Origin of the sequence: Lacticaseibacillus rhamnosus, assembly GCF_900636965.1 — a bacterium.
GTDB lineage: Bacteria > Bacillota > Bacilli > Lactobacillales > Lactobacillaceae > Lacticaseibacillus > Lacticaseibacillus rhamnosus.
This window is the reverse complement of the sequence record NZ_LR134331.1, coordinates 173,015-230,685: the sequence shown is the minus strand read 5'-3', so window position 1 is coordinate 230,685 and position 57,671 is coordinate 173,015. Positions and strand designations below refer to the sequence as shown.

Here is a 57,671-nt window from a genome sequence, read left to right as displayed (position 1 = left end):
GTTTCGCCGAATAATGACATTCTTATTATCCCAAATCCGCACGCGCAGTTCCCGATCCCTTTGATTGGCTGCCAGATCCTGCAAATAGGCATAGTGTTCCATAAGCTCACCTTACCTTTCGATCAAGGCAATATTGCGCTATTCTAAGACTAGCGATTACCTTGTCCGGAAAACATCAAAACAATATCTGTATGAAAAAGAGATTGTTAAACGAAATCGTTTCACTAACAACTGGGAGATGATAACCATAGCCGATCAAGATCCGTTCTATGCATGGCATCGTTTTCGAAAGGCTATCGTTTTGCATACTCCAAATTCCTTACTCCGCGCGCTTACCGTGTTGATCATGGCACCTTATATGCTTTGGGGATTGTTTATCTTTGGCATCACACTCATATCTCTGTTTGCAACACCAACTGCTTTATTTAATCAGCTAATCACCGATGCCACCGCTTTGCTTTGGAATCCGCTTATGCTAACCCTGCAAGCCTCAACTTTTCACTCAACATCCAATGGGTGGTTATGGCTTTTGTTAATCAGCTTTTGGTTTATCATCCTCAAAGTCCTGTTGAAGGGTATCCAGCTCGTCAAGAAAAGAAAGCTTTATCAACAACTTGTAACCGGGCAAGCATACATTGTCGCCATCGGGTCAAGGCGTGTATTTTACGATCGCGATCATCACGCATATGAACTTACACACCATCCGCTTAAATGGTGGCACTCCTAATCAACTAACCAACATTGCAGCTAACAGATGCGGTTCTTAATTAACGAAGCGATCCCATTTCCTTGGTGCATCTTTATTATACAAACGCTTGTTCGGCTTTGCAATCATTAAGTTTCGTTCATGTATTTAGCCTACGAACACAGCATCTGGAGATTTTAGACTTTTCTTCAGTCATCGTTACGATATGCTTGAAAACCTTCAAATCAATGGTGTTAAAGTTACGATTGGATGTCATACGTGCGCATAATGACAAAAATCGTTATACTGTTAGTAAAGGTTCACGAGGAGGAATCGTTTTGGCTGAAAAAGATCAAATCAGTGCATTTTCACGGGAAATTATCGACTTCCAGCGTAAAAATCATCTAACGGACACAGAGATGGCGCTTAACAGCCATGTATCAGTTGAACATATTCACAATATTAAATCCATGCGTGAGATGCCGGATTCTTCCGTCGTTGCCACGCTGAAGGACTACATGGAACACAAGCCAAGTGGTAAGTAATGACGCCCCGCGAAGGATGAACAATTGCGTGCTAAACGCCACTCATCATCCAGACGAAGTATCAAAATAGCGCTTTTGCACCGGATCAATAACCCGGTGCAAAAGCGCTATTTTTTAATTAACGGTTGCCCAGATACCCAATCGTCATGGCGCCGAGCAGGATAATCAAAACGGCGGTGGTAATCCACACGTACAAGTGATCGTGTTCAACCGCAAACGCATAGATTGATACCACGACGCGCAAAACCGGCGTCAGAATCAGCAAAAAGATCCCCGTCATCAGGATAGCGTAAGGTTTCAGTGCCACCGTGCCGCTTATAATCGCACCAATTCGCGTCGGATGAACACCGGCCGGATAACCGGTCGATCCGCTGACCAACAAGAGTATCAAGCCAAAAATAATCACAACTGCCGCCAAAATGACCCCAATCTGCATCACTTTACCAATCATGATTTCAACATCATCGATTTCGGTTTTGAGTTTCTTATCCATCAGATATTCACCCCAAATCCCTTAAGTGCCATCTGAATGCCCATATACCCAATCACCGGAATGAAAATCAGCCGCAAGACTTTATTTGGCAGAACCTGCATCACCCGCGAGCCCACCGTTGCCCCGACGAGAATTCCGATGGCAAGCGGGGCGGCAATTTGTGGCTGAAGCTGACCGCCAAAATAATAAACTGTTGCACTGGCGGCCGCCGTAACTCCCATCATGAGGTTACTGGTTGCACTCGATGGCTTCAACGGCATATGCATAATCGTATCCATGGCAATCACTTTAAAAGCGCCACTTCCGATACCCAGTAGCCCTGATGCAATCCCGGCACCAAACATCATCGCAAAGCCGCCTGGCACATTCGTTACCGTATAATTAACTTCTTTTCCAGTTGCCTTGTCAAAATACGTCCCATTCAGGCGTAATTTTGTGGCCATCGCATCAGGGGTTGTTTGGCGCACACCATCGTCTTTCATCCGCAACTTGCGAATCATGTTGAAGGCAGAAAATATCAACAATGCGCCAAATAAGATATACAATACCTTGCCATTCACCAGGCCAGTGATAACCGCACCAATGACGGCCCCAACCGTTGTCGCAATTTCCAAAAACATGGCTACCCGTAAATTCAGCATTTCATCTTTTAGATAAGCAATAGTGGCACCCGAACTGGTCGCAATGACCGAGACAATGCTGGCACCAATCGCATATTGAATCGGTAATCCCATTAACATTGTCAAAATCGGGGTAATAATCATCCCGCCGCCGATTCCTAGCACGGCTCCCAGAATACCGCCTAGCAACCCGGTACCCATTAACAACAACATCTGCTCCATTTATCTAGCCTCATTTTTGAATTTAATGGCGGTAGCTACCTGCCACCCATCGTTTTAAATATATTTTTTATGTTAGCCTACGTGTTGCGTCACTTTCAAGGGTCGGGTCTGGCTTACCAACTACCGCCAAAACCACCGCCGCCACTAGAACCGCCACCGAAGCCACTTCCAAAGTCATCGGAGTCGCCACTATGACTGCTAGTCGCCGAGCCAAAATCACTGATAACCCACAATGGCACATCGGATTGACTCAAATCCTGATCTTGATCGGGATGGCGAATATGGAAAAGAATAGCGGAAAAAGTGGCGGCTAGCGTTGCATCTGAGAAGGTATCAGTCGGTTTAACTTTTGCCAGGAACTTAGACCAAGTCGTCACCGCTGCTTGCCCGGCAACACTTTTCTGTTCATTCAACCAGGCCGTGAAAGCTGCTTCATAAGGTTGTCCGGTTTTAAACCGATCTGCCAGCGCCGGGCTTAACAATTCAGCCACCGCGGCAATGGTCGGCGCATTTACCAGCGTCTGATCTGGCAACTTGCGAAGGGCTCCGCGAACGTTGTCATAGTACCAATAAGGGTGCGGCACCATCATTCGGACTTTTCGCGTCCACGATTCAAATCCCCGCCTCGTCAAATTCGCCATCCCGATCACGCGCAATTTGTCATGCGACCAGGCAAAGCGAAATAGCGGAACCGCCGCCGTGTCTAATTGCAGTTTAATCCCGGCAGCAGTCACAGCGGCATAGATCGGTAACGTCTGCATGGCAGCTACATGCCGCATCGTATCACGTAAGCGAGCGGTTATGGCAGCATGAATGATGAAGAAGAGCACCATCATGCCGACCACTACCAAGGCTACCGTTATCAAAAGCTGCTTAACGGCGGCATCATGGGCACGCTTGGCTTTTATCTGCGTCGGCGTGGCAATGGCGCTTTGATGAGCCGCAACCCGCTTACCGATATTTGTCAAAAACAACGCAATGGCATGATCGTAGTCTTCCGCTTTAAGCAGTTTTTTGACCGAGCCAGTGACAATCTCATCGGCACTGCCATCTGGCACCACATCTTCCAGTCCATAACCCACTTCCAGCCAATATTTACGATCTCGGCGTGAAAGCACCAGTAAAAGACCGTTATCCCAACCTTTCTTGCCGATTCCAAGCTTAGCAAACTGCTCATTGGCATAGTCTTCAATCTCGTCATCATGCAGGGACGTGACGGTGATCACGGCAATTTGGGGATGACCGGTTATTTTGGCAAAGGTTTGGTCGTTCAGCTTTTTGATAACCGTCTTACTTTCAGAACCCATCATGTTGCCATTATCTCGATACCATTTACCTGAAGCGGCTTAAACCGGTTGCAGCCCCGCAAGACCAAAGCCCAAAAGCAGCAACAACGGCAGCAATCACCAGCTACGATGCCTCATTAGCAAATCTCCTAGTAAAACTGAGCGCGAGCCGGCGCGGTTAGAACCAGACAAGCACCTTTTATATTACCCATTTCGAATGCTTTCATCATACCATGTACCGCGGACTAATCGATTCGGCTAAGCTAAAAAACACACGCAGAATCGCGGCTGCTTCGTTTTTTCTAAGCTTGTCAATCGAAAAAAAGATCGCTGATGCCGCATTTCACACCAACGATCTTTCAAATTGTTTAGTTAACACGCTTTAATCTTCAACCGGATCAATTTCAACAAATGTATCATTAGGCACCCGTAAAATCGAAAACCGATCGGCACTGTGACCGACATGCATGCCTAAGCCGTTAAGAAAACCAGGCTTATACTGCGCCGATACAGTTGCGACATATGCACGATCAGCGCTTTGATCCAGTTTTTTAAGTTCCTTTTTGGACCACGGATATGCGGCCGCTCGCGGTGTCAGTGGTTGGCTGCCGGAGCTCACTTCCGCGTTATGACTCGTGTTTTCATACTTGGCGCCTTCTGTCCAATAAGTATAGTACAAAATCGGATTCTTACCATTTCCCGTGCGAACCCGTACATAAAAGGAATGTTCATCACCGGTCTGCAAAATAAGTGGTTGTGCACTGTGGCTAATCGTCACCTCATGGCTATCCCGGTAGTCAATCGGACGCAACCAACTCACCCATACCATTCCGGCGACCGCTAGCAACAACACCGCTACTTCTACCAGATCAACCAACACGACGGAAGGGGAAACCTGCCGCCCGGATTTGACGATAGCTTTAATATGTCGCCGCCGAATATGCCAAATGATGAAGAATAGGTAGGCGATCAGGATCACCCACGCGAACAGTCCGATAAGATTCCACGAATTCATAATTTTCCCCCTACACCGCTGAGTTGTCTGCTTGTGCTACTGCCAATTGTCCTAACAAATTGAGATAATGCCACGGTTTATCATAATTCGGATTAAAGAGCATATCGACATAGGCCAGCTGATCAATGGTATTACGATTTTGAATCATCACCGAAATCAAATTGGCCGCATTGGCAACATCATACTTGCTGTAAAACTGTGCGCCTAGTATTTGACGATTACTGGTATCATAAACCAGCACCATGGTAATCTTCACCGTGTGCGGCATAAATGGCGGTCGAAAATCATCAACCATCGTCACACTGGCTGCCGGCAGTTGATTGCGCTTGGCGTGAGCAAGCGTCAGCCCCGTGACCGCCAGACTATGATCATACAATCTTAACGCACTGGTTGCCTGTGTGCCCATATACTTGATCGTTGGGCCAAAAATATTTGCACCTGCCATTTTTCCTTGACGCACCGCATTCGTTGCAAGTGGCGCATACGCATCTTTACCAGTCGGATTAAAATGCACCGCAACCGCATCCCCCGCCGCAAAAATATCGGGATCGCTAGTTTGCATATAATCATTCACATGAATTGAGCCATCATGATTCATTTTAACCTGACCAACCAACAACTCGGTCATCGGACGAAAACCAACGCAGACAACCGCCAAATCAGCTTGAATCTCACCGTGATCCGTCTGAATGAAAACATGCTCCGCGTCACTATCGAAATGGCGTGCCACCGTGTTGACTTTTAATTCAACGCCATGCTCCGTTAATACTGAAGAAATTTCTCGACTAAGCGGTAAATCCACATAATGGCTCAGCAATGGCGCAACCCCATTAATTAAAATCACGTGTTTTTGATTACGACTATAAGCCTCTGCCAGTTCAACGCCAATGTAGCCGCCACCGACAATTGCAATCGTTTCGGCATCTTTGGCACTCTCCTTGATTTTGCGCGCATCATCATAACTTTTACACATCAAGACCCGCGGAACGCTTACACCGGAAACCGGTGGGATAACCGGATAGCTGCCAGTTGTCATAATCAGCTTGTCGTACGGATAATGCTGTTGTGTGCCTGTCTTCAAATCTTCAGCCACAATCACATGACCGGCACCATCAATGGATAAGACGTCATGTTTTAAGTGAACATGCACGTTGGGACCTAATGCTTCGAGTGAGGCCGGCGTTGCGTAAAACATGTCCTCCAGCCGCCCGACTGTGCCTTCAAGGTACAAGGCAATACCACATGAAAGAAAAGAGATGTCTTCACGACGTTCAAAAACATCTACTTCCGTTTCCGGGTGCCTCATCAACAGTTCGCGCACTGCCGCAGTTCCTGCATGCGTACAGCCCACAACGACAACTTTCATCAGCATCTGCCTTCCCTTCTAGATGGTTAATAAGGACATTATGACACGAAAACGGTGAAACCTAAAGCAAGTCGCTAACTGCTTAGGGACACTTCCAAGTATAATAAATTTGTTACTTCTTAATTTATCATCTCATAAAGGAGCAGATGCGGCATGCACATTACGCTTATCGGTGCCGGGCCACGTGGCTTAATGCTTTTAGGTCGGCTTATCAGTTGGCAACGGACCCGTTATCCCCAGCGCCAACTTACCGTTTTCCTAGTTGATCCTTATCCAATTGGCGGTCGCGTTTGGAAGATCGATCAAGACCCTAATCTCATTATGAATACTGCTGCGGCACAAATCACCTTATTTACCGATCAAACAGTGACAGGCGTGGGACCGTTTATTGCCGGTCCGGACTTAAGCACCTGGGCGCTCACGCTTGCTGCCGATTACCTCGATGCTCACCCCGAAATTAACAACCGTTCGATTCTGATGCGCCAGGCTGCCAATCTGGGACCCAACAGCTATGCGTCCCGCGCGTTGTACGGCGTCTACCAACAGTGGTTCTTTGACTTGCAAAAACACCAAGCCGGCACCAACATCATCACCTATAAGCAGCAAACCGTGAACCGGCTAGATAAAAAAGCTGCCGGATTTACCATCACCACCACCCAAGAAAGCTGGCAAACCGATCAAGTGGTCATGGCCTTGGGAAATCTAAAAAACTCATTGACGCGCGACCAAAAGGCATTGCACGATTATGCGCAAACACACCAGCTCTTTTACCTGGAACCGGGTTTCCCCGAAGAAGGTGATCTCAGCGGCATTGAAGCACAATCACCGGTCATCATTCGCGGACTGGGCTTGAGTTTCTTTGATTTGATGAGTCGTCTCACTGAAGGCCGCGGCGGACAATTCCAAAAAGCGCCGGACGGTCTGCTTGTTTATCATCCCAGCGGCCGCGAACCACATATTTTTGCCGGCTCCCGACGCGGTTTCCCTTATCGTGCTAAAGGCCGTAACCAAAAGGGACCGGGTGAAGAATGGCAGCCGCATTTCTTGACACCACAACAAATTGACGCTTGGCAAACTCATGGCGAAGTGAGCGGTCAAACCTTCTGGGAAGCCTTACAGCACGAAGCCGAGTTGATTTACTATCGGCTTTTGTTGCCCCAACGCTACCCAGAAATTGACGAGGCAGCTTTTGAACGCGATTTTATTGCCGACCCTGTTGCCACCTTGGGAGCACTGCCAATCGCCGCTAAAGATCGTCTCGATTGGGATGCTTTGGCTGATCCCACCAAGGCGCATCCAAGCGGTCAGCCGTACCAAGACTTCATGCGGCATTATCTGCGCCAGGATGCCCAAGAAGCGATGCGCGGCACCAAAACCGGACCACTGACCAGCGCGCTTGAAGTTTTACGCGACATGCGCGATCCAATTCGCCAACTCGTTGAGCGTAATCTTCTCAGTCAGGATCAATACCTGGACTTCTTCTTGCGCTGGTTTAACTCACTGAATGATTTTCTTTCAATCGGACCGCCTGCTTTGCGGATTGACCAACTGCAAGCACTAATGGGTGCCGGTATCGTCACTATTTTACCGCCTGGCATGCAGATCAAAGGTATTGACGGCCAATTTCTTTTAAAAACCCCGAGCGATCCAAAGTTTTCGCTTCAAGCCAAAACCTTGCTAGAAGCACGCGTTCCGGCAGTCAATGCGCCCACTGCCCAAAATCCATTAGTACAGCAGCTGCTTCATGACGGGTACGCACACACTTATGAACTGCAGCTCAACGCCGACAAACGCTTCCAGTCAGGCGCTATTGCCATTGACCGTCAAACCCAACAGCTACTTGACCAAAAAGAACATCCACAAGCCGGCCTTTTCTTCTGGGGCGTCCCGACTGAAGGCGTTCACTGGCTCACCACTGCCAGCCCGCGGCCATTGGTCAATGATGTGAGCCTCAAAACCGCTGAACAAATTGTCAAAGTGATTTTTGGGTGATTCACTAGTATCGCGATATTTGAATATCAACCAAAAACGAGCCGCCAACTTGGCAGCTCGTTTTTGTTCACAATCATTGACTAAGCATAACGCATCGTAGCGCCGACTTTAGCTGATAAATGGGCTTCGGGCAAAAGTTCAACCTGACCGCCGTGGCCTAATACAATGTCCGCCAATGTATTTAACAGATTCGCATGCTGAGCAGCCTTGGAATCGCGCTCAATCTGATCACCTTCAAGCCGCGCGTGAATGCGTGCGCCGGCTTGAACAAAGAGGATGGCGATTTGCCCACGCAATGCCGCCGATACAATCGTTGCCAATTCATCGGTGTAACTGCCATTGCCGCGTGCGTTTTCAATGACATTAGCGAAGTGTTGTCGGCGCCGATCACGCAATGTGGCGCGCACTGGTTCAAGTAAGTCATCCAGCTCAACAAAATCAAGCGTTGCCGGACTTTTGACCACTGCAAGTTTCGGCAGTAAATGATGGTTCTTGGAAATCTCGCGGAATACCGCTACATTCTCTGCTAAGCCCATGAGAACCAGCGGCATTTTTTTAGGATTCGAATAATTTGTCAGTAAATATTGATCAACTGCCTGGTAGAATCGACGTTGATCGCTTGCCTTCTCGGCGGATTTTTCGTTGTGCCCATGGTAAGTGACGTGGCCACCGCCTTGAGACACACTATTTAACTCGCCGCCGCGAATTTCCGTTCCAAGTGTGCCTTTCAATGTTTGTGGCGCATCATCCGGTAAGGAAACCGGGCGCACTTGGTGACCATGGTTATGATATAGCTGAATACTATCAGCATTAAGCGCCAGAATATCAAAATCTGTTGCGGTTGCCTCATCCAGCATCAAAGGCAAAATCTGTGGCACTTCAGTTACCATTGCCACTTCATCAACTGCTTCATACATTGGGGTTACATACGTTTGCGCACCGTTCGTCAACATACCAATCCCGTTTGCTTCGCTGTCTTGCCAAAACATCGGATCTTGCTCATATGGTTCAAGTTCGGCAGCATATGGCGCAAAGTCGGTGCCCGAATAGGTTTCCGCCATCACCGTCTTGACATGTTTAAGCATATTCTTGAACCGGATCCGCAACTTCTCAACCGGTGTATGCTCCGGCCAAGACATGTACAGTGATACATACGGACCCTGTTTGGTATCCGCTAAAAATTGCTGCAACGTCGGTCTAGTCGTTATATCCATAAAAATGCAACTCCCTTCCGGCTGTAGCCTACCTTAAGCGTATCAAGGTTGACAAAGAAAGGCAAAATAAGCACCTCTAATTATATATTTTATAATTTGAGATGCCGTGTGCACGCTTTCAAACCGGAAAACCACTCAAGTTTCATTCCGAATGACGATCGACAAGGTGCAAAAGTGTTGCACTAGGTTCTAAAAATTGTGCCAAAGCGCGCGGTTGCAAGTGTTTAGCCACCTCTGACTTCGGCAACCACTGCCCCTGCAGCCCCTCCTGCCAAACCAGTTCGTCAATTTGCGCCTGGGACAGTACCAAGCGATGCACCATGATCAGTTGTTGATAGGTTCGATCAGGCTGTTGCCAAAATGATTCAAGTACGCCTACTAGTGGCGGCTCATCAACCTGAAGCCGCAATTCTTCATATAGCTCTCGCTTAGCCGCCACACCGGAAGTTTCACCAAACTTCACTGCACCTCCGGGGACAATGGCAACACCACTAGTAGGCTGCACCGTTACTAACACTTGATTGTCATGCACCAGTAAAACGGCAGCACGGAAATCAAATTTAGCATGTGGTGAAAGTTGAAATCTCAAGTCGTCTATTTCTTGAACCACAGCGCTCAACTCCTCTAAACCGCATTCAGTCATCAAGTTATGTTAACACGATCTCATTCCTTGAACGTTACAATCTGAACGAGATTTTGTGAACGTGCAACCCTTGGCAATGTCGTCATGACAACACGATTGTATTTCGCCTGACTATAATAGGTATCCGTCAAAGTCAATACCTTCTTATCCCGGCTCATTACCGCAAGTTGTTCATTTGCTACTTCGCTTCCTTCGCGGTGTTGGGCGATTTGAATGCGGATGTGCTTAAGGTTTTGTTTCGTAATTGCGCGTTTAAAAACCAGTCGCACCCGCCAACGCCCATTCGTTACCTTTGTTTCCAGCTTTTCGAGCACGACCGTTGTCTGATTCAGAACCACTTTTGCCGGCAACCGCAGCCGTCGCGTACAAACTGCCGGCTGTGCAACATTCACATTAAGGGTTTGATAGCGCCAAACAAACAGCCCTACAAGAATTATCATCACTGTTGAACAACCGCCGATTAAAAAGTAAATTCGCCGATGCGCCGGCTTCATCATTAAACCACATCCTCAACCTGCTGAAGTTTACCATTGGACAACTCAAATATCTGATCTGCTAGCGATTGCAACCACAAAAGGTCGTGAGTTGCGATCAGCACTAATTTCCCCTGGTCGCGAAGTTCCTTTAATAATTCAGTCAAAAACACGATACCTTCACGATCTAGTGCATTAGTAGGTTCATCCAACACAATAAATTCCTGATCTTCCATGATCGCTTGGGCAATTCCCAAACGTTGAATCATCCCTAGCGAATAGGTTGCGACTGGCTTTTTGTCATCTGGCAGTCCGACTCGAGTCATCACGGCATGAATCGCTTCATCATCAAGCTGACTACGAATCTGTCCCAAAGCCAATAAGTTATCATGCCCGCTCATGTCATTCATAAAACCCGGATGCTCAATAATAGCGCCGACACTTATCGGAAAAGCCCGCCGCGGATCAATTGGAACCTCATTCATCGTCACACTACCGCTGACAAGCCGTATAAATCCCAACATTGCTTTTAAAAAAACTGTCTTGCCTGACCCATTTGGCCCAACAATGCCGTAAATATTAGGAGAGACAAAAGAAAGTGAAAGATCATCAAGAATCTTTTTCCGTCTCATCATCACGGACATATGTGAAATATCAACACGAACACCTGATTTATTCCCGACCTGTGCCATATCGGCCCCACCTTCCTGGCATATAAAAGAGTTGAATCAGTAGCAAAAGAATGATCAAAATGATCTGATACCCAATCGCACCTAATAACTGTGGATCCGTTGCAAAGGTACTTGCAATGGCAAAACGCAAAGGCATCAACGGCATTTGCAGAAAACTTAAAAAGATAATCGTTAACGTTCCGACAACCCCAATCATGGGGCCAAAGTAACCTTCAAGAACCGCTTCTAAAACCACTAAAAACGTTTGACTCACAATAATAAGAATAATGAACAAGCCAGCCTCGCCAAATTGCTGCGTCCTCAAAAAGAAATGTGTCAGTGTGCCGACTGCAATGCCCATTACCAATAAAAGGCTTGCCTCCCTCAAAACCACTTGCTTTAAAGGCCAGATATAAGCACCAAGTCTTCGATGCATCCGCAAGCTAAGAAACGTATACAAGTTACGCTGATAAGCATCTGTCACCCCGGCACAAATGAAGATGGGTAAAGACATGAATCCAACCCACAGAAGCAACCACCATAACTGACTGCTCGCAAACCGATCCGGCATTGCGCCCATAAATACAGTCATCACCGGATCGTGAACTTGTTGCAATAACTTGCTATTCTGTTGATCAAAATACAACGCTAGCGAGCTTATCAAGAGTAAGACCTCAAGCAGTAAAACCACTATCATGCGCTTATCAATAAGCGGTTTTTGCCATTGTATCTTCATTAAGCTTCACCCCTCGACAGGCAAGCGAACATGGTTAAATAATATCGTGATTATCTGAGCGCCAATGAATATTGCCAACCACTGCCTAGCAATATTGATCGGCCATATTGCATCTTTAGTTAACTTCGGGGTTACCAGATTTGCGACTTCAGTTAAATTGACAAAAGGAACGATATAAAAGCAGATAATCAAACTCAGCCCTAAGGAAATGCCAATCACTCTAGACCTAAAAACGATACAAAGAGCAAGTATCATTAGCGTATACAAAAACAGCCCGGTAAAGATATTCATCAATAAATTAGCATTAGCCGCAACTGACGTCATCCCGCCTTGACCTCGCGATAAGAACAGCACCGCAGTTATCCAGACCATCCAGACCGCCACCGATATCACAAGATCCAAATAAAATAACCCCCGCAAAATATATTTTGCTATCAAGCTTCTGGAACCAATTCTTATGAGAAGACTCGTGTTTTGAGCTTGACTCACAAGTAAAAACGTCATCATCCCAACGATGGGCAAATAAAATATCACCTGTCCAAATGCACGTTGAACCGAAATGTTGGCATCCAATTGGCTGATCTCAAACCGTCCCGTCATAATTCCGGCAAGAACGAAAGTCAGGGCGAAAACAAGCACTGTCATCAAAAACAAAATGCTTTGCCAGCGTGAAATAAAATGTAGAAACAACTGATATTTTCTTATTTTCATAAACTAAGCCTCGATTTTTGGCACTCGAAAGCTAAAAATACTCATTGCAATTAAAATGGCGGGCCATAAAAGAACGTAGGCTAGCGAAGGCTGCCCAATAGTTGGAACAATCTGTAAATAAGTAATAGGCGCTAAACTCGTCTTAAAGATTATAGAAATGCTTAATAATATTAACTGAACCATCATGACCCCAATCAACGACAGCACCATCTTCCCTGTGACAAAATAGAGAAAATTCGAAAAAATAGCATAGCTTGCCCCGTAAAAGGCTAGTAAAGCAATCCATCCCAACATGTAGGCCCAAGTATGGGTATAAAAAAGATTCCCCCCAAGTCCCAAATAACTAATCGCAACATTATTATTGAGCCATTGATTCGGCAGCACATTAGGATGAATCGCAAGCAAACCCAGGAAGTCTAAACTCAGTACCATGATTGGCACAATTGCACCAAGAACGCCCGCAGCCAAGAAAACCGACCTGCGATAAGCCACAAAGCTGTGCCGAAATCGCATTAACTTGGCATACCCACTGCGCCCATGGGAAGCAGCGATCATACCACCGGCAAGAACTGATAAAAGCGGCGCAGCCAAATTCCATGCAACAGGTAAACTTGAAGAAATATCAATTGGCAACCAGTTCATATATGGCGAAAAAAAGTAGAAACCCGTCAAATGCTTTCCCCCATCTGCATCATAGCCGGCATTTGCAATCAGGTGGCTCGAAATAAATAAAACTGCGAGTAACAAAGCCGTGATGGTTGATCGGGACTGCCAGTATTGTTTATTTCTCAAAGAGATCAATCCCCCAAAAAGGCCGCTCCATTCTTATAAAGAGCGGCACATCATAGAACCTCCAAAATATTAAATATCCGGTTTCCGCCATCCGTTAGCATTGCCGTTGCTCCAGCTCTGCATGTAAACAGTTGTTGGAATCCCAGAACAACAGTCTCCAATCACACAATTGTACATATCCAGCCTTGTGTTCGTATAAAACTCGTAGCGATGCCCATGTGAAGGATTAACTGCCCTGTGTTGTCTTTTCTAGAACATCACATAGAAATTATACGGTGTAAAATCCAATCTAGTCAATCCGTTTTTAAATAAATATTTATTTCTACACGGATTTATTAAGCTCTAGTATATTTCTAAGCTATTTTTATTTTTATTTAAAGATTATTTTTATCGAAATATTATTCATTAACATATGTGTGTTGTACTTATCTTACATCATAATTAATCCGGCCTTGGGTAGAATTATCGGTTTTGAAATTATTAGATAATATATACCACAATACAAACTCTTTAATATCTGCTAGCTGAAGCTCACACAAAAAGCCCCTGCCTACGTTGGTGAAGTACGCCAACGCAAGCAGGGGCTTTCAAATGAAAATTTTAATCTTTACTACTTAGCCATATACGCACCAACAAAGTTATACATGTTGGCTGGGCTGAAGGTAACGCCCTTCAACTTCGGATTGCGTAAATGCCCTTGAACGGTTTGATACAGTGTCGCAACTGGGGCTTCTTTAGAAAGCAATTCCTGTGCCTTCAAAAGATCATTGTAACGTTTTGTTTCGTTGTTAGCATCAGTGGTCTCAGAAGCCTTGATCAGCTCATCATATTGCTTGTTAGACCAGTGGCTGAAGTTATACGTGTTTCCAGTTGTATAAAGATCCAGGAAGGAAATCGGATCCGGGAAATCGCCTTGCCAGCCGGAGAGAATGAACTGGGCGGTGCCATCCAAAGAACGCTGAATCCGAGTCTTGAATGGAACGGAGGAAATGGAAACCTTCATACCAGGTAACTGTTCCAAAGCTGATTGAATATATTCAGCCGACTTCTTCGCAACATCCGTGTCGTCTGTCGTCAGTGTAACTTGTTCGCCAGATTTGCCAACTTCTTTCAGCCCTTCAGCCCAAAGTTTCTTGGCTTCCTTCAAGTTGTATGACTGAACCGTTTCAGATTCTTTAGCTGCTTCCTTGGCGAAGTCCTCACCCGTCTTAGGATTTGAGCCAGAGTTTTCAGGCGTAAGTGTCGAAATCCCAAATGAGCCGTCACCGATCACCTTATTAGCGAACTCTTTACGGTTAATAGCCATTGCCACCGCTTGCCGTAACTTCAGGTTCTTGAAGTCCGGAACCTTTTCTTCGTTCATATCAAGATAAGAGGTCCGACCCTGTTTGTCGCCCACGTAATCTTTATCTTTAGCATGCTGTTTAGCGATTTCACCGGTTAAAACAGCATCGTCAAGTTTCTTGGTTGCAAACAAGTTAGCCGCAGTGTTAGCGTCTTTAACCACCTGAACATGAATCTTGTCTAGTTTAACTTGCTTGGCATTCCAATACGACTTATTCTTCACTTCGTCCCATGAATTCCCTGTGCCGTTCCAGTTAGTCAGCTTAAACGGTCCATTGAAAACCAGATACTTGCTTTGCGTTCCGAATTTCTTACCATATTTTTCAACCGTCTTTTGATTCAACGGGAAGAAGACTGGGTTAACCATCATAGTACTGAAATAAGGAATCGGACGTTCCATCGTTACGACCAGCTTGTAATTGCCTTCTGCTTTTACCCCCAACGTTGATGGCGCCTTCTTACCGGCAGTAATATCGTCAGCGTTCTTGATACCCGAGAACAGATAAGCATACTCTGACTTAGTCTTAGGATCGGTTGCCCGGCGCCAAGCAAAAACAAAATCTTTAGCCGTGACAGGATCACCGTTGCTCCATTTGGTCTTACGTAGATTAAACGTGTACGTAAGCCCCTTATTAGTCGGCTTCACCACTTTGGTTGCGACAGCCGGCTGCAACTTCTTACCCTTGTAACGATACAGACCATCGCCCGTATCGACCGCTGCCTGACCACTAATAACATCTGTAATATGCGCGTTATCCATGGTCGAAATGACATCTTTTTCCATTCGATTAAACGTTTCGGTGCTACTGCTGCTCTTGCTGCCACATGCAACCAAGAGAACTGCTGAGGCAACTACCATTGCCCCGGCGATCATTCGTTTAGCTTTCATCTACTCACCCTCAAAATGATAATACATTAAGAGTATATTAGAACTCGTGAGATGTAAAGGTGTTTTTTACACAATTTTTGCCATAGTATTCATATTTTGTTCACTTTTTGGCTGACAGTCGGTGACCTTTTTTCTTAAACCGGTTCATCGCCATGAGTGTATGCGGTTACATCGCCACTCGTATTTATATCGATTAAAATAGTTATCATCTAAATTTAATTTCACAAAATAAAAATCGGCATTAGCGGTCACCTGCTAATACCGATTTGTTAATTATCTGAGCGATTGTACCAAGACTCGATTGGTATTACTTAATTGATTTCCAAGTCCACTCCTGAACTTCAGGAATATCTTCGCCGTTTGCCCGAATGAAGTCGTGGTGATATTGCAACGTATCATCCATCTTCTGAACAAAGGCAGCCGCTTTTTCAGCATATGCCGGTACATGCTGAATGACATCCTTGGCCAAGTGGAACCGATCAAGTTCGTTTAGAACCCGCATATCAAATGGTGTCGTGATATCGCCTTCTTCACGATAACCGTGAATCAGGACGTTACGATTCTGACGGGTAAAGAAGATGTCACGGATCAAGCCTTCAAAACCATGATAAGCAAAGAGAATCGGCTTATCCGTCGTGAAGTAACTGTTGAATTCAGCATCACTCAACCCACGCGGATCGATTTCTGGACTGCGCAGTTTCAAAAGATCAAGCACGTTAATGAAGCGAATCTTCAAGTCTGGGAAAGCGTCATGCAGCAAGTTAATCGCAGCAAGACTTTCCATATTTGGCTCGGTCCCGGCAGCAGCAATGACAACATCCGGCTCAACACCATCATCATTGGAAGCCCAATCAATCCGTTTCAAGCCAGCATTGGCCAAAACAGTTGCTTCATCAATACTGTAAAACTGTGGCCGCGGCTGCTTGGAAGTGATCAGCACATTAACCGTGTTTTGTGAGCTGAACAGTTTTGGTGAAATGGCCAATAAACTATTCGCATCAGCTGGCAGATATTCGCGGATGTATTCGGCTTTCTTTTCCGCCATGTGAGTCAAAATGCCTGGATCCTGATGGGTGTAGCCGTTGTGATCCTGCTGGAAGGACGTCGAAGTTGAAACCACGTTCAGGCTCGGATAAGCCTTGTGCCATGGTTCCTCATGAGCCTTGCGAATCCACTTGAAGTGCTGGGTGAGCATCGAATCAACCACGCGCAGAAATGCTTCATAGCTGGTGAACAAGCCATGCCGGCCAGTCAGCGTATAGCCTTCATTAAAGCCTTCTGATTGATGTTCTGACAACTGGGAATCAATAATCCGGCCAGCCGGTGCCAAGTACTGGTCAGCCGGTTCCTTAATTGGTTCCAGCCACTGGCGATTGGTGACTTCAAACAGACTGTAAAGCCGGTTACTCATGGTTTCATCAGGGCCAAAGATCCGGAAGTTATGCGGGTTCAACTTGATCAAATCACGCAGATAATCTGACCACACAATCATATCCTGCTTAATTTGCTTACCATGTTCTTTGTTATCCAGTGCATACTTGCGATAATCAGGCAATACCAGTGGCTTCGGATCAAGCCCGCCATTGGTGATCGGGTTAGCGGCCATTCGTTTGTCACCCTTTGGCGGTAACGCGGCCAGCTCCGGAATCAGCTTGCCATTTTCATCAAACAATTCTTCTGGATGGTACGACTTCAGCCAGCCAGCCAGTGAATCGGCATGTTCCATATCTTCAGCATCAACCGGGATCGGAATCTGATGCGCGCGGAACGAGCCTTCGATTGGTTCGCCATTCCAGCTCTTAGGACCCGTCCATCCCTTTGGTGAGCGGAAAATAATCACTGGCCAATGTGGCATCGTGGTATCGCCGGTTTCACGGGCATGTTTTTGAATCGCTTTGATTTCTTCGATCGCAGCGTCCATAACTTTCGCCATTTCAGGATTAAGCTTGGTTGGGTCATCGCCTTCAACAAAGTATGGCTTCCAACCCATGCCTTCAAAGTACTTGGTCAGATCTTCATCTGATTTCCGTGACAGAATCGTTGGGTTAGAAATCTTGAAGCCGTTCATATGCACGATCGGTAAAATTGCCCCGTCACTGATTGGATTAATGAAGGTATTGCTAAACCAAGATGCGGCTAACGGACCTGTTTCCGTTTCGCCATCACCGGTGACAACCGCGGCAATCACATCAGGATTATCCAAAATCGCCCCGGTTGCATGGCTCAGCGCATAACCTAGCTCCCCACCTTCATGAATTGAGCCTGGTGTCTGGGCACTCGCATGCGATGCCACACCACCCGGCCAGGAAAATTGGGTGAACAGGTTCTTCATCCCTTCTTTATCCTGGGAAACCCGTGGATAAATCTCTGAATACGAACCATCGAGGTAGGAGTTGGAAACCATGACCTGGCCACCATGACCCGGACCTTCAATATAGAACATATTGAGATCGTACTTATTAATAACCCGATTCAAGTGCGTATAAATGAAGTTTTGCCCAGCAATCGTTCCCCAGTGGCCGATCGGATGTGGCTTCACATCTTCACTTTTCAGTGGTCGTTCCAGTAAAGGATTGTCCTTCAAATAAAGCTGCCCAACTGACACATAGTTAGCTGCCCGCCAATAAGCAGTCATCTTGTCAAAGTATTCCTTGGATGAGTAATCAACGGTCTTTACTTTTGTATCCATGCTCATACCTACTTTCGATTTTAATGCCTTCAGTATACCACAGTTTTGGCAAAAAGCACTTATTTTGACTTAAATTCGCTTAAATTGCCTTAAATGTTGTTACCATCAGTGCCTGCTAGCCGATCATAGCGCATCTCGAACCATGAGCTCAATTTTCCCACCTCGCTTCTGCTATCTTCACGCAGCGGGTGTAAACTTAAGGTGTGTTTAATACCTTCTATATAGTGTACAGGATAATGTACAGGCAAAGGAGCGAGAGCATGAAAAAGCCGCTGATTAAGACTGTCACAACGCTTGCTGCTATTGGCATCATTGCCTATTGTCTCAAGCGATTTAGCGATGAGCTTGTCGTCTATGTGTCGCCTAGCAAGGCAATGGGTTACGATGCCTCGGAGTCTGACTTTTAAGGAGATGATTGGGTTGTCATTCTCAGAGCTTGATTGGTTGTTGTTGATTTTTGCCTTCATCGGCGCTTTTAGTTTGATGGTCTTTGGGCAATTAATGGCAGCTGTCATCATTATTATTTTGATGTTAGGCGCAGTCGCCATTGATCAAACTCAAACGCCGCATCATCCAAGACGGCCGGCGATGTAACGTTCAATATTCAGCATACCCCCGCCAACCACTAAGCAGTATTGCTAGTGGTTGCGGGGGTTTCATTTATTTATCGCACTTTTTCCGAGTGATGACCATAATCTTTCTTTTGAATAAGTATTTGAAAACTTATTATATTATTATTGGTTGTCACTCGTTCATTGCCTATAAAAGAATATTAAAATTAACCTCCCTGAATAAATAACCTCTGTAACTAATAATTAAATGTTGAGTTATAGTTTCTATTAGGATAAGCTGAAAGCACTTCAAAAAATTTTTAGATCTGAGAGAAGCATGCTCTTGCAAGCGACCAACCGTATCCGATACTCAGGTCATCATCGTCACAGACTGCGATAAACTACTTTTTATGGCTTTTTTGCCTAAATATCAACAGAATGGAGAGTCACATGTACATTCAAGTTAATGACGTTTCAAAGAAAATCAAAGGCGTCACGGTGTTGAATCATATGTCTTTTAACATCGAAAAAGGTACCGTTACGATTCTAAAAGGTCCCAACGGTTCGGGAAAAACGATGATCTTACGTACCATTTGTGGTCTCGTTAAACCGGATCAAGGCAGCATCACAGTGGATCAAAGGAAAATCAGTTTCGGCAAGCAGCTGCCTGTCACGATGGGCGTCATCATCGAAACCCCGGACTTCATTAACACTTATACCGGTTTCCAGAATCTCAAATTCTTAGCTTCAATTAATGGTGCTCCTGACCCGGAACAGATACAGCATTATCTGTCACAGATGGGAATGACTGCCTATCAACACCAAAAGGTCACCAAATATTCGCTCGGCATGCGTCAGCGATTAGCGATTGTGCAAGCATTTATGGAAAATCAGGAAGTTGTATTACTCGATGAGCCGACGAATGCTTTAGATACTGATGGGCTAGTCCGTCTGAACAGTCTTATTGAAGTGCAACGACAAAAAGGCACCACGATTATCATCGCCACACACAGTCATCAAGAAATCCAGGTCCCTGGTCAACAGGTCATTCACATCGAAAACGGCATGGTCAAAGGAGCGTTGCGAGATGCTTAAGCAAACCAAATATTGCCTCATGCTCATTCTAGCGGTGATGATCGTTACTATCATCGGGGCAAGTGTAAAGAATCTAAACACTAACCAGTACTGTTATCAGGAGAAAAATATCAAATTAGGGCAAACAGCGCTGTTATATCGCAAGCATCCCTTCCGCATCACCCATGTTGAGATGACTACCGACCTTGCCAAAGTCTTCAATCAGCAAGAACAACGAATACTAAAGGATGATCAAACAAAACAATTCATTGTCGTTAAGGCAGTCTCAAGCTATCGGTCAAGCGAGCATATTACCTTAAATGTCGATAATAACAACATTTACGAAGTATCACCTTTTGGCACTCGCCGCTATGCCTCTAGTTATCGCTATGTTTTTTGCCTCTCCAAAAAGTTATCCGGCGCCTTCAACAGTCACAGCTTACGTTTATCTGTTGATAACCCCGATTTACCGGGAAGAACCCGACATACTTTTTTATTAACTAAATAACCTTACTGGAGGTGATGATATTTGACTAAAGCTTATTTCAAAACTCAGTTATTGCGGCTCCTGGACAATCGGATGGTCACGCTATGGCTCCTTATAGCCGGACTGATTGCCATTTACCACCAGCTGACCACTACCATTTCTCGCGGTTCTTGGAATACTGCTCCGACTGCCTATCAAATCATGATCGGTTTTGACTTTTCGTCATTATCTAGTCTTTATTACTTAGTCTTTCCCCTTGTCGCTAGTTTAATTGGTTCTTTCGTGTTATCAGACAGCCGCGCTCACCACAGTTATTTTTTTGAAATAACCAAGCTTGGTAAAACTAAATATACCCTTGTCAACATGTTGGTTACCTTCTTAGTTGGCGGTGGCGCGCTTACTTTACCACTTGTACTCGATGCTTTGATCGCGCTAACCCGTGAACAAGGTGTCATCATTGATCCATTCACTGTTTCTGGTCAGGTAATCAGCCCAGGAACAACTTACTTTGCTTCTTTTATTCATAGTCCTTTGCAATTCTTATTAGGCTATCTCGGATTATTTTTTGCTTTCTCCGGCATGATGGCAACGACCACATTTCTTATTTTCAAGTTAACTAACCGCAGATCTATCGCCATTCTGCTTGTCTTTATCGTTTTCCTTAGTGAATGGCTCATAGGCCCGTTGGTTGGCTTAGCAGAAATTTCACCGGCTATTTTTCTCATTCCTTCTCAAGGATACAACGTAATAACGCCTTGGTTAATGGCGGTCAATCTATTCTTGACGACCGGTTTAATCGCCATTCTTTATTGGCGGGTGGTGCAAACTGATGACATCAAGTAAACGTAACCTCAAGCTTTTTGTTTATATTCAGCTTGCTTTCAGCCTTTCAATCATGGCCCTTATATTTGGCGAAAAATCGGTCGGGTACGAACTCTCGCTTTTCACTCATGTTAAGCCCAACGTTGAATCCTTTTATCTTATGGTCGTCATAATCGGGCTGTTCTTGTGCAAACAGCGTCACGACGCCTTTTTACTTGTTCGCGTACATGATCGGATGACCATTTTTAGGCGCAACCTATTCACCGTGTTGGTCCACGCTTGGACTTCTTCGTTCATTTACTGGATCATTATTGGCAGTTTTATTCAGCATCTTGTCGTCCCTTCACTGCTGATTGACGCTTGTTTGTTTGCACTTAACGGATGCCTCATGGGAAGTGTCTTTTTCACGTTGACTTACTTGCTACCCAAAGCCAATATACTGCCGCTTTTGATTTGTCTGGCGCTTATTTTTACGGTTTGTTTTGCCAGAATGTTTGCAAGCCCGCATCTTAACAATGCTTACAACCTATTCATTGCCCAGAGTTGGTTTAAAGGTAACTTTGTCGTCACAACGGTCAGCTGTTTGCTGCTCATCTTTGCCTTTAACTACTTAAATGCCGAGTTAGTTCAAAAAATTGAGATTTATTAGCATGTCGTATTTAGAAAAGAAGGTGCGCAGTGACAAGACTTATAGCAGCTCAAACCAGAATGATCTTCTTACAACATTCCTTTATTTCTGTCATCATTTTGGTCACTTTTATGCCATTACAACTACTTTTGGTTATTTTCGGTTCTTCTGATGCATTCAGTTTCCAAAGCTATCATGCTGACCAGCATCTGATTCATTGGCTGATGGCGCATTTACCTTGGCTTTTAGTTTACCTTTTACCACCCATTTGGTTATTTTCGACCATTGATCAATTGTGCAACTTCATTTCGATCATGGTTGACGTACGTTTATCAAAAAAGTTGGATTATACCCTTGCCAGTTACGCAACAATAACCATTATCTGTCTGCTTACCACATTTAGTTTTGGCTTCTTACCTGTCCTTCTCTGCCATCCATCCTTTGATTGGCTGAGTGGCATCGCTTGGCTAGTTAGTGCCTGGTGATTTAGGCTGCGGTTTCTGGCCGAATTTCAGTCACTTTATAGTTGATTTGATAATGCAGGCCACCCTGTTCGACCACAATAGAAATTGGTACAGAAAAAAGCTTAAGGAGGAGGTCGATATTTGCCAATGCAATCGCGCTATCCACCGTTACCACCAAGGACTCAGCCGTTCTGGTGTTCACTAAGTCAAGCCCAAGTGAACCTTTCAAGAAGGCAAACTTGCGCTCAATGGCACCGCGACGGTTTTCCGCACTGACATCGGCTTTGCGCTGTTTCGGATCCACATGTTTGGGCTTTCGACCCAGCTTTGGCCCATTAAGTTTAATGCCTAGCTTCTTACACAGATTGATGTTATCTCGCGTGCGATAGAGAGTATCGACCAGCACCTCATCCGGATATTCACCCACTAGGTCAAAAGCATGGTCAAGCGTTACTTCAAGATCAGTGCTTTCGTTAAATGAATTGAAGTCGAAACGCTCTACATCAATCACGCCATCCAACATGGAACAGTCAATCTTGGCGCCAAACTCAACGGACTGCTTTGCCTTACCTCGCACGATTGGCCGGATATACGGCTGTTGAAGGCTAACGATGCGATTCTCGACATGGTGAGTGTGGTTCTCAAACATGAAGAGCTGCTGCTCATAGACTTGTTTAATCACTTCCAGACGCTGTGCTTGCCAATCAGTGAGCTGACCGCCTTGCGCAAGCAGTTCCGCCACATATCGCAGATCTCTTCGGATGTATTGTAGCTGAGCCTGAAGCTGTTTGCGGCGTTCCTTGTTTTGACGCCGCGGTTTCCTCGAAAAAGCGGTCCACTTACCTTTTGCTTCACGTCTGTACGTCCGCGGAATTTCCACACCTAACCCGTGGGCCAGATCTGTGACCATTTGTTCGAGATTCAAACGACTCTGGTTAAGCAGCGTTGTATCTTGGGGATACTTGATCTTGACCGGAACGGCAGTCGCATCACTAATCAAAACATGTGTCCCCTCAGGTAGATCGGCCTCCAACCGCTCGCGCGTGAAGTCATTAGTAATGTTGCGGATCAAATCTGAGATGGCTGAAAGCCGTTGGCGAAAGTGCACCAACGTTGTGTGTTCAAATGGCTTCTTAGCGCGATATTCGGGTAATCCGATGAAGTACTGATAGGCTGGTGTATCACGGATATCGTCGACAACTTGGCGGTCGGTCAGGCCTTTCTTCAACTGGATCAACGTTGCGCCATAAAGCAATCGAAATGGCTTCGCTGCTCGGCCGGTTTTTGAAGGGAACTGTAATTGGTATGCCTCTTCAAGTTTGGCCCATGGGATCAATTCTGCATATTGAACCCACTCGTTGTCCGGGCTGAGCGGTGTTCCCAGAGCGCTTCCAAAGGATTCAAGTGATAGTTGCGTTGCTTTTTGACGATAAACCATGATCAATTCCTCCGATAGGTCAGCGATAAGTGCAAGGGTAAATCCCAAAGCATAGGCATTTCGGGCAAATAAGGCTTACACTTATTATACACTTAACTATTGTCAAAGCCTATCATGAAAGTACTTTTATAGTTTTTCACCATCCACTAGTTAGCATCATCACCGGTACCATCATCTTCTTTTGTCTTACAACGGTGTTTAATGAAACGTGGGGCTTGCTACTTTATTTAAGTTTCTTGATTTTAACTGTGGCTGCAAATCGCCCGTACTTGATCACGACCGGTCTTAACCAGCCGCCATTGTTCGTTTTAATCAATCTTGGTACGAATCTGTTTTTGCTAATCATCTTATTTGTGACTTTACTGTTCATCTTTAAACATCGCGTTGCATATCTTTAATAAAGCTATTTGTGGCCTTATAACCATTCAAAACTCTTGACCTTAATTGTTACAATAGAGCTATTAAGGAGATGGTTGGCCACATGTCTACATCGACAAAACCTCAAGGCCGCGGCCTCGTTATGGCGGCGGTTTTTATTGCGACTTTCATGACCTCGGTCGAAGTCACCATTGTTACGACGGCATTACCCGCGATTATTAGTGATTTGCATGGGCTGGCTTATCAAAGCTGGATCATGAGTGCTTACTTACTCACAACTGCCATTACAACCCCAATTTATGGCAAGTTGGCTGATACGCTTGGGCGCCGTGGCGTTTTTCAGTGGGGTGTGGTGCTGTTTACGCTTGGCACGCTGCTCAGTGGCCTAGCGCCGCATATTTTACTGCTCATTTTAGCGCGCGCGTTGCAAGGTATTGGCGCTGGTGCGGTGATGCCATTAACTTTTACCATCATTGCGGACTATTACGATTTTGCCCACCGCGCGAATGTGCTGGCACTTAACAATACGGCTTGGGGACTTTCCGCCTTGGTTGGCCCTTTGATCGGCGGTTTCCTGGTGGATCAGTTGTCATGGCATTGGGTGTTCTTTGTGAATGTGCCGCTGGGAATTCTGGTCTTTGGCTTAATTCAAATCGGCTATCGGGAACCGCGGCGGGAACATGTGTCGCTTACGATTGATTGGCTTGGGATCACTTGGTTGGCTGTCACCTTGGTTGCCTTGCTTTTAGGCATTCAGGCACTTGATCAGCAGCCGTGGTTAGCCGCACTTTTAATCGTTCTTGCCATTGTCGGCGGTTACCTGTTAATTCGCCAAGAACACCGCGCTGTTGACCCTTTGATCGCGCCGCAGATGTTTCATCGGTTCACCTTTACCGTCCAAATCTTAACGGCTTTGCTGCTTAGTGGCGTCTTAATCGGTTATCAGGTTTATTTTCCTATCTGGTTACAGTCGCTTTATCATTTAGGGGCCACCGCTGCAGGCTTGGTTGTGACTTCTAGTTCCGTATTATGGTTAACCTCGTCGTTTTTAGTTGGCCCTTTGATTAAGCGGATGGTGCCACGTACTTTGACACTGGCCCTGGTCACAATTCTGACGTTAGCCTACCTACTGCTCACATTTGCTTCGTCCTCATTCCCAGTTTGGGCTTTTTATGTCATTGCGATGATTAACGGAACGGTGATGGGGATTGTCATTAGTATGAACACGGTGCTTAGCCAACACTTGGTTCCTGACCGCTATGTCGGCTCGGCAACTAGCATCTTGACTCTAGGGCGATCGTTGGGACAAACGATTATGACGGGGGTTTATGGGGCCGTGTTAACGCTTGTGATCCGGGCTAATCTGCATGGCACTTCCTTTAAAGCCGTCAATGCAGCGATCAGCGCCAACTCAGCAACCACCGTCCACGATCCTCATGCTGCCGCCGCCATTCTCACTGGCCTCCACGGTGTTTTCATCATGGTCGTCATCATCATGCTCCTCGTTATTGTCATTAACTGGCGCGATCCTAACCGGGACATTATTCAGTAAAATTGGCGGCTTGCCTACTTGTCAGACTGCTCTGACATTCGGCGCCATTTGCCGCTGCCAGGATCGTCATGCGGGGGCTCAATTTGTTTTGCTTCCGGTGGCCAAGCTGCTTCAGGCAAGTTGGGCTGAAGCAAGAAATGATCATCATAGGCATGCCGTACCTGCGTTTTTCCATGTTCATCGATAAGAGCGTGCCATTCCCGCGCATCATCTAAACTGATGCCTGCCAACAATGGGGTAAAATCGGCCTGCATTTTAGCGTAATTTTTATAGGGTCCGAAACCTAAGCGATTGAATAAGCGCATCGCATAAGTATCCGCGACAAACGTTTTCTTGCCAAAGGTGTACATCAACATGACATCGGCCGTTTCATTGCCGATACCGTTTAATGCCAGTAAAGTCTTGCGCAGTTCGGCTGTCGGCTTTTCGGCAATCTTATCAAAACTGCCGCCTTGAGCCACAAACCACACCAATAGATCATGAATGCGCTGAGCTTTTTGGCGGTAAAATCCGGCCGGTCGCACAAGTGTTTCCAGTTCCGGTTGTGATAACGCCAGCAAGCGATCAACCTGCATGTAAGGCCGCAAATTATGCACCGCCTGCGCGACATTCTTAGAACTGGTGCGCTGGATCAGGATCATCATCAACCAATCTTCCAGTGAGTTTTGCTGCCACCAATACTGTTTGCCGTAGTGCTGACTCAAGTTGTGCATGACAATTAACCGTTTATCCATCTTTTCACCCCTAACCTCTTATTAATATCGCACAATCAGGCAAAAATAAAGTAAACTAGACGTAACCGTTATTTATAAGTGTATGAACTAGCATGTTAAATAAAACCACAGCCGGCAGCAAAAAAGGTGACGACAAAGACGTGAGGAGGCAAAAGCGATGACCATGATTGTTGTATCCGATATTCATGGCAATTTAAAAACAATGGATCGTGTTCGCTTGATGCAAGCCAAGTATCCCCATGCACTCACCGTCTATCTCGGGGACTACATCGACGGCTATCCGTATGGCGGCCGCGTTTTGAGTCAGATTTACGAACAGGTCCAAAATAGTCAGGCAATTGCAGTTCGGGGCAATCACGATCAGATGTTGCTGGATTATTTGGCGGACAAAGATAATCCTTGGTTCATCAATGGCGGTAAAGTAACGTTGCGCCAAATGATCAAGGATTTTGTCCCCGCCAACGCGCAAAAGTCCAATTTACGGCAAGCGGTGCAGCAACATATCGCGCCTCTGATTACATTCATTGCTGAAATGCCCACAGCGGTGACGTTTGACAAGCTTTTACTGATTCACGCCGGATTAGATCTATCCTTAGAGAACCCTTTAAAAGAGACCACACCGTTTAACCGCATGTGGGTCCGGGAGCCTTATATTTATGACATGCAGCAAACCCAAACGCGTCAGCATCCCATCTTTGCGCACAATCCGCTTAACAAAACCATTGTTACCGGACATACACCAACTGCCTTAATCTACGGTGACTATGCCGGCGATGTGAAACCGCCAGTTCCCGAAACTCCCTTAACTGGAAACTATCCGAAATGTCCGGTTAAAGTCATTCAGTACCCCCATGAATCGCCGCGTTATTTCATTGATGGGGGCAATCACATGGGATTTAAGGAAAACTATGGCAACATTTGCGTGTTTGATGAAACGAAGGGCGTCATGGTGGACTCTGACCAAGGGATTAACGCCGAATAACTTCTGAAAATCTGCGCATTAGAAAACTCAGATCGCTACGCAGTACATAAAAAGTCGATCCTGAAAAGCAGTCGCGTTTGCCATGCGGCCACTCTTCATGAGATCGACTTTTTATATATCAGCGCTATTAATTCAAAAATTGCTATTAATCAACCAGTTTTTTCTTGTGTAAAGCACTAAAGACAAATGGGAAGGCAAAGATAATCAATGCAGCCAGCATAATCGGCCACTTACCAACTTTAGCAACAAGTCCAAGTAACACCCCGATTGTATTGAAATCACTATCAGACCAATAAGTTGCAGTGTAACCCAACCCCCCATAAAGGCCAGTGGCGACCAAAGGCAAAAAGCTTAGAATAATCCCACCGATAAACGGTCCAATCAGCGCGCCTTTGCGACCACCCGTAGCATTGCCAAAGATTGCCGCGATACCGCCACAGAAGAAGTGCATCACAATCCCCGGAATAACAATGGTTGTCCCGATTATGATTTGAACCCCCATAGAAAGTAAACCACCGAGTAAGCTTACCAAGAAACCAGCCAGTAATGCGTTGGATGTGCCCTTAAACAGAATGGCAAATGGGTAACCGGGTACGGCGCTTGGAACAATCTTTTCGCTGAACCCTTTGAAAGCCGGTGTGATCTCAGCTAATAACATATTAACGCCTTGGACTAAGACGATAATGCCCGCGGTAAACTGAGCAGCTTGCAAGAGCGCCCAAACGTATGGATTCAAGTCAGTTAGCTTACCAACATACGCCGGCCCGGCCACTGCCGTCACCACGAAGAACAAGATGGTCATCACAATCGTAACGGAAACATTGCTATCTTGTAAAAATGCTAATGACTTCGGGAAATTAATATCTTCAATCGATTTCGATTTCTTATTCTTATTGACAAGTGATCCGATCTTTGCCGATAGCCAGTATTCCAATGTGCCGAAATGGGCAAAGCTCATGTCGTCACGTCCAGTAATAATTTTCATCGTTGGATGGGCGATGGCTGGGAAGACGCAGAGAATGACACCTAAAGTCATGGAACCAAAGACGATAGCTTCAACCGTATTTAAGCCGCCTAAGATCATAATCGGCGTTAAACAACATGCCATGTAAAACGCATGGTCACTTGATAAGAAAATATACTTAAACTTCGTAATACGCGCCAACACAATGTTCAATACAAGTCCAAAGACAAAGATAAAAGTTGCAACTGTTCCGTATTTAGCAACTGTCACTCCGATTGCCGCTTCGTTACTGGGAATCATGCCATGCATGTTGAAGGCCTTGGTAAATAACTTAGCAAAGTTATTCAGCGCACCGACAATAATATTGGTACCTGCAAGCATGACGACAAAACCGATAAATGCTCGAACGGTTCCGCCAATGACTTCGGTAAACGGTTTACGTAATGCTATCAAGCCCACCAAGACAACAATTCCGGCAATGATGGAAGGCTGGCTGAGCATATCAACCAGAAATTTCATAAAAAAAGCCTCCTTATATGTTGAGCGCCGTCTATTCTCTAAACTGAAGCGCTCTCATTTCTTCCTTGAAAACAGACGGACAGTCCCCTATCCGCCTGTTTTCCGAATTGCTTAAGCCTTACCTGCCGAACCGAAGACCCGTAGTCGCCCGCGAATTTCTTCTTCGACCATTTCGGTTTCCCAAATGCTAGCGTCCGAAATAAATAGTTGTTTATCACTATCATCTTGTTCTAATTTCTTTTGAACACCCAACGCAACTCGATGAACCATTTCCGAATAGTAATTGATCTTGCAAATACCATTTTCAACCGACTTACGATATTCTTCATCTGTCAATCCAGAAGCGCCGTGAACGACGAGTGGGAAGTCAACCAAATCAGAAATTTCCTTTAACCGACTGAAACTTAAGTGCGGCTTCTGGGTATAAACCCCATGAACCGTTCCATATGCAACCGCCAACATATCAATGCCGGACTCTTCAATGAATTGCTTGGCTTCTTGAGGGTTCGTATACGTCTTATTTAGATCGGCATAATCAACTTTCTTATCGCCACTGCCTTCACGATTCATTGGTCCAAGCTCGGCTTCAACCGAAATGTTCAGAGGCTTGCAAATTTTGACAATTTCTTTAGTTTGGGCCAGATTATCAGCAAAATTTTCCTGTGACGCGTCAACCATAACCGAAGTGAAGCCTAATCGAATGGCTCGCATGATGTTATCAAAGGTTTCCCCGTGATCAAAATGAACTGCAACGGGAACTGAAGCCTTGCGCGCAACATTTAGCATAACCGGAGCAATCACATCCAGTGGTACATACTTATCATGTAATTCAGCAAACTGGATAATCACCGGTGAGTTTTCCTTCTCCGCTGCACCAACGATTCCGCGAATCATTTCAATGTCCGTCACGTTAAATGAACCAACTGCATAATGGCCTTCCTTAGCCTTTTTAATCATTTCTTTTGTATTAACTAAAACCATGATTTACCCTCCTATAAGCTCCGTAACTTTTTACCAAATGCATATAACTCACGATATTTCTTATATTGACGATTATAGAACGCCACGTTTTCCGGAATTGGCTTGAAAACCTTATCAATCGTGACCAGCTTCTTCATGGCAGACTCAAAAGAATCGAATAAGCCAACCGCAACACCGGCCATGATGATGACGCCCATCGTTCCGGATTCTTTCATATGAACGCGATCAACTTCTCGATTGAAGACATCAGCTTTAATCTGGAGCCAGGTATCAGATCGTGAACCCCCACCGGTCGCCCGCAACTTGTTGACATGCATGCCACCAGCTTCCATATTGTCCAGATTCATTCGCATTTCAAAGGCCACCCCTTCCATCAATGCCCGATAAATATCAGGCTTGCGGGTAGCTCCTGAGAGTCCGAGAATCATACCGCGTGCATCCTCATCGAAATAAGGAACTGCAGCGCCGGAAAAGTGCGGCAGTATCAGCAAATTTGTCGGCTTTTGCGGAACGTACTTATCAAAGATGTCATAGACACTCACGCCGGATAACTGTGCTGCTTGAACTTCTTCAAAGCCAAAAGTATCGCGATACCACTTGAGGGATGTTCCACCATCGTACATATAAGCTATCGTGGTATATTTGTTATCCAGATAAGGAACGGTCGGATAATTTTTCTTGGCATTTTCTTTGAGATGACTAGTGTCGGTAAAGATTGGCGAGATATTGTCAACCGATCCCATACCATCCGTGGCATCCCCAACATCAATGGTTCCGGCACCGATTGAAACGCAGATTTGGTCATGCGCGCCGGTCACCAACTTCATGTCGGGATTAACACCCAACTCAGAAGCTAATTCTGGTTTGATCGTTCCAACGACAGTACCAAGCCGGTAACACTTAGGTAATAGTTGACGGTCAATGCCGGCAGCAGCCAATATATCTGAATCCCAGTCGTTGGTAGAAACATTAAATGCAAGTGAACGATCAGCTAACGTGTAGTCAATGGCATCAACATTGCCAAGTTTGTAAAGAATATAAGCCCCATAAAGCAGGATACGATGAATTTTTTGATAGATCTCCGGTCGATGCTTCTTGATCCACATAATCTTAGGTACCGCGAAAGTGACCGCGGGATTCAACCCGGTTTTATTGCGAATTTCTTCGGCTGAAATCCGCGTTAACAAGTCATTCAACTCGTCTTTTCCACGGCTATCTGTCTGCAACATCGTATTCATCAACGGTTGGCCTTGAGCATCAACTGCTACAAATGCCTCGCCAAAAGATGAAACGCTGACTGCCAGCACATCTTCTTTCACGAACTTCTTTGACTCTTGAATAACTTCTTTAGTCGCTGACCAGACCACACTCGGATCTAGTTCATATTCGCCTTCTCTGGGAACCGATGTCTCGTATTCTCGGTAAGCAGCAGAAAGGATATTTCCTTCATTATCGGTAATCGTACTCTTAACACCGGTCGTCCCGAGATCCAATCCCATAAGTGCCACGTTGATGTACCTCCTTTGTGTTTGTAAACCGCTTTCATCTCGTAGTATAGGGGATTGAAAATATTTGACAATAGTTGACGACCATATCGAAAATTTTTCACTTTTTTTCGAATCGGTGCTATAATTTTGCATAAAATGATGCACCTTGAGAAAGAAGGGGTTCTTAGTGGTCTCATTTCAACGCCAAAACCAAATTTTAAAGATCCTTAATACGCAGCAATTCGCTAGATACAGCGATCTAGCAAAACAACTTTTCGTCAGTCCTGCTACGGTTAGGCGTGACACCTTGGATATGGAGAACCGTGGTTTAATCAGACGGGTTTTAAATGGCGTAACGTTAAGTGAAGAACCTAAAGATGTTCCATATGATTATTCGGTCACCTTGAATCTGGATGCTAAACGGGTGGTAGCCACACGCGCAAACCGATTAATCAAAAGTGGTATGAGTCTCTTTATTGATTCCAGCACCACCTCTTTAGTCCTTATTCGCGAGCTTAAGGATATTGATGAACTTTACATTGTCACAAATGGCATCTTGGTTGCGCTTGAAGCCTCCAAGCGCAATGGTTGGTATGTTAGCTTGGTAGGCGGAACTGTCAATAAAATGCTGGAGAATATCAGCGGAGACAAAGCAACTCGTGATATTGAGAATTATCAAGCCGATCTGGCAGTTTTTTCTTGCCGCGGTCTCATTGCTACAGGCGCCACCGATGCTAATGATCAGGAAGCCAACATCAAACGAGCTTTCGCTGCTCACGCTGATCAAGTGATGTTGTTAGTCGATCACACCAAAGTCGGTAAACACCAACTGTATATGAGTGCCCCGATGAATACGCTTGACTATATTGCTACTGACAAAGTGATGCCCGAAGCAATTGTTAATGCAGCTCGCGCTAACCACATCCGAATTTTCGATTGAGCGCATTAATTAAATGGGTAGCGTATCTGCAACAAGTATGCAAAAAAGCGCTAGAGACAAGTCATAAAACTCATCTCTAGCGCTTTTTTGGAGGAGCGTCTTGGTAATGTTCAATTTTTATACTGGCAACCGCTTGTGATTCAGGTTTAGCTCAGTGCCATCACATCACGCACAATCATAAGTTCTTCATTTGTCGGTACCAGCAGCGTTTTCACGGTTGAATCTGCCGTGCTTAGATCTGCTTCAACGCCATGTGACTTGTAATTCAGATCATTGTCGATTTTGGCGCTGAGGTAATCAAGCGACCGCATAATCTTATCACGGATCTCGTCACCGTTTTCGCCAATGCCAGCGGTGAAGACCAGCACGTCGACGCCATCCATTAAAGCAGCGTAAGAGCCAACGTATTTCACAACGCGGTTCACAAAAATATCCAGTGCCAGCTTAGCGCGTGTATTGGTGTCCTCGGCGGCTTCCAAGTCACGCATATCATTGCTGAGTCCGGAGATACCTAGCAGACCGGAATCGTTGTTGAGAATATGAATCATTTGGCCAACATCCGGTATCGCCAACTTCTTCATGAGATAGCCTACCAATGACGGATCAATGTCACCTGATCGCGTGCCCATGGTGACACCTGCTAATGGCGTAAAGCCCATGGACGTATCAATTGACTGTCCGCCTTGAACCGCGGTGATGCTAGAGCCAGACCCTAAGTGCATGACAATCATGCGTAGATCTTCTAGCGGCTTGCCCAACATTTCAGCAGCACGAGCGCTCACATAACGGACACTTGTTCCATGCGCACCATACTTCCGCGCACCATATTGCTCATAATATTCGTATGGAATGCTATATAAAAAGTTCTCCGGTTGCATTGTTTGGTGGAAAGCCGTGTCAAAAACTGCCACTTCATTCGCCCAAGGCATCATTTTCCGAAAAACCGAAATATAGTCCGCTTCAACGGGATTATGCAACGGTGCATAGTCGCGCAGGTTCTGAATCTGCAGCAACGTCTCATCATCAACAACAACCGATTCGGCAAAAATTTCGCCGCCAGCAACCACTCGATGGCCGACCCCGATAATCTCGTGCAAATGCTCCACTAACCCTAGCGCCTTAATATTACCCATCAAGCTGGCAACTGCTTCTTGATAGTTGGCAATTGGGGTATCGCTCTCGTACTTCTGACCGTCGCCATATTTAATTTTAACCTTCGATTGCGGCTGGCCCAATCGATCAACCAACCCCTCAGCCAACTGCACTTCAGCCGGCATATCAAAAAGCTTCCACTTCAGGGTCGAACTACCTGCATTGACTGCGAGAATCTTTGCCATTATTTTATTCCTCCTAATTTTAAACAAGTGAGCGTGAGCCGGCGCGCTTAGGGATCGGAGTGTAAGCGGCCTTGGGCGTGATGGCCGCTCTTTGGCCATTGCGACCAAGGTCCTTACACGCAGATCCCTGCGCCGGCGAACGCGTTATGATGAGCGTGAGCCGGCGCGCTTAGAAACCCTCGCCGCCGAATAACGCATGATGATTCAACTCTGCATCAGCACATTGAACTGTTACAAGCTGACGATAGTGTTAACGCCCACTAGCAGCGTCCCACTCACGACTTTTTCTTAGGCTGTGGCGATTCAGGGGCTGGGTGTTGTGCATGCCACGCTTTAATTTGTTCAAGCCGCTCTTTAACCTTAGCTTCACTGCCTTGGTCGGTGGGATGATAGTACGTTTTGCCGATGAGATTATCCGGCATGGTTTGCATAGTTGTCAGTTTATCTTTTGTGTTGTGAGCATATTGGTAATCTTTTCCATAACCTAAATCCTGCATCAAATCCGTTACCCCATTACGTATTTGAAGCGGAACCGGTTCAGCCAAGGTTTCAGTTGCGTCCTTTTTAGCAGCACCATATGCCGTGTAAAGCGCATTCGACTTTGGTGCAAGTGAGAGGTAAGTAACCGCATGCGTCAGATGGACGGTGCACTCGGGCATGCCGATAAACTGGCACGCTTGATAAACCGTGACCGCAATCTCTAACGCCCGCGAATCCGCCATTCCGACATCCTCACTGGCAAACCGAACGAGCCGCCGCGCGATGTATAAGGGATCTTCACCAGCTTCTAACATTCGCGCCAGCCAATAAATAGCTGCATCCACATCCGAGTTGCGCATTGATTTGTGTAATGCTGATATCAGATTATAGTGCTCTTCGCCATTCTTGTCATACAATAAGGCTTTCTTAGTCAACAACTGAGCAACATCAGCTTGCGTTACTGAAACCACGTCATGCTTCGTCTCAGCATTGGTGACCGCCATTTCCAGCGTATTCAACGCAATGCGGGCATCGCCATTGGCAAAATCAGCAATCTGTGCTAATAACTTCTTGCTAATTTTGACTTGCTGCAGCCCATAACCACGAGGATCCTTAAGCGCCCGCTGCAATAAATCAACCAGCTCGGCACTCGTCAAGCCGTGTAGCACAAAAACCCGAGTACGTGAAAGTAGCGCGGCATTCACCTCAAACGATGGATTCTCGGTAGTGGCACCGATTAAAATAATGCTGCCCCGCTCAACATACGGCAAAAACGCATCCTGCTGAGCTTTATTAAACCGGTGAATCTCATCCACAAACACAATCGTCTTTTGACCCAATTCACGATTTTGTTCAGCTTCTTTCATCACCTGCTTGATTTCTTTAATCCCGCTGGTGACGGCAGAAAATGTGACAAACTGTGCCTGCGTTCGCCGGGCAATAATTCGCGCCAATGTGGTTTTACCAACCCCAGGCGGACCCCAGAAAATCATGGAACTAATCTCATCATGTTCGATGAGGTTACTCAACACCTTGTTTTTTCCTAACAAGTGCGTTTGGCCGACAAACTCATCAAGCGTTTGCGGCCGCATGCGACTTGCTAACGGCTGAAAGTTACCATTTTGAAACAGACTTTGATCCATATGCTCACCTCCGATCAACGTCCAGCCTCAATTTTAAGCGTTTTCAGGCCGCGACGCAATCATTCCATTGTTCTATTATTGTGTTAACATAATGATAAGTAAATTCATAAACTCGCGATGTTGTCCAAACAACCTCTCCGGGCATTATAACGCGCTCAAACATCACGTGTTCATTGGCGCATAAACCTGTGTGGAAAGACTTGAGATGTAATGCCCAAGTCGATCCATGCGCTTCGGATCCCCACACATGAACGCGCCCACCGGCTCACGCTTAGCTTAGGAGGAGAATACCATGGCTCAACCTTCATCTTTGGAAGGATTTCCAAAAGGCGAATTTGCGGCATTTTCAACGGCAAAAATGACCCATTTCTTACCGTATTCACAGGGCACCACTACAAAAGACCTAAAAGGCTTCTTCGGCGACAATTTTCAATACCTTACCAAAACGCCTATTGGCCGCCTAAAAATCGAAATTCCCAATACCGAACCACTCATCGTTCAATACGGCGAAATCATTGCGCGCTTTTCGAATGGCAAGTTTAAAGTTATCGACAGCACGTACTTCCACAAAAACTTTAATGATCCACTGGTTGATGAAGACGAAAAGGGTATTTATTGATTCACCCTGCAATTAAAAGCGCAAATTAAAAAGTGCAATCCTCCGCTGCGGAAGGTTGCACTTTTTGCGTGGTACAGATTACTTTATGCTTCGTCATTTTGAACTTTAGGTGGTAAAGCAAGGATGACGATTTGCGCAATAAGAAGAATGAGTGTTACCAGGTTTAATGGGACATTTGGGGCACTTGTTTGAACTGCCGAAACGATATTCGAGGCAATGGTAAAAGCAACAAACCACCAAGGACTGACGCCTGCATCCCTAAAACGCCGCCAAATAACCGTTAAAACAGGCAAAGCAAGCATTGACCAGCCATAGACGATTGCCAGGATAATTGCCACCAAAATCACGGCCCCAATACCCAATGAATTAAAGGTATTGATGATATTTTGCGGTTGCAGCTTACCTAATGCGGCGCTACCAAGAAGGGCGGCAGTGATCGAAAAGATGAGGAAAAAGAACGCCGGTACAATAATCAATGCTGAAAACAGGACGCTCCACCAGTACTGACTGCGGCTCGATTTTCCGGTGAAGTCACCACCACGAAGAAACAGATCCTTGACCGCCGCCCCAAAAGTTACGCCAATTGTGCTGCCCATATGCGGGTGAACTGGAAAAGGCTTCACAGTCTGCTCACGACTAGGGAACAGCAGAATGATGAGGTCTACGAGGGCCACAACAAGCGGCAAAATGATCATTGGCAACAAGCCCATACCGCTGACGGTCAACAGTGGCCCGACCAATGCAACTAACACCAGCACAAGGTACCACCACGGGTTGACCTTAGCATCACGAAACCGCCGAAGCGTTAAACTCAGTTGTGGATAGCTTAGATACATCGGCACCATAAATAATAATGTGACCACTGATTTGATGATGCTTTCGCCAAAAGAATGCGTGGTTGTCGTCAAGATAGAGCCTGTAAGTGCTGATACAAAGCCAATGACGATACCTAGTAAGAACTGTGCCAGAAATACCCACCAATACTGTGAGCGTGAACTAACGCCTTTAAAATCACCGGCACGAAAGAAAAAGTCTTTAATTGCCGGCCAAAAACCTGTTTCCTTTTCCATGGTGTCTCGCCTCCGTTTTTGAATAGGGCGAGTATACCATTACATTTATTAATATCAAAATGTTTTGAGTTAAATAAAAAGAAGCGCCTTTGAATAACCGTTGTTATCCAAAGGGGCTTAATCCAGTGTGGCTAGTCCATTTACACTATTTTCACAACTAATTCTTCGTTGCAAAAAAACAACGAAAAATTTCTAGCGTTTTTGGAATTCTTCTTGTGCCTGCTCGCGTAATCGCAGTAATTCATTAATTAAATTTTCCCAATCCTCAGGCCGCGGCGGAGAAAGCCATATCACTTTTGGAATATCGTAATCATGATAAGCATTCACCAAGTCGGTAATAATCAGTTGTGTTTCCGGTTCAACTTGCTGGGTCATCTGAATGTTCAAAGTTGAAAATGATTGAATATCCCGCGTAATAATCGCGTTATAGTCGTGACCGGATGTAAAGTCAACGCAAATCGACAATGGTGCTAATACCTTGCTCAACGGAACATTAGCGGCGAGTGCCAACAAACAGTGGTAAAACAAAAACTGTGCCTGTGAGCTTTCCAAGTGCAAGGCCTGGTTTAAAACAAAATGCTGACAATACTCAAAAAATCCCGGGTAAGTTTTAAAGAAGTAGCTAATGTCGATATGATCATCGAAAAACTCGCTGCGAAACGGTAACACTAAGACATCTACAAAACATTTATTGACGGCATACGCAATCTTCAGCTTAGCAACTGCAGATAACGTCACTTTAAACTTGGCTTCAAATCCGTGGATAAAAGCTTGCCCGCGCTGCTTAATTGTCTCAGGAAAAACGATTTCCTCGGAATTAATAATGCCAAGAATCGCCAAAAATGTCCCTAAATAGTCACATTCGCTGTTAATCGCCTGATCGCTGGCGTCAAAATGAGCCTGATAGATCGCAATCGCTTTGTTTCTGGTTGCCAAAGTACCTTGACGAATATTGGCCACCAAATCAGCCACTTCTTGGGAACTCGCAATTGTATAGCCCTGTTGACAGCGGAGCAAACTAATTAGCACATAAGCCTTGGTTTCAATCAGTTGGCTCATTGACGGCTTGGCATCGGTTGTTTTCATGAGGCCCAGCAATTCGGCTAAGGCCTGCCGAACCTCATGATTAAACTTATCTTCAGTGACATGTGTGACCACCATGATTTTGGCCAATAGCAGCCGGATCGCGAGTTCATTGCCCGTCAGCTCGCCTTGGCTCGTCAAAGTAATCTGCCACTTTTTCAATGTCTCCCGCAGCGCAATATAGCGTTTATACATAAACGTGTAACTCACATAGTTCGCCTCGGCAAAGTCCGCTAAGTTAAACGTGGCTTGTTGGGTCATCAGCGTCAGCAGGATATTGACTTTTGGTGACAGTTTCAGATAGTGCGCCAAAAAGACCGAAGTATTGGTATTATGGTGCTCATGCAAGATCGTTGATGCATCCGTTACTTCAAGACTAAAACGATCATCCAGTTGAAAAGTAGCAATATCGTCCACGATTTCTTTTGTCCATCGCTTAAACATATAGTAGGAAATTTGTAGCTTATCCTGTAACTCGCTGTTTCTTACCTGACGATTCGGATATTGATCAAGATAATTGAGTAACTGAAGCTTCTTTTGGTCGTTTTTTTCCATCAGTTCAACTAATTTCACAAGATCCACCTTACTTTTTAGCACGTTCTATCCTCGATTGAGCCAACAATGTTTTTCCGGCAAGCCGATACGCTAAATTGGCTAAGTTCAAACGCCGCCAACGATAACTCACCCGGCTTTGGGAACTCACGGCAAAAATCCGCCCACTTTTGCCATCAGCATCAAACATCGCTGATAACCAAAGGCGCGAATTTTCAGATATCATCGTTTCTTCTGGATCAATATCGTTCACGAATTCTCAGAGTCCTTTATTTGTGTCCATGATGCCGCCAGTTTTCTAAACTTGCAAACACCTTGCTCAGACAATTTTGATTAAGAAGCTTGTTTCTTAGCCTGACGCCGCAGTAGCAAAATCAGTAGCAGGATGATCAGTGCCATGAGGACGATCACGGCACCAATTAGAATGTACGTCCACTGCGGATGGCTTGGCTTGATCGTCACATCCCGCTGATTTAACGTTGAAGCCGCTTTTTCGGTAATAGTAAATTGTTTGGTCATGGTCCAGTGATCCCGGTAATGTTGCTTACCTTCTGCCGTTGTGCGTAAGATCTTTCCGTTTGGCTGCCGATTACCATAGACTTCGAGTTTAGCCACATACGTTCCCGGCTTTAACGCTTTCCCCGCCAACGCAATTGGAAAATCAAAGTTCGTATCTGGCGCAATCTGCAGACCCTCTTTGGCAACTTGGTAAAGTGCCTGGTTAGAACCTTTAGCAAAGATCTTTGCATCCACGGCTACTTGCTGAATGAAGGTTGCCGTATCATTTTCCATCGAAGTTAAAATGACATTGCGTGCATTAACCTGACTTGGCTTAACCGCATTCAATTTAACGTGAGCTGGAACAGCGGCTAAGTTTTGGCGCATCAGGAGCCCGATGACATAGGAAAAGCGATTTTTGATCGCAACCTTTTTCCCTGATGTTTGGCTACCTTGATCACTCAAGCCATGTTCTTTAAGGGTGATTCCCCCAGCCATGACGCCATTAAAACTTTTATCCGGCATCTTAACAGCTAAATCCAAAACGGTACTGCCCTTAGCTGGAATAACGGTTTGCTTGGGCGCTTTAACATAATCCTTCATGTTGAATTGCAAACTCTTTGCCGGCTTAATCGTGTTGGGTGTATATTCCACCACGCCATTGAGATTCGTGGTGGCACTGGCAAGCTCGACATCGAGTGTCACTGGCTTTTCGGTTTCATTACGCAACTGAACATGTAACGTTTGCTGAGCGCCAGGATTCATTTTGATGTCAAAATAGCTAACATCAGGATTCACTTGATTGTCCGGTAACTCGGCTTTAGCAGCAAAGTTTAATTCCGAAGCAAAAACTTGAGTGGCAGGCATGATCAACATCACAATAAGCGTTATGAAGCAGAAAAGTTTTTTCTTCACAAAGTATCTCCTTTTGATTAAGTTCCCCCAACGATGCGGCCTAGTGCCGTCATCGTATCCTTCTCCAATGAGTTTGAATGTTTCAAGTCCGTTAGCAAACCGTTGATGCTAGCCAAAAATCATCAGTGTCGTTCCAGCTTTTTAAGGTTTGGTGGTACCCGTTGTACTTGGCGTGCTTGTAGTGCTTGGGGTACTTGTGGTATTCGCTGGTGTTGATTCCAATGACCAGGTTAAAGCAGTCGTGTAGGCTTTAGCCATTTTCGGGGTCTTGCCTGGCACTGACAACGCAATTGACTTGGCCATCTCCTTATCATCGCCGAACCGGTAGATCCAGGTGCCCATCCCTTGATCAGCAGCCGCTTCAACCGGAGCAATTTGTGCCTGGCCCGGAATGAGATCAAATGACTTCTGGAACTTCGGTGCATATTGTGCATCGGTGCTTGAAACCAAGTTACCATTTGTGAAGCTCAGTTGGGCGCCGGTCAATTCCTTGGTCGGATCGTCTTTAACCGCGAATTGATTTTCCTGCTTCACTTTTAATGTCCAACCTTCAAATGTGCCGCGCTTGTCGGTCACCTGGATAAAGTTCGGGCGGTCAACGGTTGTGCCATCGTCTTGTGTGAAAGTTTGCGGTTTTGCGTAATACGTTGCATCTTCATGACTGATTTCAGCTTCTCCAAAAATGAGACTTGAAGCAAAGTCGATCGACAACGGGCCCCCGGTGCCACCCGGAACTTTGCCACCAGGCTGAGTAGGATCGGTCGGCTTGCCTGGGTTCTTATCAGCGGGATCTAATGGGTTTTTCGGGTCAGTTTGGCTTTGATCCAACTTAAACTTAACCTGGCCATTTGAAGTCACATCACTAGCAGAAACCAGTGTCGGTGTTACTCCAGCCAAACCCAACATACCTAATCCAAGCATCGATGCCATCACGTAAAACTTTTTCATGTTTATTCTTCCTCTTTCTTGTTTGTGTTAGATTGTTTTGTCAACAAAATCAGTAGCATCAGCAACACCAGTAGTAGCCCGATTAAACTCACAAGCAGTGGGGTCATCATTCCCAATGCCGGTAGCTGGTCTTCTTTGGTCGGTGGTGGTACGTTCACCTGTTGCTTTGGCTTGATCTGTTCTGGTGACGGTTGATTAACCGGCTGTTCAACTTCAAAGAAGCTAATTTCACCGGATGTTTGTGTCTCGACTGCTAGCGCTTGCGATGGTGGACAAGTAAAACCGATTAGCAAAACTACCAGCAGTAGCCACTTTTTCATCACTTGGAACCACCCTCTTAATTGGTCGGCACATCTTGAACTGACCATTCAAACTCACCTGTAAAAGTTCCCAACTTTTGCTTCTCGACTGGCAACACTAACTTGAGCCCACGAGCCTGCTCGTCAGTGGCCTGATTCCACTGACTGCTTAACGACTGCGGTGACGTCATGTCTACCTCCTCTGCCAAAACAGCTTGATCGGAGAGTTGTTGTTCCGTGCCTGAGCGGTTGATGTAGCTTAGACAACTGGTCACATCGAGATTGCCATTTTTAAACGGCTTTATAACTTTGACATAGACTTTGACTGACTTAGCTGCCGCCGTTCGAGTGTCTTCAATAATGAATTCACCATCAACTTTGGGCCTTAGGATCTGGGTCTCCGGCTTGATCAGACGGGGTCCAAAATCAAAATCCGGTACTTGTTTCAAAAACAGCTGACCGGGTTTTTTAGCTGGTGTGACGACTGGCGGATTCTTAGGGCTTTCGGTGGTGCCTTTAGTTGCATTACGAACCACCTTAAAGCGTGAGGCCGCCTGAATCTGGTGTTCCTGCCCTCTCGTCAAAGCGGTCGGGCTGCGTTTGATCCGGGTTGGCGTAAATGCCCACGATGATGTATCAGCTTGATCCGTGACCCATTGATCATCGGCATAAATGCCATATCCTTTTGTCTCACTGGTAAAAGATGCAAATGTTAACGTCGGTTTCGACGCCGACAACCCGGTTGGACTGGTTTTCCCATGACTTCCCGAGGTCATCAGCAATTCGTCAGCGTTGTCGAGTCGAATCGTCCCACTGCCATTTTTATAGAAATCGCCGTGAGTGTTTTTCAATTCGGCTTTGGCACCCGGCCCTAAATTCAGGCTGGAATTCTTGTTAAAGTTGTTTGCTCCAACTGTTTCGGCTAGAAAACGGCCATTTTTTTGGACATCAATGGTTAAATCGTGGTCATGGTACATTAGCACGCCATCTTTTTTGTCTGTGAGCTTAACGTCTAAGACCGCGCCTTCCCCAACTGTTATGCGATTCTTGTGCAACGCCCCGCCATCTGAATAAACCAGTGCATTGGCGCTAACCACTTTGAGTCGCGCCCGATTTTTCAGGGTTAGGTTCAGCGGGCCGGTTGATGGCCAGAAAGTACCGATCAGCTCTGTGTTTTCCATATTAATCGTGGTATCCGAATCTTCTTCAAAAAGAAAGTTAGTCGCTTCAGCAAATTCCTGAACTAAAACCGATCCAGCAATTTTAGTGGTATGAAATGAATTTTTCCCTCTGAAGACGATTTGGTTGCTTGCGTTACGAATGTGGAACGGCTGGGCCCCGCGATCAGAATAGTAATCAACATTTTCAACAATAATCTTGCTGTTCTTAATGAGGTTCTCCGCTGGTGCAATGCCGTAATAATTGTTGGCAGAGTTCTTGACGCGCGGATCACCGATTTTCAGATTCTTGAACGTGATACTGATATTACTGGCGGCAAAGTACAAACCGACATGCCAGTTTTCGCCACCGTTGTACATATAAGTGTATTTGTGATCACCATCAATCACGAGTGAATGCTTGACCGGAATCGCCGCGCGACCGATGTTAATGTCAGCAGTCAAGCGGATATAGGTTTCACCTCGCCGTACCGCTTCGGCCAATGCTTTGGCGGTTTGGACCAAGCACGGTTGCGGTTGGCTGCTTGAATTCGATGAAGCGGCCCGTTTGGATCGTTTCAGCGTGGTTGATTCTGCCGGCGTTGTGGTACTGGTTTGTTGCGGTTTCTCGCCGACCACTGCTGGCACCGATGCCTGCGTTGCCGCTGATTCACTTGCAGCCGATGCCGCGCTCGGTGTTTGTAAACTTTCGTGACTAGCTACCGATGACGAGCTGGTTGCAACTGACGGCTGACCAGATGTTGTCGGTTGACTCGCCAGCGCCGATTCAACTTGTTGCCCCACGTTTAACCCAACCGGTTGTAACAGCATTAACCCCGACATGAGCCAAAAAAAAGCTGTTTCAAATTACTCACCCCCTTTGCGATGTTATTGATTATATAAGCTAAAACTATATGTTGTCATTTTCAGTTTTTATTTGCCTGCTAAAAAAATAAAAAAATCCTTTTTAAGACGGTAAACAAACCGCGTCCATACAGGCCAAGAAAGCCCGCTATTATTTGAAAATCTCCAAGTTTTCGCTACCACATCTTGATAACATACGTCTGCTCAAGTGTTTTTTAATTAAGATCGGGACTTGACTTTAGCCTTTTGGTCCGTACCAAATTGCGAATGGTTTTCAAATCAGTGTATTGGCGGTTTTTATGTTAAGCTAACTCCAGCAAGTGTTCTCAGTCCCAAACGCCTAAGCAGGAAACGATGAGTACCATGACCTAGATGCGTCACGATACTGGAAGTTGCAACTCACACGCCTGCTTTAAATTGGGCTGACGCATACTTAACATCATGTTTACGGAGGCTCCTATCATGCAAAGCTTTGAAAAATACCATCCGATTATGTCCGTCCATTACACCATGGATTGGCTGACAACCTTTAAGATCAAAGACATTTTCCAGTTGCGCGCCGATCGCCAAGTTGCTGCCGAATCCGGACGCGAATTTGATCAAAAAATTACAGACACTGCCCGCTACATTAACCGTTCGATGCGGCTGGTAATGAGCAACAACGCCTTACTTTATGGCATCATGGATCGCGCCAGCCACGAATTCCTCGGCAGTTTCTGTATCTGGAATTTCAGCCAAAAGAAAACCGTGGCGCAAGTACGCTTTGAGACCCTTGCCAGCCATCAAGGCGAAGGCATTATGAGTGAAGTGATCAAACGGATGCTGGGCTTTGCCTTTTTTGAGCTTGGGTTGAAGCGGGTTTATGTCATCTTGCCTGCGACCAATGAACGCGGCGCCAAGTTATTGACCACCAACTTCTTTACCAAAGTCGGCGATTATCATCATGACCGGACCTTACCAGACGGCAGCAAAGTTCCACTGGTTCGCTATGAATTGACCGCCGAAGATGTTGCGGATAAGGAAGACTTCCATTTTTAGACCGGCCGACTTATAGGTGACCCCTACTCATACCCAAACAAAATAGGCCCTGAGAAAACACAGCTTAACCGTGTTATCTCAGGAGCCTATTTTTAAATGCGATTAAAATACGTCATGGTTTCGGTGTTACCGGACCCGCTAACTGACAGCGTGGTAGCCAAGTAACTTTGATTAAGCCACTTGCACCGGGAATCGATTGAACATCATGATCAGATAACCAGCCAAAGCAGGAATCGCGATTGCCGTGCCAATGAACCGGCTAAAACCGCGCGATGCTCCTAGCAAACGAAGGCCCTCAACAATTGCATCCATAAGGAAAAAGGCCCCGGCAATTGCCGCAAACAAAGCGCCGGTCATGACCCCAAAATTGAACATCACGATGCTCGCCGCGATGGCCACAACCGCAATCAAAACTTCAAGTTGCATTAACCGTTTATACTCATCCGGATTATCCTGAAAATTGAACATCGTCATGCGCTCCTTTTTGCCATCCACTTGTATGATTGAAATGAGCATATCACGCGATCGCCCAGCAACTTGGCCGAAAACGGGCATTTTGATAAGACCTTAATGATTTTAACCAAAACGCAAAGCTTGTTTTTCAAGGTGAGCCATGTTATCTTTTACTTACTAAATGTAAGCAAAAGAGGGATACGAAATGGCTAATCAACTCACCGGTCTTCATCATCTAACCGCAATTACATCAAGCTCACCACGGATTTTTCGGTTCATGAGTGGTATTTTAGGCTTGCACCTGATTAAAAAAACCGTCAATCAAGACGATGTTCGTACCTATCACCTTTATTTCACCGATGACATGGGAACTGCGGGAACGGATATTACTTTCTTTGATTTTCCCGGCATTCAAAAAGCACAACACGGCAACAACGAAATCGCCCGCACTAGTTTTCGGGTTCCTTCTGATGCTGCATTAACGTATTGGATCAAACGATTTGATGATCACCGCGTGCGCCATGATGCGATTGACGAACTATTTGGCGCCAAGATTCTCCGTTTTCATGATTTTGATGGCCAGCAATATCAGCTGATCAGTGACGAACACAATGAAGGCGTGCCAGCGGGAACCCCTTGGCGACATTCGACGGTTGACCCACAATTTGCAATCGGCGGTCTTGGTCCTGAGTACATCACGACTGATCACTATGATGAGTTAATCAGCGTCATGACCGATCTGCTCGGCTTTAAACAAATCGCCAAGGACGGTCAATACACCTTGCTTGAACTGAACAACGGCGGCCACGGTGCGCAAGTCATCATCGATTATCAGCGGTTGATACCCGCAGCTTATCAAGGCTTTGGTGGCGTCCACCACCTTGCCTTCCGCACTGACGACCGTGATAGCCTGCAATACTGGATTGAGAAAATCGGGAATGCTGGTTTGAATTCTTCTGGCTTTGTGGATCGCTTCTACTTTGCTTCAGAGTACTTCCGGCCAATTCCCGACATCCTTTTTGAAATCGCCACGGATGGTCCTGGCTTCCTGCTTGACGAGACTTACGAAGAAGCCGGCGTGCATTTGGAACTGCCACCATTCTTGGAAGACCAGCGTGAAGCAATCGAGCGGCAATTGGTTCCGTTTAATACAGAACCGCAGACAGCAGAAAAGGCAAAATAACGTGAAACTGCTGTTGTTGGTGCTGCTGCTGCCATTTCATTGACCAGACCTGTTCAATCGAACGGGTCTGTTTTTTTACGGTTTGATATACCCATACCCATCTGCTTCAGCCTGAGCAATCTTAACGACCCCGACTGGAACCACTTTGACCGTTGCTGGCAACTGCTTTTCATCTAAGTGGCGCTGCTGTAATGAGTTGTGGCAGGCGAAGAATTTAACCTGTGGATGGGCGGCGATGAATTCAGTCACTTGCGGATCGAAATAAACGGTGATCCCATCGCCATTCACCAGTACTTCGATGTCAGCGTCGGGTTCAGCGCCTAGATAATTGTTGAGATTTGAAGCCAAATGCGCCCAGCGTTGGGTTGTGTCCAAATGAAAAATTGTTTTTAATGCCATTGTCTATCACCTCAGCATGAGGATACTACAAGTCACCCAACTAAAAAAGAAGCTGAAGCAGCCCGCCCTACTTATTCACTTAGTAAGTAACGGTGGCTGTTTCAGCTTCTTTTAAAAGTCTATCTAAGCTTCGAATTAAAGTGATGCCAAGATGACAAAGTTCAAGATGAAGCCAATTGTCACAATGGCCAACACCGGATGGATTTCCTTCACCTTGCCAGTGATCAGCTTGATCAGGCAGTAGAAGATGAAGCCCGCGGCGATCCCATATGAGATGTTGTAAACAAAGCCCATCACAATTGATGCCATGAAGGCCGGGATCGCTTGTGACAAGTCATCCCATTCAATTTCCTTAAAGGTACTCATCATCATGATACCGACTAAGATCAAAGCTGGTGCCAGTGCTTGGGTCGGCACAATAGCGATGAATGGCGCAAAGACAGAACTGAGCAGGAACATGCCGGCAACGACAACGGAAGTCAAACCGGTTCGGCCACCAGCACCGATCCCAGCGGCACTTTCAACATAAGTGGTGACGTTACTGGTACCGAAGATAGAACCAACCCCAGTCGCGATGGAATCAGCAAACAACGCCCGATCCATTTTGGATGAGAAACCTGATCCTTGTTCCAGCGCCTGTTCGTCAGCGTCCGAGAAAATACCCGTGCGCCGGCCGGTTCCGATAAAGGTACCCAACGTGTCAAAAATATCCGAGAAACTAAAGGCAAAAATCGTCATAATTGAAAGCACGATTTTATCCGGATTGGCGAACAATGACCCCATCCCTTTAGCAGAAAAAGCAGCGCCAAAAGTTGTCTGTAGTGAGGCAAATGTGCTTCCAAACGAGTTGGCGGCACTGAGATGTAAATCTGTCACGCCCATCGGAATCCCGATAATCGTGGTTAATAGGATCCCGATCAAAATAGCACCAGGCACCTTTTTAACGTTCAAGATCACCATGATGACCAAACCAATCAAGGCTAACACGGCACCGGCTTGGGTGAAGTTAACCAGCGCCGGAACAATGCCGCCGTTTGAAACCACGGATTCAATCCCGTGCTTGAGGGTCAATGCACCTTCCTTAAGCGGCTGGCCGTTGATGGTATTAATGCTAGATGCTTCGGATGTGAACTGTAAAAAGCCAGCGTTCTTGATCCCGATATAAGCAACGAAAACACCGATCCCGCCGCCAATCGCGTGTTGAATGGCTTCCGGAATCGCAACGATAATCAATTTCCGAATCTTGGTGACCGTAATCAAAATGTTAATGACACCACAGATGAACACCAGTGCCAACGCTTCTTGCCAGCTAAAACCAAGCGCGAAGACAACTGTGTAAGTGAAGAAAGCATTGAGGCCCATGCCCGGTGCCAAAGCATACGGCACGTTAGCAAACAACCCCATAACCAAAGTACCGACCGCACTGGCAATGATCGTTGCTAAGAACACCGCCTGAGCCGGCATGCCGGTTTGTGACAAAACTTGCGGGTTAACGAATAAAATATATGACATTGCAAAAAAAGTTGTAAGCCCCGCCATGACTTCTGTCATCGGCGTGGTCTTATTCTGCTTTAAATGAAAAAAGTTTTCCATGACACGCTCCCCTAACTTGAATATGAAAAGTTTACCGAAGAATGTCGCAACTTGCAATAGAAAATACGTTTATTTTTCAAACAGTCGTGTTTAATGTTCGTGTTTTGCTAATTTTCACTGGCTATCGCACGTCTTTTCGGAAAGCGGTATAGTGGGACTAGTACTTTTGATTTCAGAAAAAGGGGGTATTTTTATGTGGCTGTGGTTACATCTGATTTCATGGGCCGTCTTGGCAGTTGCTGCCGGCATTGCGCTTTTTAGTCGTACTCGTCAATTTGTCATGTGGACGATGATTGCGCGAGTTTGTTACCTCGTCTCCATCATCAGCGGCGTGGTCTTAATGCGGTTTTCTTTCAACCGCAATCCCATGTTAACGGTCATCAAGATTCTGATTGCCATTGGCTTGATCGGTTTGCTCGAAATGGCGTTTGCCGACAAAAAGCAGCAGCATCTGAGTAAAATCATCATCTGGAGTGCCATTGCAGCGTTCGTGCTCGTCACGGTTGTCGGCTTTGCACTAGCACAATTTCGACCGTTTATTTAATGTCGCTCTGAGCTAATAGATCCCAAGAAAGGATTTTCCCGATGTCACGTATCAGTTTCCTGCTTGTTGGCTTGCTCAGTCTGCTGCATCTCACCATCATGGCTTTAGAAATGTTCGGCAAACCAACGAGTCAGGCGCAAAATCTGGCATTACCGCTTGACTTTGTTAAACAACCGCATGCACAAATGCTGTTGAAGAATCAGGGCATTTACAATGGTGCGCTGGCTGTTATCATGCCACTAAGTCTTTTGCTGTTAAATGGCCCGAATCAACTGATCACGCTTCGTTTACTAACCGGCTTTGTGGCCATTGTCGGCTTATACGGCGGTGCAACGATGAGTAAGAAAATTTACTTTGTTCAGGCTATTCCCGGCGCTTTTACTTGCTTGACGCTCTTCTTTCCCGAATAATGATACTTACCGACGCCACTCACCATTGACAACGGAGGTATGCTGATGGTTCTGATTTCTTTGCTCCTTGATTTGATTGCATTTGGTGGTTATTTTCTCGTGACCGCCAACCCAAACCCACCGATCTTCTTACTGCTTTCGATTGTGGAGAGTGTCATCGTTGTTCTTTTAATCGGTTTCACTTTCGCTTATCGTGGTCAACGACACTCCCGCTTTTTTGATGCGTCAACCGGAACGCGGCCATACACGGTCCGCTTCACGATCATCGTAGTATCCATGCTGGTCAACGCTGCGGCATTATTCATTTATGTCATGGCGCTGCTGGGTAATTCGATTTTTTAAAGTAAACATCAAAACGAGACGCCTCGTCAATTTGAGCGCGTCTCGTTTTTAATTTTCAGGGTTAGATAAAAAACTAGTGCATCTTCTTAAGCATAAAGAATTTAGTTTTTCGGAAATCATAAAATATTTTTGAAAACGCAAATAATTTTCCAGAACTAAGATACGAATCATCACGAACCACTAAACTCGGGCTGCCATCTGCTAGGTTAAAAAACTGCGCCGGTGTGCCGGTTATCATTTCACATTCAATGACAGAATCAATGAAACCTACTTTTAGTCCAGGTTTTTGATCAATAAAAGCAAATAACGAACCTTTTAGTGCGCTATCTGGAATTTCGCCTACCATTGATTTCAAGTAATAAGAATGTTCCACTAAAAAAGGTTCATCGTCCAATGTTCGCTGGCGAATAACTGAAATGAGTTCAGTATCTTGCGCCAACTTCTGGCTCTCAGGTACAAAAGCTGCCTTTGATAATGGCACAATTTGTTGACTAATGCCGGTTGTCTTAACAATTTTGCCTTGCCTTGCCATTTCTGCCGTCAGTCCAACATTGTTTTGAAGTGAAATTGCGCCTTCCACATGATGCGGGCGCGCAAAAGTACCACTGCCATGAGCTTGATAGATATAACCCAGGTTGGCAAGATTCTTCAATGCTTGCCGTAACGTATACCGCGTAACCTGATACTGTTTCATCAACTCCGGCTCAGTTGGAAGTTGTCCATCTGCGCCTTGGATCATGCCTTGTTGAATATCTTTCAGCAGCTGATTCACAAGTTCCTTTGTGCTGTAACTGCTTTCCCGTTGTGACAACTTTTCCAGTCCTCTATATTCGTCACTCACACTCGTTCGTAAAGTCTTAGCCTGAATTATAACCCCATTTCAATAGATGAACTAGTCAATCCATTTAGTAGCATGTCATATTAAAAGACAATCACCTCAAAGTAGCAATAAAAAAGCCGCAAGAGTAAAAAATTCTCTTGGGCTTCTTTTTAGCTTAAACGTGGATCAGTATCACTGTTTATCTAGACAAGTTCAGGTGAGATCCTCACCATTGCTTTGGATGACCTTATGGAACCAGTCAAAAGAATCCTTCTTACTTCTGGCAAGTGTTCCTTTTCCCTGATCGTCTTTATCAACGTAAATGACGCCATATCGTTTCTCCATCTGGCCGGTTCCGGCTGATACAAGGTCAATAATCCCCCAAGGTGTATACCCCATAAGCTTGACCCCATCAACTTCAACAGCCAACTTCATCTGTTCAATATGCTGGCGTAAATAGTCAATGCGATAGTCATCATGGATACTGCCGTTTTCTTCAACTTTATCAAACGCGCCCAGGCCATTTTCCACGATGAATAACGGTACATCATAGCGATCACTGAACCAGTTAAGCGCATAACGAAGGCCAACCGGATCAATTTCCCAGCCCCAATCTGAGCGGTGTAATGTCGTATTTTTAATCTCCTGATTGGATCCCAATGTTATGAAATCAGTTGGTTCATCATCAGCAGCTTTAACAACATGAGATGCATAATACGAAAAACCAATGTAATCAACCTTACCAGCCAGTAGGACATCGCGATCCTCCAATGTAATATCCAAATTAAATTGGCGTCGGGCAAAATAGTGTTCTAAAAAGGCCGGATAGTGTCCTTTCACCTGAACATCCGCAAGATAATAATTTGTCTGCATCATTCGTTCAGCTTTAAAAACATCGTTGGGATTAGGAGTCGCGGGATAAACCGGCCCCATTGCAACCATGCAGCCAATCTTAAAGTCGGGGTTAATCATGTGCCCGATTTGGACAGCTAGTGCGCTGGCTACTGCCTCATAATGAGCCGCTTGAAACATAGCTTGCTCTTTGTTTTCGTCTGGCTGAATGATCAATCCTGAATTTGTAAATAACGACCATTCATTAAGCATCCCAACTTGATTATTGATTTCATTAAAGGTCATCCAATATTTAACTTTATCTTTATAGCGATCAAAGACAACCTTAGCGAATTTAACAAAAAAGCCGATAAGTTTACGATTGCGCCAGCCACCATAAGCCTGAACCAAATGATAAGGCATTTCAAAATGCGACAACGTAATCACAGGCTCAATATGATGGGCAAGCAAATCATCAAATAAGTCATCATAAAACTGCAAGCCTTTCTCATTTGGTTGTTCTTCATCGCCTTTAGGAAAAATCCGGCTCCAGGCAATACTCGTCCGGAAACACTTAAGCCCCAGTTCCGAGAAAAGCTCGACATCATCTTTATAGTGGTGATAAAAATCAATGGCATCGTGGTTCGGATAGTTTTCACCCGGTTGAACGCCATCTGTAATTCGACGTTTGGTTTGATTATCTCCAGCGGTCATAACATCGGCAATACTGATTCCTTTTCCATCAGCTGACCATCCGCCCTCAAATTGATGAGCAGCAACAGCGCCGCCCCATAAAAAATCTTTAGGAAATGCTGACAACTTTTTTCCTCCTTTTAAATCATCTAAATCACCGTTAACAAAACCTTAGGCAGCCGCTTCTTGTGCGCCTTTGGTTTGCTCATCTTGATACAGCTTGCCATCGTAAAACTTAATAAATGGGAACCAGATCAAGAAGGCAACGAATGCGCAAACAAAGGCTAGAACGATTGCCCGCCAGTCTCCCGCCGTGCCAATAAAACCAGACAAACCAAGTGGTGTTGGCCACGCGGGCTGTGCAATCATCGGTTTCACCATGTGTAAGTCAATGGCAAAATATGCAATGGTCATCGAAGCCATTGGTGCTAAGAAGAATGGGATGGCAGTGTATGGGTTGTAAACAATCGGCATCCCGAATAAAATCGGTTCATTAATATTAAAGAAAGCAGGTACGATAGAAGCTTTACCCAGAGCACCAAGCTGAGCAGATTTTGCAAAGAATGCAATGAAGATAACCATGCCTAATGTGGCACCGGAACCACCAATTGTGACAAAACAGTTATTGAATTCACCAGCAAATGGAATATTGGCGCCCTTTTGATTCAGTTGCATGTTGGAAAGTACAATCGGCGTTAAGAAGGAGGTCACAATCGTTGCCCCGTGAATGCCGACAATCCATAAAGCATGCATGATAAAGTACACAACAAGTAATCCTAGCCACGTGCTCGTCAGATTAGTCACAAAGCCAAATGGGATCGCCACAATTTTGTAAATGTCGGTATTGAAGATCATCAAGATACCGTTGATTACAATGACAGTTAGTGCAATTGCTGCAGTTGGAATCAATGCCGTAAATGATCGAGAAACTCCTGCTGGTACGGTGTCTGGCATCTTGACAACAATATTCTTTTTAACAAACCATGCGTATAGTTTTACCGCAATAATGGACATAATGATGGCTGTAAAGATACCAGTAGTTCCTAGACGTGTGACGCCACCGGCAATGGCATATCCGTCAACAATCTTGCTGTCCTTAGTTATCTCGGTGATTAAAGTTGCCGTCCCACCCTTGAAGACCAATTCCGGAACGCACATGAAGAATGCCATCATCGAAAGCAGAGCGCCATTAAGCGGATTCACATCAATCTTCTCTTCCTGTGCTTGAATCCGCGTATACTCATAGCCAAATACTAAACAAAAGTAAAGGGACAAGATTCCCATCGTTGCGCCGTTTGCTAACATGTAGAGGTTTGAAATCTTGTCAAATGAGTTCTTCCACAGCCCTGTCAATATTGGAAAACTCTGTGGTAACACATTAATAATCAAGAACATAGAACCGACAATCGTAAACGGAATGGATGCCATCCCTGCTGCCATCACGCCACGCACAATTCTAAACGAGGCCAGCTTCCCCATTGGCCCCATCAGGTGAGCGTTCATAAACTTAAATAGTTTGTTATTACTCGAATCCATAATTTAATCTCCTCGTTTCAACTTATTGAAGACTTTGGGCAAATTGACGTATTCGCTTTAAATAGCGATCACGATTTGTTTCGATTAAATGAACCCGAGCCAAAATATAAAAACAAATACCCAGACCAATTAATAAAACTGTGGTGATCAGCGAAATTCCTTTTTGCCCGAAAAACGGGAAAATGCTTGCCCCATGACCGGTCACAATGACAACCAGTGCCAAAAAGTTACTCAGAAGTTGTCCTGCATATCCGACTTTAGTTACCGGTAGCTTATTATCCCGGCGCCAGTATTTACTAACTTGTTCAACTGCAACCGCTGCGGTCGTGAGGATCAAAGTGAAAGGCCACCACTTTGCAAGTCCTACAGCACTAAAGCTCAAAAAGAACCAGTATAAATTAGCAAAAAAGAAAGCCGCGGTCGTATATCGAATCAATAGATAGCGATTAAAAAACATACTGGTTAGACTCAGCTCTTGGCGGCCTTTGTCATACTTCGACTCGCTCGGTTTTGGCACGACTTTCACACTCCCTTAATTAATTCGACTCCTGTGAAATCTTCCGGTAAAGATCAACGACTTCGCCTGCCAAATCGCGAAAAGTGATGGCATTCATCACATGGTCTTGCCCGTGTACCATTAGTAACGAAACGGGTTGATGATGGCCTTGTGCCTCATCTGTCAACATCCCGGTTTGTGCATTGTGCGCATCGGCCAAGAATTTGTCTGCTTCTTTTAGTTTGGTGTCCGCTGTCTTAAAGTCACCAACTTTTGCGGCTTTAATTGCCTCAAATGCCGATCCCTTTACATTACCGCCAGCCATGATCAGTTGCATCACCATCAACTGTTGTTTTTCGTCCATGAGAGCCTCCTACTTTTTGTCGATTAAATCGAGCGCCGCTTTAAGGACTTTATCACCCTTCATCAACCCGTAATCCTGCATGTTAATAACTTCGACCGGAATACTCAGGTCCTTCTTGAACTCGCCCTCTAAATACCGCACTTGTGGACCGAGCATTAACACATCCGGATTTTCGGAATCTAATTTGTCGTGGGCATCAGCTGTTGACGTTGCGAAAATTTTTGCGTCAACACCTTCTTTGGCAGCCGCATCCTCCATCTTTTTAACTAACATACTGGTTGACATACCAGCAGCACAAACAAGCATGATTGTCTTCTTAGCCATAAAAAATTACCTCACTTTGCATTTCGAATAAAGGGTTACATTCCAACTGTAGACGCGCGTCAGATTAAATATTCATTCGAACGACTATTCATTCGAACGACTTTATATTAGCAGATTATCCAGATGTTGTAAACGGTTTCTTTGTAAATTGATTTTCCCCTCTTAGCGCCACGCTAAGATCCTACGTAAATTTAGGACAAGTTAGTCATAGAATGAATTTTTGCACATAAAAAAAGCGCCCCGAAAAACAGAGCGCCTGCTACTTATTTTTGCAGATTAAATTATTTCGCCGGTGCTGTCACTTCAGTATTCGTCTCTCCCTTTGTCAAAAAGTCGACTAAATTCTGCAGTGAGAAGTAAACCATGTTGTGCACGGCGGTTTCTGTGTAGTACGCAATATGCGGGCTGAGAACAACATTTGGCATCGCGAGCAGTTCATCCCATAACGGATCCTTGAAGCTACCGTGTTTGGCGAGGTTCAACAGATCTTCGGTTTCGTATTCGTACGTATCGATTCCGACGCCGGCCAGTTTACCGGACTTCAGGTTGCTGAGCATCGCCTGGGTATCAATCAGGTTCGGCCGCGCGGTGTTAATTACGATCGCGCCTGGCTTCATAAGATCAAACGCGGCCTCGTTGATAATGTGGGTATTTTGTTTAATGCCCGGAACGTGAAGATCAATGATGTCACTTTGTTTGAATAGTTCTTCCAAGCTGACATATTCAAAGTCCGGATGATCGCCTTTCATCGGATATGGATCGTAAGCAATCACTTTGGCACCAAAACCTTTGAAGAGCTTGATGGCAACGCGGCCAATGTGTCCGGTCCCCATCACGCCGACTGTTTGCTGACCAAGTTCTTTGCCGATGAAGGTGCTGGCTTTTTCGTAGTCGCCTGCATGTAGCTGTGCTTGAACCTTTCCCATGTTGCGAAGTAGATATAACGTATCGGTTAGCGCAAATTCAGCAATGGCAGCCGGTGAATACGCCGGAACATTACTTAAGCGAATGCCGTATTTTTTCATCGCCGTCATATCGATATTGTCGGTTCCGACATTGCGGATGGTGAGAAACTTGATGCCATATTCGTGCATTTTTTCAAACACACCAGCTGCGTATGGCGTCGTTTGTAGTGAGTTAATGCCGTCAAATCCCTTTGCCCATTCAACGGTATGCTCATCAAGAAATTCCGTATGATATTCCAGCGTGTTGCCGGTTTCCTTAGCCCACTGTTTGAAATATTGGATCTCATCCACGCGTGCACCATATGCAATAATCTTCATATTCTCAATATCTCCTTGATTTCGATTTGTCCATTCATCAGTATACAAGATTATGCTCGTAAAATAGAACGTTTAACCGCTACCTTTTGAAAAACTTACTGCTGATTAAAAGGTTGGATGCTGCCCTTGTTCCAAAGCTAACAATTTGCGTTTCAACGTTAAGCCACCGCGAAACCCGCCTAGTCCGCCATCTGTGCGTAATACGCGGTGACAGGGAATCGCCATCATTAATGGATTCCGCCCGACCGCATTGCCGATTGCCTGAAAAGCACGTGGCCGATCAACTGCTACGGCAACTTGTTTGTAAGTTCGGGTTTCACCATATGGAATTGTCATCAAATAACGCCATACCGCCACTTGCAGTTTTGTGCCATGAAAGACTAACGGCACCGCGATCTCTCGACTGTCACCGCTTAAATAATCATAAATTGCATTGCGAAAAGGCAACATCTCCTCGCGATCAAATACCAGTGGCCCTTTGATATAACGCGTTGCTTCGCTTAGTTTGGCATCCGGCGATCCGACAAAAGCAAGCTTACCTTGATCGACCACAATCAAGTAATTGTGCTCAGGCATGTTTAGCCATGTATATTGCATAGAAAAATCCTTTCCACTAAAAAATCGCCCACTCAGAAAAAATATTATCGCGAATCTCGTTGCTATCAGTGATGCCAGCCTATCCACCTAATCGCTAAGCCATGACAAATATGTCTGGGATCAGTATACTGTTCAGCAAACAACGACCCATCGACCCGCAGCGTAAAACCCGACTTACACGTACCAAAAAGGAGAGACTTACTTTGGTCAAAATCCTAGTGGTTGAAGATGACCGCAACTTTAACGACCTGATTGCAACCATCTTACGGCAGAATGGTTACACTGTTCAAGGTGCCGAAAATCCACCGGCAGCCTATGATTTACTGCAATCCGAACAATTCGATCTCGTCTTATCAGACATCATGATGCCTCAGGTAGACGGTTATCAATTTGCACAAGAACTGCGCCGAACCGATCCAAGCATCCCCATCCTCTTCATAACGGCGCGAGATGATATTGCGTCCAAAGAAAAGGGTTTTAATAGCGGCATTGATGATTATATGGTTAAGCCGATTAACTTCAATGAATTGCTATTACGAATCAAAGCTTTGTTACGCCGCGCAAAAATTACGGCCGACAACTTGTTGATCGTTGGCAATCTCACTCTCAACAACGAGGCGATTACTGCACAAGTCAATCATCAAACGGTTGATGTCACAGTTCGGGAATTCCAGATCCTTTATAAATTGCTTTCATATCCTGATCACGCTTTTTCCCGAGCCGAACTTATCAACGAGTTCTGGGACCTTGCCAGTGATACCAGCATGCGCGCGGTAGATGTATACATTACAAAACTACGCGAGAAATTCAAAGCAGCAGATGGCTTTACGATCAAGACCATTCATGGATTAGGTTACAAGGCGGTGTTAACCTTATGAAATCAGTAAATGAGCAAGCCGTTCAACCACAAGTAAAGCAACACTTTTCATGGTTTCAATTCTTTGGCTCCTTCTTTACCTTGAGCATTCTAGCAGCCTTACCGGGAATACTTTATGGTAATAATTGGCATCTAGTGTTGACCCCGTTATTAGGCTGGTATCTGCTTTACTGGGCGTTGGTCGCTGCCGGCTTCTCCGCATTCACCGCCTGGCAGAAATACCGCGCTTTTGACAAGCCACTTAAAGCTTTGAGCGATGCCGCTGAACAAGTAGCAAATGGTAACTTTGATGTTTATTTACAACCGGTTCATGCACCCCAGAATTACGACTACCTAGACGCGATGTTTGCTAACTTCAATATTATGGTCGCCGAACTGGGCTCCACCGAAACCCTGCGTAGTGACTTTGTTGCCAATGTGTCACATGAGTTCAAACGACCGTTGGCAAATATTCAAGGTTATGCCCAAGCATTACAACAGTCAGGGCTTGACCGGAAAACACAGCAACTTTATTTGACCACCATTAGTGACTCGGTC

Annotated in this window: 60 protein-coding genes and 1 pseudogene (2 of these 61 running past the window's edge); 21 read left to right on the top strand and 40 right to left on the bottom strand. The window is 45.4% G+C overall.

The annotated features are described in order from the left end of the window. Window positions 1-102, bottom strand: partial view of a hypothetical protein gene (locus EL173_RS01105; RefSeq protein WP_005690084.1) — the start only. It extends 204 nt beyond the left edge of the window; only the first 102 of its 306 coding nucleotides appear in the window; the start codon lies at window positions 100-102; its stop codon lies off the left edge, out of view. 31 nt (window positions 103-133) lie between these two features. Between EL173_RS01105 and EL173_RS01100 the strand changes: the two genes are divergently transcribed. Beyond that, window positions 134-727, top strand: a complete 594-nt coding sequence (locus EL173_RS01100) for a hypothetical protein (RefSeq protein WP_019728503.1) — start codon at window positions 134-136, stop codon at window positions 725-727. A gap of 296 nt (window positions 728-1,023) precedes the next feature. Beyond that, on the top strand, window positions 1,024-1,230 hold the full coding sequence (locus EL173_RS01095) for an LBP_cg2779 family protein (protein ID WP_003562894.1): 207 nt from the start codon (window positions 1,024-1,026) through the stop codon (window positions 1,228-1,230). 118 nt (window positions 1,231-1,348) lie between these two features. On the opposite strand, the gene EL173_RS01090 is transcribed toward EL173_RS01095, so the two are convergent. The 5 genes and pseudogenes from EL173_RS01090 to EL173_RS01070 form a co-directional block, all read right to left on the bottom strand. Beyond that, window positions 1,349-1,723, bottom strand: a complete 375-nt coding sequence (locus tag EL173_RS01090) for a DUF1634 domain-containing protein (RefSeq protein ID WP_005690088.1) — start codon at window positions 1,721-1,723, stop codon at window positions 1,349-1,351. Further along, window positions 1,723-2,565, bottom strand: coding sequence for a sulfite exporter TauE/SafE family protein (locus EL173_RS01085; protein ID WP_005690089.1), 843 nt, complete (start codon window positions 2,563-2,565; stop codon window positions 1,723-1,725). Before EL173_RS01085 ends, EL173_RS01090 begins: the two co-directional genes overlap by 1 nt. 113 nt (window positions 2,566-2,678) lie before the next feature. Next, a pseudogene (locus EL173_RS01080) lies at window positions 2,679-3,968 on the bottom strand (TPM domain-containing protein). Between the two features lie 265 nt (window positions 3,969-4,233). Continuing rightward, a complete protein-coding gene (locus tag EL173_RS01075; protein WP_005685275.1) occupies window positions 4,234-4,866 on the bottom strand; it encodes an LVIS_2131 family protein in 633 nt (210 codons plus the stop codon). Between the two features lie 10 nt (window positions 4,867-4,876). After that, on the bottom strand, window positions 4,877-6,238 hold the full coding sequence (locus EL173_RS01070; protein WP_005690092.1) for an NAD(P)/FAD-dependent oxidoreductase: 1,362 nt from the start codon (window positions 6,236-6,238) through the stop codon (window positions 4,877-4,879). 147 nt (window positions 6,239-6,385) lie between these two features. Between EL173_RS01070 and EL173_RS01065 the strand changes: the two genes are divergently transcribed. Further along, on the top strand, window positions 6,386-8,224 hold the full coding sequence (locus tag EL173_RS01065) for an FAD/NAD(P)-binding protein (RefSeq protein ID WP_005690095.1): 1,839 nt from the start codon (window positions 6,386-6,388) through the stop codon (window positions 8,222-8,224). A gap of 80 nt (window positions 8,225-8,304) precedes the next feature. Here EL173_RS01065 and EL173_RS01060 read toward each other — a convergent pair whose 3' ends face one another. The 9 genes from EL173_RS01060 to EL173_RS01020 form a co-directional block, all read right to left on the bottom strand. Continuing rightward, entirely contained in the window at window positions 8,305-9,438 is a 1,134-nt protein-coding gene (locus tag EL173_RS01060) for a baeRF6 domain-containing protein (protein WP_005690097.1), read from the bottom strand. Between the two features lie 142 nt (window positions 9,439-9,580). Further along, entirely contained in the window at window positions 9,581-10,081 is a 501-nt protein-coding gene (locus tag EL173_RS01055) for an NUDIX domain-containing protein (protein WP_005690098.1), read from the bottom strand. Window positions 10,082-10,101: 20 nt separating this feature from the next. Beyond that, window positions 10,102-10,578 carry a hypothetical protein gene (locus EL173_RS01050; protein ID WP_005690100.1) on the bottom strand — a complete coding sequence of 159 codons (477 nt, stop codon included), beginning with the start codon at window positions 10,576-10,578 and terminating at the stop codon, window positions 10,102-10,104. After that, window positions 10,578-11,246, bottom strand: coding sequence for an ATP-binding cassette domain-containing protein (locus EL173_RS01045; protein WP_005690101.1), 669 nt, complete (start codon window positions 11,244-11,246; stop codon window positions 10,578-10,580). The genes EL173_RS01050 and EL173_RS01045 overlap by 1 nt, the downstream gene beginning before the upstream one ends. After that, window positions 11,227-11,961: a hypothetical protein gene (locus tag EL173_RS01040; RefSeq protein WP_005690102.1), complete on the bottom strand. Its 735-nt coding sequence runs from the start codon at window positions 11,959-11,961 to the stop codon at window positions 11,227-11,229. Before EL173_RS01040 ends, EL173_RS01045 begins: the two co-directional genes overlap by 20 nt. A gap of 6 nt (window positions 11,962-11,967) precedes the next feature. Continuing rightward, entirely contained in the window at window positions 11,968-12,672 is a 705-nt protein-coding gene (locus EL173_RS01035; protein WP_005690104.1) for a hypothetical protein, read from the bottom strand. A 3-nt stretch (window positions 12,673-12,675) separates the two neighbouring features. Next, window positions 12,676-13,464: a hypothetical protein gene (locus EL173_RS01030; RefSeq protein ID WP_005690106.1), complete on the bottom strand. Its 789-nt coding sequence runs from the start codon at window positions 13,462-13,464 to the stop codon at window positions 12,676-12,678. A gap of 610 nt (window positions 13,465-14,074) precedes the next feature. Continuing rightward, window positions 14,075-15,697 (bottom strand): peptide ABC transporter substrate-binding protein, encoded by a 1,623-nt coding sequence (locus EL173_RS01025; protein ID WP_005688056.1) that lies wholly within the window; start codon window positions 15,695-15,697, stop codon window positions 14,075-14,077. Window positions 15,698-16,004: 307 nt separating this feature from the next. After that, window positions 16,005-18,386, bottom strand: a complete 2,382-nt coding sequence (locus EL173_RS01020) for a phosphoketolase family protein (RefSeq protein ID WP_014571051.1) — start codon at window positions 18,384-18,386, stop codon at window positions 16,005-16,007. Between the two features lie 260 nt (window positions 18,387-18,646). On the opposite strand from EL173_RS01020, the gene EL173_RS15040 reads away from it, so the two are divergent. From EL173_RS15040 to EL173_RS00995, 7 genes are all read left to right on the top strand, one after another. Continuing rightward, window positions 18,647-18,793: a hypothetical protein gene (locus EL173_RS15040; RefSeq protein ID WP_005690109.1), complete on the top strand. Its 147-nt coding sequence runs from the start codon at window positions 18,647-18,649 to the stop codon at window positions 18,791-18,793. Between the two features lie 13 nt (window positions 18,794-18,806). Then, a complete protein-coding gene (locus EL173_RS15035; RefSeq protein WP_005690111.1) occupies window positions 18,807-18,980 on the top strand; it encodes a hypothetical protein in 174 nt (57 codons plus the stop codon). A gap of 407 nt (window positions 18,981-19,387) precedes the next feature. Continuing rightward, window positions 19,388-20,032 carry an ATP-binding cassette domain-containing protein gene (locus EL173_RS01015; protein ID WP_014571050.1) on the top strand — a complete coding sequence of 215 codons (645 nt, stop codon included), beginning with the start codon at window positions 19,388-19,390 and terminating at the stop codon, window positions 20,030-20,032. Continuing rightward, a complete protein-coding gene (locus EL173_RS01010) occupies window positions 20,025-20,519 on the top strand; it encodes a hypothetical protein (protein ID WP_005690114.1) in 495 nt (164 codons plus the stop codon). Before EL173_RS01015 ends, EL173_RS01010 begins: the two co-directional genes overlap by 8 nt. A 21-nt stretch (window positions 20,520-20,540) precedes the next feature. Then, entirely contained in the window at window positions 20,541-21,341 is an 801-nt protein-coding gene (locus EL173_RS01005) for a hypothetical protein (RefSeq protein WP_015764207.1), read from the top strand. Further along, window positions 21,328-21,969 carry a hypothetical protein gene (locus EL173_RS01000; RefSeq protein ID WP_005690120.1) on the top strand — a complete coding sequence of 214 codons (642 nt, stop codon included), beginning with the start codon at window positions 21,328-21,330 and terminating at the stop codon, window positions 21,967-21,969. Before EL173_RS01005 ends, EL173_RS01000 begins: the two co-directional genes overlap by 14 nt. Window positions 21,970-21,998: 29 nt before the next feature. Beyond that, window positions 21,999-22,433, top strand: a complete 435-nt coding sequence (locus tag EL173_RS00995; protein WP_223390874.1) for a hypothetical protein — start codon at window positions 21,999-22,001, stop codon at window positions 22,431-22,433. 1 nt (window position 22,434) lies between these two features. Here the strand turns inward: EL173_RS00995 and EL173_RS00990 are convergent, their stop codons facing one another. After that, window positions 22,435-23,850: an IS5-like element ISLrh2 family transposase gene (locus EL173_RS00990; protein ID WP_019728464.1), complete on the bottom strand. Its 1,416-nt coding sequence runs from the start codon at window positions 23,848-23,850 to the stop codon at window positions 22,435-22,437. Between the two features lie 481 nt (window positions 23,851-24,331). Here EL173_RS00990 and EL173_RS00980 point away from each other — a divergent pair, with 481 nt between their 5' ends. Continuing rightward, window positions 24,332-25,780 carry an MFS transporter gene (locus EL173_RS00980; RefSeq protein WP_014571046.1) on the top strand — a complete coding sequence of 483 codons (1,449 nt, stop codon included), beginning with the start codon at window positions 24,332-24,334 and terminating at the stop codon, window positions 25,778-25,780. A 14-nt stretch (window positions 25,781-25,794) separates the two neighbouring features. On the opposite strand, the gene EL173_RS00975 is transcribed toward EL173_RS00980, so the two are convergent. Then, the gene (locus EL173_RS00975) at window positions 25,795-26,514 is read right to left on the bottom strand and encodes an endonuclease III domain-containing protein (RefSeq protein WP_005690126.1); all 720 of its coding nucleotides are present in this window, start codon (window positions 26,512-26,514) and stop codon (window positions 25,795-25,797) included. A gap of 157 nt (window positions 26,515-26,671) precedes the next feature. Between EL173_RS00975 and EL173_RS00970 the strand changes: the two genes are divergently transcribed. Next, a complete protein-coding gene (locus tag EL173_RS00970; protein WP_005690129.1) occupies window positions 26,672-27,496 on the top strand; it encodes a metallophosphoesterase family protein in 825 nt (274 codons plus the stop codon). A gap of 145 nt (window positions 27,497-27,641) precedes the next feature. Here EL173_RS00970 and EL173_RS00965 read toward each other — a convergent pair whose 3' ends face one another. From EL173_RS00965 to EL173_RS00955, 3 genes are all read right to left on the bottom strand, one after another. Continuing rightward, window positions 27,642-28,979, bottom strand: a complete 1,338-nt coding sequence (locus EL173_RS00965; RefSeq protein ID WP_005690131.1) for a PTS ascorbate transporter subunit IIC — start codon at window positions 28,977-28,979, stop codon at window positions 27,642-27,644. Window positions 28,980-29,090: 111 nt separating this feature from the next. Beyond that, the gene (locus EL173_RS00960; RefSeq protein ID WP_005688039.1) at window positions 29,091-29,960 is read right to left on the bottom strand and encodes a class II fructose-bisphosphate aldolase; all 870 of its coding nucleotides are present in this window, start codon (window positions 29,958-29,960) and stop codon (window positions 29,091-29,093) included. Between the two features lie 11 nt (window positions 29,961-29,971). After that, entirely contained in the window at window positions 29,972-31,468 is a 1,497-nt protein-coding gene (locus EL173_RS00955) for an FGGY-family carbohydrate kinase (protein ID WP_014571045.1), read from the bottom strand. 166 nt (window positions 31,469-31,634) lie between these two features. Between EL173_RS00955 and EL173_RS00950 the strand changes: the two genes are divergently transcribed. Next, on the top strand, window positions 31,635-32,387 hold the full coding sequence (locus tag EL173_RS00950; protein ID WP_005688035.1) for a DeoR/GlpR family DNA-binding transcription regulator: 753 nt from the start codon (window positions 31,635-31,637) through the stop codon (window positions 32,385-32,387). A gap of 146 nt (window positions 32,388-32,533) precedes the next feature. Here EL173_RS00950 and EL173_RS00945 read toward each other — a convergent pair whose 3' ends face one another. Both EL173_RS00945 and EL173_RS00940 read right to left on the bottom strand, forming a co-directional pair. After that, a complete protein-coding gene (locus EL173_RS00945; protein WP_005690136.1) occupies window positions 32,534-33,724 on the bottom strand; it encodes an acetate kinase in 1,191 nt (396 codons plus the stop codon). A 275-nt stretch (window positions 33,725-33,999) separates the two neighbouring features. Then, entirely contained in the window at window positions 34,000-35,346 is a 1,347-nt protein-coding gene (locus tag EL173_RS00940) for a replication-associated recombination protein A (protein ID WP_005690138.1), read from the bottom strand. 292 nt (window positions 35,347-35,638) lie between these two features. On the opposite strand from EL173_RS00940, the gene EL173_RS00935 reads away from it, so the two are divergent. Next, window positions 35,639-35,965 (top strand): hypothetical protein, encoded by a 327-nt coding sequence (locus EL173_RS00935; protein ID WP_005690140.1) that lies wholly within the window; start codon window positions 35,639-35,641, stop codon window positions 35,963-35,965. An 83-nt stretch (window positions 35,966-36,048) separates the two neighbouring features. On the opposite strand, the gene EL173_RS00930 is transcribed toward EL173_RS00935, so the two are convergent. The 7 genes from EL173_RS00930 to EL173_RS00900 form a co-directional block, all read right to left on the bottom strand. After that, on the bottom strand, window positions 36,049-37,035 hold the full coding sequence (locus EL173_RS00930; protein WP_005690141.1) for a DUF805 domain-containing protein: 987 nt from the start codon (window positions 37,033-37,035) through the stop codon (window positions 36,049-36,051). Between the two features lie 192 nt (window positions 37,036-37,227). Further along, window positions 37,228-38,691, bottom strand: coding sequence for a helix-turn-helix domain-containing protein (locus tag EL173_RS00925; protein WP_014571044.1), 1,464 nt, complete (start codon window positions 38,689-38,691; stop codon window positions 37,228-37,230). A 10-nt stretch (window positions 38,692-38,701) separates the two neighbouring features. Next, window positions 38,702-38,923: a hypothetical protein gene (locus EL173_RS00920; protein WP_005690144.1), complete on the bottom strand. Its 222-nt coding sequence runs from the start codon at window positions 38,921-38,923 to the stop codon at window positions 38,702-38,704. A gap of 80 nt (window positions 38,924-39,003) precedes the next feature. Beyond that, a complete protein-coding gene (locus EL173_RS00915; protein ID WP_014571043.1) occupies window positions 39,004-40,083 on the bottom strand; it encodes a WxLIP family cell surface protein in 1,080 nt (359 codons plus the stop codon). Between the two features lie 141 nt (window positions 40,084-40,224). Next, window positions 40,225-41,031, bottom strand: coding sequence for a WxL domain-containing protein (locus tag EL173_RS00910; RefSeq protein WP_005690146.1), 807 nt, complete (start codon window positions 41,029-41,031; stop codon window positions 40,225-40,227). A gap of 2 nt (window positions 41,032-41,033) precedes the next feature. Next, a complete protein-coding gene (locus EL173_RS00905) occupies window positions 41,034-41,351 on the bottom strand; it encodes a hypothetical protein (protein WP_005687442.1) in 318 nt (105 codons plus the stop codon). 17 nt (window positions 41,352-41,368) lie between these two features. Then, window positions 41,369-43,330, bottom strand: coding sequence for a hypothetical protein (locus EL173_RS00900; RefSeq protein WP_005690147.1), 1,962 nt, complete (start codon window positions 43,328-43,330; stop codon window positions 41,369-41,371). A gap of 483 nt (window positions 43,331-43,813) precedes the next feature. Between EL173_RS00900 and EL173_RS00895 the strand changes: the two genes are divergently transcribed. Beyond that, entirely contained in the window at window positions 43,814-44,389 is a 576-nt protein-coding gene (locus EL173_RS00895; protein WP_005687438.1) for a GNAT family N-acetyltransferase, read from the top strand. 171 nt (window positions 44,390-44,560) lie between these two features. On the opposite strand, the gene EL173_RS00890 is transcribed toward EL173_RS00895, so the two are convergent. Then, complete coding sequence (locus tag EL173_RS00890) at window positions 44,561-44,857, bottom strand: hypothetical protein (protein WP_014571041.1); 297 nt, start codon at window positions 44,855-44,857, stop codon at window positions 44,561-44,563. A 190-nt stretch (window positions 44,858-45,047) separates the two neighbouring features. On the opposite strand from EL173_RS00890, the gene EL173_RS00885 reads away from it, so the two are divergent. Next, window positions 45,048-46,025: a ring-cleaving dioxygenase gene (locus tag EL173_RS00885; protein WP_005716316.1), complete on the top strand. Its 978-nt coding sequence runs from the start codon at window positions 45,048-45,050 to the stop codon at window positions 46,023-46,025. Window positions 46,026-46,100: 75 nt separating this feature from the next. Here EL173_RS00885 and EL173_RS00880 read toward each other — a convergent pair whose 3' ends face one another. Both EL173_RS00880 and EL173_RS00875 read right to left on the bottom strand, forming a co-directional pair. Then, window positions 46,101-46,424: a DsrE family protein gene (locus EL173_RS00880; RefSeq protein ID WP_005690156.1), complete on the bottom strand. Its 324-nt coding sequence runs from the start codon at window positions 46,422-46,424 to the stop codon at window positions 46,101-46,103. A 135-nt stretch (window positions 46,425-46,559) separates the two neighbouring features. After that, a complete protein-coding gene (locus EL173_RS00875; RefSeq protein ID WP_005687419.1) occupies window positions 46,560-48,017 on the bottom strand; it encodes an NCS2 family permease in 1,458 nt (485 codons plus the stop codon). Between the two features lie 193 nt (window positions 48,018-48,210). Between EL173_RS00875 and EL173_RS00870 the strand changes: the two genes are divergently transcribed. From EL173_RS00870 to EL173_RS00860, 3 genes are read left to right on the top strand one after another with little or no spacing between them, the layout of a single operon-like run. Beyond that, complete coding sequence (locus EL173_RS00870) at window positions 48,211-48,561, top strand: YisL family protein (RefSeq protein WP_014571039.1); 351 nt, start codon at window positions 48,211-48,213, stop codon at window positions 48,559-48,561. Between the two features lie 41 nt (window positions 48,562-48,602). Continuing rightward, window positions 48,603-48,971: a DUF1304 domain-containing protein gene (locus tag EL173_RS00865; RefSeq protein ID WP_014571038.1), complete on the top strand. Its 369-nt coding sequence runs from the start codon at window positions 48,603-48,605 to the stop codon at window positions 48,969-48,971. Between the two features lie 45 nt (window positions 48,972-49,016). Beyond that, window positions 49,017-49,313 carry a hypothetical protein gene (locus EL173_RS00860; RefSeq protein ID WP_014571037.1) on the top strand — a complete coding sequence of 99 codons (297 nt, stop codon included), beginning with the start codon at window positions 49,017-49,019 and terminating at the stop codon, window positions 49,311-49,313. A gap of 73 nt (window positions 49,314-49,386) precedes the next feature. Here the strand turns inward: EL173_RS00860 and EL173_RS00855 are convergent, their stop codons facing one another. The 8 genes from EL173_RS00855 to EL173_RS00820 all read right to left on the bottom strand — a co-directional run bounded on the left by EL173_RS00855 (window position 49,387) and on the right by EL173_RS00820 (window position 56,257). Then, window positions 49,387-50,124, bottom strand: a complete 738-nt coding sequence (locus tag EL173_RS00855; protein ID WP_014571036.1) for a GntR family transcriptional regulator — start codon at window positions 50,122-50,124, stop codon at window positions 49,387-49,389. A gap of 222 nt (window positions 50,125-50,346) precedes the next feature. Then, window positions 50,347-51,783, bottom strand: a complete 1,437-nt coding sequence (locus tag EL173_RS00850) for a 6-phospho-beta-glucosidase (RefSeq protein WP_005690168.1) — start codon at window positions 51,781-51,783, stop codon at window positions 50,347-50,349. A 45-nt stretch (window positions 51,784-51,828) separates the two neighbouring features. Continuing rightward, entirely contained in the window at window positions 51,829-53,193 is a 1,365-nt protein-coding gene (gene celB, locus EL173_RS00845; protein WP_014571034.1) for a PTS cellobiose transporter subunit IIC, read from the bottom strand. Window positions 53,194-53,215: 22 nt separating this feature from the next. After that, complete coding sequence (locus EL173_RS00840; RefSeq protein WP_154244013.1) at window positions 53,216-53,650, bottom strand: PTS cellobiose transporter subunit IIC; 435 nt, start codon at window positions 53,648-53,650, stop codon at window positions 53,216-53,218. Window positions 53,651-53,729: 79 nt separating this feature from the next. Further along, window positions 53,730-54,053: a PTS lactose/cellobiose transporter subunit IIA gene (locus EL173_RS00835; RefSeq protein ID WP_005690173.1), complete on the bottom strand. Its 324-nt coding sequence runs from the start codon at window positions 54,051-54,053 to the stop codon at window positions 53,730-53,732. Between the two features lie 9 nt (window positions 54,054-54,062). Then, window positions 54,063-54,377 (bottom strand): PTS sugar transporter subunit IIB, encoded by a 315-nt coding sequence (locus tag EL173_RS00830; protein ID WP_005690175.1) that lies wholly within the window; start codon window positions 54,375-54,377, stop codon window positions 54,063-54,065. Between the two features lie 281 nt (window positions 54,378-54,658). Beyond that, entirely contained in the window at window positions 54,659-55,660 is a 1,002-nt protein-coding gene (locus EL173_RS00825) for a D-2-hydroxyisocaproate dehydrogenase (protein ID WP_005690176.1), read from the bottom strand. A 105-nt stretch (window positions 55,661-55,765) separates the two neighbouring features. Next, complete coding sequence (locus tag EL173_RS00820; RefSeq protein ID WP_014571032.1) at window positions 55,766-56,257, bottom strand: methylated-DNA--[protein]-cysteine S-methyltransferase; 492 nt, start codon at window positions 56,255-56,257, stop codon at window positions 55,766-55,768. Window positions 56,258-56,460: 203 nt separating this feature from the next. Between EL173_RS00820 and EL173_RS00815 the strand changes: the two genes are divergently transcribed. Continuing rightward, entirely contained in the window at window positions 56,461-57,135 is a 675-nt protein-coding gene (locus tag EL173_RS00815) for a response regulator transcription factor (RefSeq protein WP_005687407.1), read from the top strand. Then, window positions 57,132-57,671, top strand: the 5' portion of a protein-coding gene (locus EL173_RS00810) for a HAMP domain-containing sensor histidine kinase (RefSeq protein WP_005690180.1). It continues 528 nt past the right edge of the window; only the first 540 of its 1,068 coding nucleotides appear in the window; its start codon is at window positions 57,132-57,134; its stop codon lies beyond the right edge, outside the window. Before EL173_RS00815 ends, EL173_RS00810 begins: the two co-directional genes overlap by 4 nt.

Excerpts from the sequence above, each read along its gene's own strand:
- EL173_RS01090 (WP_005690088.1), bottom strand. The coding sequence starts at position 1,723 with ATGGATAAGAAACTCAAAACCGAAATCGATGATGTTGAAATCATGATT.
- EL173_RS00930 (WP_005690141.1), bottom strand. The coding sequence starts at position 37,035 with ATGGAAAAGGAAACAGGTTTTTGGCCGGCAATTAAAGACTTTTTCTTT.
- EL173_RS01040 (WP_005690102.1), bottom strand. The coding sequence starts at position 11,961 with ATGAAGATACAATGGCAAAAACCGCTTATTGATAAGCGCATGATAGTG.
- EL173_RS00895 (WP_005687438.1), top strand. The coding sequence starts at position 43,814 with ATGCAAAGCTTTGAAAAATACCATCCGATTATGTCCGTCCATTACACC.
- EL173_RS00860 (WP_014571037.1), top strand. The coding sequence starts at position 49,017 with ATGGTTCTGATTTCTTTGCTCCTTGATTTGATTGCATTTGGTGGTTAT.
- EL173_RS01065 (WP_005690095.1), top strand. The coding sequence starts at position 6,386 with ATGCACATTACGCTTATCGGTGCCGGGCCACGTGGCTTAATGCTTTTA.
- EL173_RS01015 (WP_014571050.1), top strand. The coding sequence starts at position 19,388 with ATGTACATTCAAGTTAATGACGTTTCAAAGAAAATCAAAGGCGTCACG.
- EL173_RS01020 (WP_014571051.1), bottom strand. The coding sequence starts at position 18,386 with ATGGATACAAAAGTAAAGACCGTTGATTACTCATCCAAGGAATACTTT.
- EL173_RS01085 (WP_005690089.1), bottom strand. The coding sequence starts at position 2,565 with ATGGAGCAGATGTTGTTGTTAATGGGTACCGGGTTGCTAGGCGGTATT.
- EL173_RS00975 (WP_005690126.1), bottom strand. The coding sequence starts at position 26,514 with ATGGATAAACGGTTAATTGTCATGCACAACTTGAGTCAGCACTACGGC.
- EL173_RS00870 (WP_014571039.1), top strand. The coding sequence starts at position 48,211 with ATGTGGCTGTGGTTACATCTGATTTCATGGGCCGTCTTGGCAGTTGCT.
- EL173_RS01055 (WP_005690098.1), bottom strand. The coding sequence starts at position 10,081 with ATGACTGAATGCGGTTTAGAGGAGTTGAGCGCTGTGGTTCAAGAAATA.
- EL173_RS01045 (WP_005690101.1), bottom strand. The coding sequence starts at position 11,246 with ATGGCACAGGTCGGGAATAAATCAGGTGTTCGTGTTGATATTTCACAT.
- celB (WP_014571034.1), bottom strand. The coding sequence starts at position 53,193 with ATGGATTCGAGTAATAACAAACTATTTAAGTTTATGAACGCTCACCTG.
- EL173_RS00865 (WP_014571038.1), top strand. The coding sequence starts at position 48,603 with ATGTCACGTATCAGTTTCCTGCTTGTTGGCTTGCTCAGTCTGCTGCAT.
- EL173_RS00970 (WP_005690129.1), top strand. The coding sequence starts at position 26,672 with ATGACCATGATTGTTGTATCCGATATTCATGGCAATTTAAAAACAATG.
- EL173_RS01035 (WP_005690104.1), bottom strand. The coding sequence starts at position 12,672 with ATGAAAATAAGAAAATATCAGTTGTTTCTACATTTTATTTCACGCTGG.
- EL173_RS00965 (WP_005690131.1), bottom strand. The coding sequence starts at position 28,979 with ATGAAATTTCTGGTTGATATGCTCAGCCAGCCTTCCATCATTGCCGGA.
- EL173_RS00880 (WP_005690156.1), bottom strand. The coding sequence starts at position 46,424 with ATGGCATTAAAAACAATTTTTCATTTGGACACAACCCAACGCTGGGCG.
- EL173_RS01000 (WP_005690120.1), top strand. The coding sequence starts at position 21,328 with ATGACATCAAGTAAACGTAACCTCAAGCTTTTTGTTTATATTCAGCTT.
- EL173_RS00820 (WP_014571032.1), bottom strand. The coding sequence starts at position 56,257 with ATGCAATATACATGGCTAAACATGCCTGAGCACAATTACTTGATTGTG.
- EL173_RS00945 (WP_005690136.1), bottom strand. The coding sequence starts at position 33,724 with ATGGCAAAGATTCTCGCAGTCAATGCAGGTAGTTCGACCCTGAAGTGG.
- EL173_RS00885 (WP_005716316.1), top strand. The coding sequence starts at position 45,048 with ATGGCTAATCAACTCACCGGTCTTCATCATCTAACCGCAATTACATCA.
- EL173_RS00910 (WP_005690146.1), bottom strand. The coding sequence starts at position 41,031 with ATGAAAAAGTTTTACGTGATGGCATCGATGCTTGGATTAGGTATGTTG.
- EL173_RS01025 (WP_005688056.1), bottom strand. The coding sequence starts at position 15,697 with ATGAAAGCTAAACGAATGATCGCCGGGGCAATGGTAGTTGCCTCAGCA.
- EL173_RS01075 (WP_005685275.1), bottom strand. The coding sequence starts at position 4,866 with ATGAATTCGTGGAATCTTATCGGACTGTTCGCGTGGGTGATCCTGATC.
- EL173_RS00890 (WP_014571041.1), bottom strand. The coding sequence starts at position 44,857 with ATGTTCAATTTTCAGGATAATCCGGATGAGTATAAACGGTTAATGCAA.
- EL173_RS00960 (WP_005688039.1), bottom strand. The coding sequence starts at position 29,960 with ATGGTTTTAGTTAATACAAAAGAAATGATTAAAAAGGCTAAGGAAGGC.
- EL173_RS00940 (WP_005690138.1), bottom strand. The coding sequence starts at position 35,346 with ATGGATCAAAGTCTGTTTCAAAATGGTAACTTTCAGCCGTTAGCAAGT.
- EL173_RS00900 (WP_005690147.1), bottom strand. The coding sequence starts at position 43,330 with ATGTCGGGGTTAATGCTGTTACAACCGGTTGGGTTAAACGTGGGGCAA.
- EL173_RS00835 (WP_005690173.1), bottom strand. The coding sequence starts at position 54,053 with ATGGACGAAAAACAACAGTTGATGGTGATGCAACTGATCATGGCTGGC.
- EL173_RS00875 (WP_005687419.1), bottom strand. The coding sequence starts at position 48,017 with ATGGAAAACTTTTTTCATTTAAAGCAGAATAAGACCACGCCGATGACA.
- EL173_RS01010 (WP_005690114.1), top strand. The coding sequence starts at position 20,025 with ATGCTTAAGCAAACCAAATATTGCCTCATGCTCATTCTAGCGGTGATG.
- EL173_RS00980 (WP_014571046.1), top strand. The coding sequence starts at position 24,332 with ATGTCTACATCGACAAAACCTCAAGGCCGCGGCCTCGTTATGGCGGCG.
- EL173_RS00990 (WP_019728464.1), bottom strand. The coding sequence starts at position 23,850 with ATGGTTTATCGTCAAAAAGCAACGCAACTATCACTTGAATCCTTTGGA.
- EL173_RS00825 (WP_005690176.1), bottom strand. The coding sequence starts at position 55,660 with ATGAAGATTATTGCATATGGTGCACGCGTGGATGAGATCCAATATTTC.
- EL173_RS01070 (WP_005690092.1), bottom strand. The coding sequence starts at position 6,238 with ATGCTGATGAAAGTTGTCGTTGTGGGCTGTACGCATGCAGGAACTGCG.
- EL173_RS00905 (WP_005687442.1), bottom strand. The coding sequence starts at position 41,351 with ATGAAAAAGTGGCTACTGCTGGTAGTTTTGCTAATCGGTTTTACTTGT.
- EL173_RS15040 (WP_005690109.1), top strand. The coding sequence starts at position 18,647 with ATGAAAAAGCCGCTGATTAAGACTGTCACAACGCTTGCTGCTATTGGC.
- EL173_RS01060 (WP_005690097.1), bottom strand. The coding sequence starts at position 9,438 with ATGGATATAACGACTAGACCGACGTTGCAGCAATTTTTAGCGGATACC.
- EL173_RS00830 (WP_005690175.1), bottom strand. The coding sequence starts at position 54,377 with ATGGCTAAGAAGACAATCATGCTTGTTTGTGCTGCTGGTATGTCAACC.
- EL173_RS00935 (WP_005690140.1), top strand. The coding sequence starts at position 35,639 with ATGGCTCAACCTTCATCTTTGGAAGGATTTCCAAAAGGCGAATTTGCG.
- EL173_RS01050 (WP_005690100.1), bottom strand. The coding sequence starts at position 10,578 with ATGATGAAGCCGGCGCATCGGCGAATTTACTTTTTAATCGGCGGTTGT.
- EL173_RS00840 (WP_154244013.1), bottom strand. The coding sequence starts at position 53,650 with ATGTTTTTTAATCGCTATCTATTGATTCGATATACGACCGCGGCTTTC.